General features: G+C 69.8%; 51 protein-coding genes and 1 pseudogene (2 of these 52 cut by a window edge). 16 read left to right on the forward strand and 36 right to left on the reverse strand.

Annotated features, from left to right (window positions below; all coding sequences use genetic code 11):
* Window positions 1-1099, forward strand: partial view of a choice-of-anchor L domain-containing protein gene (locus tag DAA40_RS10385; RefSeq protein WP_106849653.1) — the 3' portion only. The gene continues 683 nt to the left of window position 1, outside the view; 1099 of the gene's 1782 nt are visible here — the last part of the coding sequence; its start codon lies beyond the left edge, outside the window; the stop codon is at window positions 1097-1099.
* 11 nt (window positions 1100-1110) lie between these two features.
* Here the strand turns inward: DAA40_RS10385 and DAA40_RS10390 are convergent, their stop codons facing one another.
* The 4 genes from DAA40_RS10390 to DAA40_RS10405 all read right to left on the reverse strand — a co-directional run bounded on the left by DAA40_RS10390 (window position 1111) and on the right by DAA40_RS10405 (window position 6276).
* On the reverse strand, window positions 1111-2169 hold the full coding sequence (locus tag DAA40_RS10390) for a hypothetical protein (protein WP_158716371.1): 1059 nt from the start codon (window positions 2167-2169) through the stop codon (window positions 1111-1113).
* A gap of 133 nt (window positions 2170-2302) precedes the next feature.
* The gene (gene hisC, locus DAA40_RS10395; protein WP_106849655.1) at window positions 2303-3340 is read right to left on the reverse strand and encodes a histidinol-phosphate transaminase; all 1038 of its coding nucleotides are present in this window, start codon (window positions 3338-3340) and stop codon (window positions 2303-2305) included.
* A gap of 180 nt (window positions 3341-3520) precedes the next feature.
* Complete coding sequence (locus tag DAA40_RS10400; RefSeq protein WP_106849656.1) at window positions 3521-4843, reverse strand: hemolysin family protein; 1323 nt, start codon at window positions 4841-4843, stop codon at window positions 3521-3523.
* A 158-nt stretch (window positions 4844-5001) separates the two neighbouring features.
* Window positions 5002-6276, reverse strand: coding sequence for a citrate synthase (locus tag DAA40_RS10405; protein ID WP_106849657.1), 1275 nt, complete (start codon window positions 6274-6276; stop codon window positions 5002-5004).
* A gap of 242 nt (window positions 6277-6518) precedes the next feature.
* Between DAA40_RS10405 and DAA40_RS10410 the strand changes: the two genes are divergently transcribed.
* The 4 genes from DAA40_RS10410 to DAA40_RS10425 all read left to right on the forward strand — a co-directional run bounded on the left by DAA40_RS10410 (window position 6519) and on the right by DAA40_RS10425 (window position 10044).
* Window positions 6519-7328, forward strand: coding sequence for an alpha/beta fold hydrolase (locus DAA40_RS10410; RefSeq protein WP_158716372.1), 810 nt, complete (start codon window positions 6519-6521; stop codon window positions 7326-7328).
* A gap of 159 nt (window positions 7329-7487) precedes the next feature.
* The gene (locus tag DAA40_RS10415) at window positions 7488-8432 is read left to right on the forward strand and encodes a hypothetical protein (RefSeq protein ID WP_106849659.1); all 945 of its coding nucleotides are present in this window, start codon (window positions 7488-7490) and stop codon (window positions 8430-8432) included.
* A 264-nt stretch (window positions 8433-8696) separates the two neighbouring features.
* Window positions 8697-8981, forward strand: a complete 285-nt coding sequence (locus DAA40_RS10420) for a hypothetical protein (RefSeq protein WP_158716373.1) — start codon at window positions 8697-8699, stop codon at window positions 8979-8981.
* A 160-nt stretch (window positions 8982-9141) separates the two neighbouring features.
* Window positions 9142-10044 (forward strand): aldehyde dehydrogenase family protein, encoded by a 903-nt coding sequence (locus DAA40_RS10425; RefSeq protein WP_255413597.1) that lies wholly within the window; start codon window positions 9142-9144, stop codon window positions 10042-10044.
* Between the two features lie 127 nt (window positions 10045-10171).
* Here DAA40_RS10425 and DAA40_RS10430 read toward each other — a convergent pair whose 3' ends face one another.
* From DAA40_RS10430 to DAA40_RS10440, 3 genes are all read right to left on the reverse strand, one after another.
* The gene (locus DAA40_RS10430; RefSeq protein WP_158716374.1) at window positions 10172-11407 is read right to left on the reverse strand and encodes a CapA family protein; all 1236 of its coding nucleotides are present in this window, start codon (window positions 11405-11407) and stop codon (window positions 10172-10174) included.
* 126 nt (window positions 11408-11533) lie between these two features.
* Window positions 11534-13024, reverse strand: coding sequence for an AMP-binding protein (locus tag DAA40_RS10435; RefSeq protein ID WP_106849662.1), 1491 nt, complete (start codon window positions 13022-13024; stop codon window positions 11534-11536).
* Between the two features lie 97 nt (window positions 13025-13121).
* Window positions 13122-15326 (reverse strand): NADP-dependent isocitrate dehydrogenase, encoded by a 2205-nt coding sequence (locus DAA40_RS10440; protein WP_106849663.1) that lies wholly within the window; start codon window positions 15324-15326, stop codon window positions 13122-13124.
* A gap of 301 nt (window positions 15327-15627) precedes the next feature.
* On the opposite strand from DAA40_RS10440, the gene DAA40_RS10445 reads away from it, so the two are divergent.
* Window positions 15628-16335, forward strand: a complete 708-nt coding sequence (locus DAA40_RS10445; protein WP_158716375.1) for a hypothetical protein — start codon at window positions 15628-15630, stop codon at window positions 16333-16335.
* A gap of 79 nt (window positions 16336-16414) precedes the next feature.
* On the opposite strand, the gene DAA40_RS10450 is transcribed toward DAA40_RS10445, so the two are convergent.
* Together DAA40_RS10450 and DAA40_RS10455 are read right to left on the reverse strand one after the other, a co-directional pair.
* The gene (locus tag DAA40_RS10450) at window positions 16415-16732 is read right to left on the reverse strand and encodes a DUF3017 domain-containing protein (RefSeq protein ID WP_106849665.1); all 318 of its coding nucleotides are present in this window, start codon (window positions 16730-16732) and stop codon (window positions 16415-16417) included.
* A gap of 3 nt (window positions 16733-16735) precedes the next feature.
* Window positions 16736-17587 (reverse strand): bifunctional methylenetetrahydrofolate dehydrogenase/methenyltetrahydrofolate cyclohydrolase, encoded by an 852-nt coding sequence (locus DAA40_RS10455; protein ID WP_106849666.1) that lies wholly within the window; start codon window positions 17585-17587, stop codon window positions 16736-16738.
* 129 nt (window positions 17588-17716) lie between these two features.
* Between DAA40_RS10455 and DAA40_RS10460 the strand changes: the two genes are divergently transcribed.
* Window positions 17717-18298, forward strand: a complete 582-nt coding sequence (locus DAA40_RS10460) for a hypothetical protein (RefSeq protein WP_158716376.1) — start codon at window positions 17717-17719, stop codon at window positions 18296-18298.
* A gap of 69 nt (window positions 18299-18367) precedes the next feature.
* Here DAA40_RS10460 and purH read toward each other — a convergent pair whose 3' ends face one another.
* The 10 genes and pseudogenes from purH to pcrA form a co-directional block, all read right to left on the reverse strand.
* Window positions 18368-19915, reverse strand: a complete 1548-nt coding sequence (purH, locus tag DAA40_RS10465; protein WP_106849668.1) for a bifunctional phosphoribosylaminoimidazolecarboxamide formyltransferase/IMP cyclohydrolase — start codon at window positions 19913-19915, stop codon at window positions 18368-18370.
* 59 nt (window positions 19916-19974) lie between these two features.
* Complete coding sequence (gene purN / locus DAA40_RS10470; RefSeq protein ID WP_199849699.1) at window positions 19975-20568, reverse strand: phosphoribosylglycinamide formyltransferase; 594 nt, start codon at window positions 20566-20568, stop codon at window positions 19975-19977.
* Between the two features lie 89 nt (window positions 20569-20657).
* Window positions 20658-22244, reverse strand: coding sequence for a DUF6350 family protein (locus tag DAA40_RS10475; RefSeq protein ID WP_158716377.1), 1587 nt, complete (start codon window positions 22242-22244; stop codon window positions 20658-20660).
* A 223-nt stretch (window positions 22245-22467) separates the two neighbouring features.
* Entirely contained in the window at window positions 22468-23295 is an 828-nt protein-coding gene (locus tag DAA40_RS16890; RefSeq protein ID WP_106849671.1) for a hypothetical protein, read from the reverse strand.
* A 200-nt stretch (window positions 23296-23495) separates the two neighbouring features.
* A complete protein-coding gene (sucD, locus tag DAA40_RS10485; protein WP_106849672.1) occupies window positions 23496-24374 on the reverse strand; it encodes a succinate--CoA ligase subunit alpha in 879 nt (292 codons plus the stop codon).
* Window positions 24375-24392: 18 nt separating this feature from the next.
* Window positions 24393-25565 (reverse strand): annotated as a pseudogene (gene sucC / locus DAA40_RS10490) (ADP-forming succinate--CoA ligase subunit beta); the annotation flags it as partial.
* Between the two features lie 255 nt (window positions 25566-25820).
* Window positions 25821-26219 carry a cobalamin B12-binding domain-containing protein gene (locus tag DAA40_RS10495; protein WP_106849674.1) on the reverse strand — a complete coding sequence of 133 codons (399 nt, stop codon included), beginning with the start codon at window positions 26217-26219 and terminating at the stop codon, window positions 25821-25823.
* 10 nt (window positions 26220-26229) lie between these two features.
* A complete protein-coding gene (locus tag DAA40_RS10500; RefSeq protein WP_106849675.1) occupies window positions 26230-27450 on the reverse strand; it encodes a hypothetical protein in 1221 nt (406 codons plus the stop codon).
* Window positions 27451-27560: 110 nt separating this feature from the next.
* Window positions 27561-28937, reverse strand: coding sequence for a DUF2786 domain-containing protein (locus DAA40_RS10505; RefSeq protein WP_106849676.1), 1377 nt, complete (start codon window positions 28935-28937; stop codon window positions 27561-27563).
* Between the two features lie 90 nt (window positions 28938-29027).
* On the reverse strand, window positions 29028-31397 hold the full coding sequence (gene pcrA, locus DAA40_RS10510) for a DNA helicase PcrA (protein WP_106849677.1): 2370 nt from the start codon (window positions 31395-31397) through the stop codon (window positions 29028-29030).
* A gap of 237 nt (window positions 31398-31634) precedes the next feature.
* On the opposite strand from pcrA, the gene DAA40_RS10515 reads away from it, so the two are divergent.
* The 3 genes from DAA40_RS10515 to DAA40_RS10525 all read left to right on the forward strand — a co-directional run bounded on the left by DAA40_RS10515 (window position 31635) and on the right by DAA40_RS10525 (window position 33123).
* Window positions 31635-31958: a chorismate mutase gene (locus DAA40_RS10515; protein ID WP_106849678.1), complete on the forward strand. Its 324-nt coding sequence runs from the start codon at window positions 31635-31637 to the stop codon at window positions 31956-31958.
* An 89-nt stretch (window positions 31959-32047) separates the two neighbouring features.
* Entirely contained in the window at window positions 32048-32563 is a 516-nt protein-coding gene (locus tag DAA40_RS10520; RefSeq protein ID WP_106849679.1) for a hypothetical protein, read from the forward strand.
* On the forward strand, window positions 32551-33123 hold the full coding sequence (locus tag DAA40_RS10525) for a hypothetical protein (protein WP_106849680.1): 573 nt from the start codon (window positions 32551-32553) through the stop codon (window positions 33121-33123). Before DAA40_RS10520 ends, DAA40_RS10525 begins: the two co-directional genes overlap by 13 nt.
* Window positions 33124-33178: 55 nt before the next feature.
* On the opposite strand, the gene guaA is transcribed toward DAA40_RS10525, so the two are convergent.
* The 4 genes from guaA to guaB are packed head-to-tail and all read right to left on the reverse strand — an operon-like array spanning window position 33179 to window position 38204.
* On the reverse strand, window positions 33179-34768 hold the full coding sequence (guaA, locus tag DAA40_RS10530) for a glutamine-hydrolyzing GMP synthase (RefSeq protein ID WP_106849681.1): 1590 nt from the start codon (window positions 34766-34768) through the stop codon (window positions 33179-33181).
* An 8-nt stretch (window positions 34769-34776) separates the two neighbouring features.
* On the reverse strand, window positions 34777-35559 hold the full coding sequence (locus DAA40_RS10535) for a tyrosine-protein phosphatase (RefSeq protein WP_158716378.1): 783 nt from the start codon (window positions 35557-35559) through the stop codon (window positions 34777-34779).
* On the reverse strand, window positions 35556-36686 hold the full coding sequence (locus tag DAA40_RS10540; protein ID WP_106849683.1) for a GuaB3 family IMP dehydrogenase-related protein: 1131 nt from the start codon (window positions 36684-36686) through the stop codon (window positions 35556-35558). Before DAA40_RS10540 ends, DAA40_RS10535 begins: the two co-directional genes overlap by 4 nt.
* Window positions 36687-36716: 30 nt before the next feature.
* Window positions 36717-38204, reverse strand: a complete 1488-nt coding sequence (guaB, locus tag DAA40_RS10545; RefSeq protein WP_106849684.1) for an IMP dehydrogenase — start codon at window positions 38202-38204, stop codon at window positions 36717-36719.
* A 159-nt stretch (window positions 38205-38363) separates the two neighbouring features.
* Between guaB and DAA40_RS10550 the strand changes: the two genes are divergently transcribed.
* Window positions 38364-38795 carry a DUF5319 family protein gene (locus tag DAA40_RS10550; RefSeq protein WP_234356338.1) on the forward strand — a complete coding sequence of 144 codons (432 nt, stop codon included), beginning with the start codon at window positions 38364-38366 and terminating at the stop codon, window positions 38793-38795.
* Between the two features lie 91 nt (window positions 38796-38886).
* On the opposite strand, the gene DAA40_RS10555 is transcribed toward DAA40_RS10550, so the two are convergent.
* Entirely contained in the window at window positions 38887-39672 is a 786-nt protein-coding gene (locus DAA40_RS10555; protein WP_106849685.1) for a hypothetical protein, read from the reverse strand.
* 80 nt (window positions 39673-39752) lie between these two features.
* Here DAA40_RS10555 and DAA40_RS10560 point away from each other — a divergent pair, with 80 nt between their 5' ends.
* Window positions 39753-40691, forward strand: coding sequence for a serine/threonine dehydratase (locus tag DAA40_RS10560; protein ID WP_106849686.1), 939 nt, complete (start codon window positions 39753-39755; stop codon window positions 40689-40691).
* Window positions 40692-40921: 230 nt separating this feature from the next.
* Here the strand turns inward: DAA40_RS10560 and groL are convergent, their stop codons facing one another.
* The gene (gene groL / locus DAA40_RS10565) at window positions 40922-42544 is read right to left on the reverse strand and encodes a chaperonin GroEL (protein WP_106849687.1); all 1623 of its coding nucleotides are present in this window, start codon (window positions 42542-42544) and stop codon (window positions 40922-40924) included.
* Between the two features lie 105 nt (window positions 42545-42649).
* Entirely contained in the window at window positions 42650-42949 is a 300-nt protein-coding gene (gene groES / locus DAA40_RS10570) for a co-chaperone GroES (RefSeq protein WP_106849688.1), read from the reverse strand.
* A 155-nt stretch (window positions 42950-43104) separates the two neighbouring features.
* Here groES and DAA40_RS10575 point away from each other — a divergent pair, with 155 nt between their 5' ends.
* A complete protein-coding gene (locus tag DAA40_RS10575; RefSeq protein WP_106849689.1) occupies window positions 43105-44355 on the forward strand; it encodes a class I SAM-dependent methyltransferase in 1251 nt (416 codons plus the stop codon).
* Between the two features lie 43 nt (window positions 44356-44398).
* Here DAA40_RS10575 and tsaD read toward each other — a convergent pair whose 3' ends face one another.
* The 6 genes from tsaD to alr are packed head-to-tail and all read right to left on the reverse strand — an operon-like array spanning window position 44399 to window position 49265.
* Entirely contained in the window at window positions 44399-45457 is a 1059-nt protein-coding gene (gene tsaD, locus DAA40_RS10580) for a tRNA (adenosine(37)-N6)-threonylcarbamoyltransferase complex transferase subunit TsaD (protein WP_199849700.1), read from the reverse strand.
* Window positions 45450-45896, reverse strand: coding sequence for a ribosomal protein S18-alanine N-acetyltransferase (rimI, locus tag DAA40_RS10585; protein ID WP_106849690.1), 447 nt, complete (start codon window positions 45894-45896; stop codon window positions 45450-45452). Before rimI ends, tsaD begins: the two co-directional genes overlap by 8 nt.
* Window positions 45897-45900: 4 nt before the next feature.
* The gene (gene tsaB, locus DAA40_RS10590) at window positions 45901-46572 is read right to left on the reverse strand and encodes a tRNA (adenosine(37)-N6)-threonylcarbamoyltransferase complex dimerization subunit type 1 TsaB (RefSeq protein ID WP_199849701.1); all 672 of its coding nucleotides are present in this window, start codon (window positions 46570-46572) and stop codon (window positions 45901-45903) included.
* On the reverse strand, window positions 46569-47042 hold the full coding sequence (tsaE, locus tag DAA40_RS10595) for a tRNA (adenosine(37)-N6)-threonylcarbamoyltransferase complex ATPase subunit type 1 TsaE (RefSeq protein WP_106849692.1): 474 nt from the start codon (window positions 47040-47042) through the stop codon (window positions 46569-46571). Before tsaE ends, tsaB begins: the two co-directional genes overlap by 4 nt.
* The gene (locus tag DAA40_RS10600; protein ID WP_158716379.1) at window positions 47039-48124 is read right to left on the reverse strand and encodes an alpha/beta fold hydrolase; all 1086 of its coding nucleotides are present in this window, start codon (window positions 48122-48124) and stop codon (window positions 47039-47041) included. The genes tsaE and DAA40_RS10600 overlap by 4 nt, the downstream gene beginning before the upstream one ends.
* On the reverse strand, window positions 48117-49265 hold the full coding sequence (gene alr, locus DAA40_RS10605) for an alanine racemase (protein WP_234356339.1): 1149 nt from the start codon (window positions 49263-49265) through the stop codon (window positions 48117-48119). The genes DAA40_RS10600 and alr overlap by 8 nt, the downstream gene beginning before the upstream one ends.
* Before the next feature lie 108 nt (window positions 49266-49373).
* Between alr and DAA40_RS16445 the strand changes: the two genes are divergently transcribed.
* Window positions 49374-50012, forward strand: a complete 639-nt coding sequence (locus DAA40_RS16445; RefSeq protein ID WP_234356340.1) for a TetR/AcrR family transcriptional regulator — start codon at window positions 49374-49376, stop codon at window positions 50010-50012.
* A gap of 69 nt (window positions 50013-50081) precedes the next feature.
* On the forward strand, window positions 50082-52421 hold the full coding sequence (locus DAA40_RS10615; protein ID WP_106849695.1) for an MMPL family transporter: 2340 nt from the start codon (window positions 50082-50084) through the stop codon (window positions 52419-52421).
* Window positions 52422-52466: 45 nt separating this feature from the next.
* On the opposite strand, the gene DAA40_RS10620 is transcribed toward DAA40_RS10615, so the two are convergent.
* From DAA40_RS10620 to glmS, 3 genes are all read right to left on the reverse strand, one after another.
* Entirely contained in the window at window positions 52467-53885 is a 1419-nt protein-coding gene (locus tag DAA40_RS10620) for an NAD(P)H-hydrate dehydratase (RefSeq protein ID WP_106849696.1), read from the reverse strand.
* The gene (locus DAA40_RS10625) at window positions 53882-54265 is read right to left on the reverse strand and encodes a holo-ACP synthase (RefSeq protein ID WP_106849697.1); all 384 of its coding nucleotides are present in this window, start codon (window positions 54263-54265) and stop codon (window positions 53882-53884) included. The genes DAA40_RS10620 and DAA40_RS10625 overlap by 4 nt, the downstream gene beginning before the upstream one ends.
* Window positions 54266-54339: 74 nt before the next feature.
* Entirely contained in the window at window positions 54340-56208 is a 1869-nt protein-coding gene (gene glmS / locus DAA40_RS10630) for a glutamine--fructose-6-phosphate transaminase (isomerizing) (protein ID WP_106849698.1), read from the reverse strand.
* A gap of 90 nt (window positions 56209-56298) precedes the next feature.
* Here glmS and DAA40_RS10635 point away from each other — a divergent pair, with 90 nt between their 5' ends.
* Window positions 56299-57399, forward strand: coding sequence for a methyltransferase (locus tag DAA40_RS10635; protein WP_158716380.1), 1101 nt, complete (start codon window positions 56299-56301; stop codon window positions 57397-57399).
* A gap of 27 nt (window positions 57400-57426) precedes the next feature.
* Here the strand turns inward: DAA40_RS10635 and glmM are convergent, their stop codons facing one another.
* Window positions 57427-57671, reverse strand: the 3' end of a protein-coding gene (gene glmM / locus DAA40_RS10640) for a phosphoglucosamine mutase (RefSeq protein ID WP_106849700.1). Its footprint extends 1102 nt past the window's final position; 245 of the gene's 1347 nt are visible here — the last part of the coding sequence; its start codon lies off the right edge, out of view — the gene reads right to left on this strand; the stop codon is at window positions 57427-57429.

Raw genomic sequence — 57671 nt, forward strand, 5'->3', positions numbered from 1 at the left:
AGGCGTCGCGCTCTCCAGCGGCTCCCTACAGGTCACCGACGACGACAAGGGTGGCCTCGTCGGCCCGAACGAGTCGGCCGGATGGTCTTCGGGCCTGGGCCAGCCGGGTGATTCCGATCTCGACGCGCTGCTCTCCGGAGGGGACGCGACCAACGACGCCGCCGTCCTCGAGTTTGACGTCGTCCCTACCGGCACCCAGCTGATCTTCCATTACGTGTTCGCCTCCGAGGAGTACAACGAGTGGGTCAACTCGTACAACGACGTGTTCGGCTTCTACGTCAACGGGGTCAATTGCGCCACCATCAACGGCGCTCCGATCAGCATCAACAACATCAACAAAGACGTGAACTCTGGCTCGTACGTCAACAACGACCCCTCCGACTTCGGCGGCACCGCACCCCATGATGTCGAGCCCGACGGATTCACGACCGTGCTGACCTGCTCCGCCTCAGTGAACCCTGGGCAGCCCAACCGAATCAAGCTCGCGATCGCCGATGCCCGGGACTCAGCGTTTGACACACTGGTGATCATCCAGGCCGGCAGCTTCACCTCCGCGGACCCACCGAAGGCATCCAACGATGCCTACTCGACCAAGGCCGGCGAGACTCTCGTGGTCGTCGTCCCGGGCCTGGTGGGCAACGACAGCCAGTCCCCCGGTGGTGGCCCGCTGGCCGCGGTCAAGGTCAGCGACCCGAAGAACGGCACGGTCACGATCAACGCCGACGGCTCGTTCAGCTACGTGCCCAATCCAGGGTTCATCGGTCAGGACACCTTCACCTACCTCGTGACCGATGCCTGGGGTAACTCGAACGTCGCGACCGTGACGATCGACGTGCTCACCGGCGAGGTGACCCCGGTCGTCACGCCCGCGCAGCCGGTCCCGCCGCCGAAGTCCATCCCCACCCCGGCCACCCAGGGGGCCGGCACGAAGACCACGGGCACGAAGGCCACCCCGGTTCAGGTCAAGACCCACGCCTCGGGCGGGCCGAGTCTGGCCGCCACGGGCATCGACCTGTTGCCGCTCGGCTCGATCTCGCTGACCCTGCTCGCCGCAGGCATCGCCGCGACGACGGTCGGACGCCGCCGGCAGACAAGCTGACAGGTGGCGCCCTAGGAGAGGGCAGCGAGGAGGAGCGCGTCGACCTCCCGGAAAAGGGTGGACGGCGCGATCTGTCGGCCGGCGATCGCACTCACCATCGCGCTCAGCCCCGGCAGCGGCTCGCCGGCATCCGCGCCCTTCTTGCGCGCTCTGGCCTCCAGCGGGTTCTGTCGGCCACTCCACTTGGCGCACAGCTCGCGCCAAGTCTTGTCCCACGCGCGGTCGATCTCGTTCGCGCTCGGGACGCCGAACCCGTGCCCGACCGGCGCCGCATGCCGCAGCGCGATCAGCGGCGACTCGACGAACTGGCCGGCGATCGCCAGCCGGTCGGCGAGGTCGGCCTTGTCCCCGGGCAGCGCCTCCCACACCGCGCATTTCGTGGAGCACGCCCGCAGCGACCGCGGCCGGCCGTCGCCCTCGGTGAGCCCGCAGGTGTGCAGTCCGGTGGCGACTCGCGAGTGGTCGCGGTCGAGGTACTCGCGCCAGAACCGCTGGTACTCCTCCTGGCTCCACTCCTTGGCCGGGCGGCCGACGCGGATCACCTCGCGCAGCGAGCTGCGGATTGACAGCGAGTGCGCGCACTCACGGCTGCGCGGGTGATCCCGATCAATCGCCCACAGGCTTCCCTCGCGGGTCACGTGATCGGCCAGCCGCGGCGGATCCCCGGCATGGCCCAGATGCGGCTCCCACGCCAGCAGCGGCAGGTACTCACTCATGATGTGGCAGACCATCAGCACACCGGCCAGGTCCCGCTGCCGGTACCGGACCGCGACCACCTCCAGCATGATCGCGAAGGTCGGCGCCAGTGACTCGAGCGCACCGCGGTCCTTCGCGGTCGGCTGCTGCGGGACGTGCGCCGCGCGCGCCGCGCGCTCGAGCTCGGCCGGGACGTCGCCCAGCCCGCTCCAGTCCTCGGCGTCCAGGTCGATGATCGACAGCGCGAAGTCGCACAGTTGCTGCGCGGCCCGCCGCTGCTGGGCCGGGATGTCCAGCCCCGGCAGCAGCGAGCGGACGCCGCGGTAGCTGCCGGCGGCCAGCAGCGCCTGCACGTCCTCGCCCGGGGCCGTCACGTCGTCCACCGCCGTGTCGCGAGGACGCCCGACGTGGTGGGGACATCCCGTCCCGACCTCCGCCACAATCTCGTGAGGACGACCGCGTCCCATAGTGAGACCTGATCGTCCTCACGAGAGTCGGGCCGGGCCATCAGCAGCCCAGCGCTTCGAGCATCGCGTCGTTCTCGGACGGCGTCCCGATGGTGATGCGGATGCCGTTGCCGGCGAACGGCCGCCCCATGATCCCGGCGTCCATCAACCGGCCGGCGATCTCGTCGGTTGCCTCGCGAGCGCTGATCCAGACGAAGTTCGCGTGGCTGTCCGGGACGGCGTACCCGCCCTCACGCAGCCGCGCCGTGACCCGGTCGCGCTCGGCGACCGCCTCGCTGACGCGCACCTGCAGCTCGTCGGCGGCCTGCAGGGAGGCGACCGCCGCGGCTTGCGCGATGCTGGAGACGCTGAAGGGCATCATCGTCTTGCGGACCACGCCGGCGACCTCCGGGTCCTCGGCGATGAAGTAGCCGACCCGCAGACCGGCCAGCCCGTACGCCTTCGAGAAGGTGCGCAGCACGCACACGTTCGGCCGGCCCCGCATGATCTCCAGCCCGTCCGGGATCTCCGGGGAGGTGATGTACTCGCCGTACGCCTCGTCGAGCACCACCAGCACGTGCGGCGGGACGGCATCAAGGAAGCGAGTCAGCTCGTCGCGTCCGACCGCCGTCCCGGTGGGGTTGTTGGGATTGCAAACGATCACCACGCGGGTCTTGTCGGTGATCTGGGCGAGCATCGCGTCGAGGTCATGGGTCTCCTCGCGCAGCGGGACCAGCGCGAGGTGCGCGCCGACCACCTCGGCCACGATCGGGTAGGCCTCGAAGGACCGCCAGGCAACCACGACCGCTTCGTCCGGGGTGCAGTAGGCCTGCAGGATCTGCTCCAGCAGCGTCACCGAGCCGCAGCCGAGCGCGACCTGCTCGGGCGCGACGTCGTACTTCGCACAGATGGCCTCAGTGAGCGCGAGCGCGCCGTTGTCCGGGTAGCGGTTGACGGTGGCGGCGGCCTCGGCAATGGCCTGGACGACGGACGGCAGCGGCGGGTGCGGGTTCTCGTTGGAGGCCAGCTTGATCGCTGCGCTCGCACCCGGCTTGTACGCCGCGAGCTCGACGATGGACTTGCGGGCCAGGACGCTCACCTGCGGTACCTCCGAAGCTACGGGGCCCTTTTGGCGAGAGGGCCCGACCGCTTCAACCTACCCACCACCTGCGGCACGTGACGACTCGCTCTCCCCGCCCCGCGGTGGGTTACGACTCACTCTTCCCACCTGCGGTGGGTTACGACTCGCGATAGCGAGGCAGAACGTAACGCAGGTGGGTCAGGGCTCGTCGTCCTCGTCCTCGGGACGGGCCTTGGCGACGGCCGCGACGTGCAGCCGGGCGGCCCGGCGTCCGTCGACCTCGCTCACGGTGAGGACGCCGGTGTGCCGGTCGGTGTCGAAGGTGACCGAGTCGGCGAGCCGGGGCACCCGACCCAGCCGCGCCATCACGAACCCGCCCACCGACTCGTACGGCCCCTCGGGCAGCTCGACGCCGGTCAGGGCAGTGAACTCGCCGAGGTTGGTGCCGCCCTCGATCTCGTAGTCGCCGCTGGCGAGGCGGGACGTCGTCGAGTGGTCCTCGTCGTCATACTCGTCGCGGATGTCGCCAATGATCTCCTCGATGAGGTCCTCGAGGGTGACGATGCCGTCGGTCCCGCCGTACTCGTCGACGACGATCGCCAGGTGCTGACCACCGCGACGCATCTGGCCCAGTGACTCAAGCACCTTCTTCGAACCCGGCAGGTGCAGCACCGGCCGGGCGATGTTGCGCACGGTCTGCGAGCGGTCCGAGGGGTCGGCCAGCAGCAGATCGCGGATGTGTACGAAGCCCACGATGTCGTCCTGGCCGTCGGCGCCGGTCACCGGGTAGCGAGAGTGCGGGGAGTCGCGGGCCTCACGCGTTGCCTTGCTGACCGTCAGCCCACCGTCGAGGAAGGCGACCTGGCCGCGAGGGAGCATGATCTCGCGGATGTCGCGTTCCCCGGCGTCCAGCACGTCGCCGATCAGCTGACGTTCATCGCGGCTGAGCGACTCGCTGCTGCCGACGATGGCTCGCAGCTCGTCACCGGACATCTCCTCGCGCGAGGCCTGCGGGTCCCCGCCCAGCAGGCGGACGACGACGTTCGTCGACTTGCCCAGCAGCCAGATCACCGGCCGGAACACCCGCGCAAGGCGATCCAGGGTCGGTGCTAGCGCCATCGCGATGCCCTCGCTGCGCTGCAGTGCCAGACGCTTGGGCGTCAGCTCGCCGATCACCAACGAGACGTAGGCGACCGCCAGGGTGACCAGCAGCAGGCTGATCAGCGACGCCGCGGCGTTCGACAAGCCCCAGCCCATGAGCACCGGCGTGAGGTACTTCCCGAGCCGTTCGGCGCCGAACGCCGCCGACAGGAAGCCCAGCACCGTGACTCCGACCTGGACGACGGCAAGGAAGCGGTTGGGGTCCTCCAGCAGCCGCTTGAGTCGCTTGCCGCGTTTGCCGCCGAACTCGGCCAGCCGCTGTACCTGGCTGTCACGCAGACTCACCAGCGCGATCTCGGCGGCCACGAAGAACGAGGCGAGGATGGTGATCCCGAGGACGATCAGGATGTCGACGAGCACTGCGCACCTTTCTGGGTGATGGTGTCAGCCTACTGGCCGCGGCCTGGCATCTGGATCGACGAGCGTGGGTGCCGCTCGGTAACAACGAACGTGTGGGGATCGACGAACGGCCGCCGTCCTGCTGGACGGCGGCCGTTCGGCGTACGAGGCGAGAAGGACTACTTGTTCGGGTAGTCGCGCTCGGTCTGACCGATGTAGACCTGGCGCGGGCGGCCGATCTTGGTCTTCGGGTCGTTGATCATCTCGCGCCACTGCGCGATCCAGCCGGGCAGCCGGCCGAGGGCGAACAGCACCGTGAACATCTCGGTCGGGAAGCCCATGGCCTTGTAGATCAGGCCGGTGTAGAAGTCGACGTTCGGGTAGAGCTTGCGCTCGACGAAGTAGTCGTCCTTCAGCGCGATCTCTTCCAGGCCCATCGCCAGGTCAAGCAGCGGATCGGGCTTGTTCATCGTTTCCAGAACCTCGCGCACGCCCTTCTTCACGATCGCGGCGCGCGGGTCGTAGTTCTTGTAGACGCGATGACCGAAGCCCATGAGCTTCACGCCATCTTCCTTGTTCTTGACCTTGTTCATGAACTCCTTGGGGTCCATGCCCTCCTTGGAGATCTTCTCGAGCATCTCCAGGACCGCCTGGTTCGCGCCGCCGTGCAGCGGGCCGAACAGCGCGTTCACGCCGGCCGAGATCGAGGCGAACATGTTCGCGTTCGAGGAGCCGACGAGGCGAACGGTCGAGGTCGAACAGTTCTGCTCGTGGTCGGCATGCAGGATGAACAGCATGTCGAGGACCTTGGCGACCTTCGGGTCGACCTCGTACCGCTCGGCCGGGACGCCGAAGGTCATCCGCAGGAAGTTCTCGACGTACGACATGCTGTTCTCGGGATACAGCAGCGGCTGACCGAGGGACTGCTTGTGGGCGTACGACGCGATGGTCGGCAGCTTGGCCATCAGGCGGATGGTCGAGATGTGGACCTGCTCCTCGTCGAAAGGATCGAGGGAGTCCTGGTAGAAGGTCGACAGGGCCGACACGCCAGCGCTGAGCACGGCCATCGGGTGGGCCTCACGAGGGAAGCTCTGGAAGAAGCGCTTCATCTCCTCGTGCAGCATCGTGTGGCGGGGGATGTTGTCGGTGAACTCGGCCAGCTGCTCGGGGGTCGGCAGCTCGCCGTAGATGAGAAGGGACGAGACCTCGAGGAAGGGCGACTTCTCCGCGAGCTGATCGATCGGGGAACCGCGGGAGCGCAGGATGCCGGCCTCACCGGCGATGTAGGTGATCGCGGACTCGCACGAAGCGGTGTTGACGAAGCCGACGTCCAGACCGACCTTGCCGGTGGTGGACAGCAACTTCGAGACGTCTAGGCCGTCGGAGCCTTCGGTAGCGGAGATGGTGCCGAGTTCGAGCTCGCCGTCCGGGTGCTTGAGCGAGTAGTCAGTCATGAAATCACCAATCTAAGAGACGTACTCCTATTCGTAACGCCTGCCCAGCGGTGGCTAGGTGCAGACATCCACCCGTCAATCTATTCCGCTGCGGCGCCAGGCGCACCGCCCACCCCCGCACGATGGACGGCGTCCCACCTACTGAGACAGGCAGCCCGCCCGTCGGGTCGTCCGCTTCGGCCCGGCCGTTTGCGGGTTCGCGCCGCTGTCGACGCCGATGGCGCTATGGAAGACTCGCGCACATGACTACTTCTCAGGTAACCGGCGGCGACGGCTGCACTCTCAACGTGGTGACGGCCGGCCCGGAGGACGGCCCGCTCATCGTCGGCATTCATGGCATCGGCCAGTCGGCCACGGCGTACGCCCCGCTCCTCGACGTCGCCGATGAGCGCGGCTGGCGCGTGGTGACCTTCGACATGCGTGGGCACGGGGATTCCGACAAGCCGCACGACGCCTACGGCGACTCGCAGCTGTGGGCCGACGACGTGAAGGCGGTCCTACAGGCTGCGGGAGCGTCGGCCCAGAACCGCGCGACCGTCCTGGCGTGGTCATACGGCGGCGCGGTCATCACCGACTACCTGGCCGTGTACGGCGCTCAGCTCGTCAAGGCGATCGTCACCCTCGGCGCGACGAACAAGCTCGGCGGACCGGTCGGCGAGTTCGTCACGAAGGAGTTCGGGGCCATGGGCAAGGCGATCATGACCGACGACACCGGCGCGGTGGCCGAGCAACTGCTGGACATGTGCGCCGCCAAGCCGCTGGACGCCGGTTTCCGGAAGGAGCTGCTCGAGCGGGCCAAGGCCTGCCCTGCGTACGTCCGCAACGGCATGTTCCGCCGTACCGTCGACAACGACGAGGCGCTCGCGGCCTACGAAGGCGTCGTCCTCGCCACCCACGGCGACCAGGACCAGATGTTCACCCCCGCCCTCAGCCGCCACATCGCCGACACCGCGAAGAACGGCACCTTCACGCAGTACTCCGAGTGCGGCCACATGCCGCTGTGGGATGCCACCGACGAGTTCCTGGCAGATCTGGCCAAGATCGTCGACTGACATCCATTGAACGCCATTCGGTTGAAGGATCCGAGCTACCCGTTCGCTTAGATCCTTCAACCGAGCGCGATTCGGCCGCCATGTCCACAGGCGGCCCGCTGTCCACAAACGCACTCATGCGCACTGGCCGGCCGCCGGTTCGGCCGGTTCAATGCCCGCATGCTCAAGCCTGTTCCCCCGGCGGTCATTCGCCTACTCGAGGAGCAGCGCCAGGTCATTACCCGTCACCAGCTGAACGGCCTCGCGATGCCTCGTCCGGCGCTGGAGTGGCTGCTGGGCAACGGCACGTGGCAGCGCCTCGACACTGCGGTCTACTACGCCGGACAGGGAGATCCACCGTGGCTGTCACTGGCGTGGGCTGCCTCGCTCGCGGCCGGTGAGGACGCCGTCCTCTACCGCGAGAGTGCCGCCCACCTTCACGGCTTGCTCGCGACACCACCCGACCCGATCCAGCTGGTTGTGCCGACCGGTCGCGCCGCGCGGAGCCGCCGCTTCAGTGAGGTCACTCGCTCGCAGACCTCTCGGCGGACGCTGACCGTCACCGGGCTCCGGTGTACCGGGGTCGCGGACACGCTCATCGACTGTGCAGCATCGATGGGCGCCCGGGACCTCGAGGCGCTGATCACCGGTGCCTTCCAGCGGCGAAAGGTGAGCGCGAGCGGGCTCCGCAAGGCCGTCAACGCCATGCGGGCGGTCGCCCAGCGCGAGATCCTCGCCGCAGCGGCGGCGGACGCTCTGGCCGGTGCGCACAGCGTGCTGGAACTGGACTACCTGCGCAATGTCGAACGCCCGCATGACCTCCCCGTCGGCACTCGCCAGCACAGCCCTCGCAAGGGCGAGTACGTCGATGTGTACTACGAGGAGTACGGCGTCATCGTCGAGCTCGACGGATACTCCCCTCACGCCCTCACGCCGTTCCGCGACCAGACTCGCGACAACCGCAACTCGTCCGATGGAAAGTCCACCCTGCGGTACGGCAGCTTCGACCTGGCGGCGCACGGCTGTGAGGTGGCCATCGAGGTCGCGGAGTTGCTGATCCGACGGGGCTGGACCGGCTATCCCGCCGCCTGCCCACGTTGCGATTCCCGAATCCCGCTCGGTTGAAGGATCTTGGCGAACGGGTAACCCGGATCCTTCACGCGAGTATATTTGGTCGTGCGACCAATAGTAGGTATGGCGTGATCGGCGCCGGCACCTCCGGGCGCACCGGCGCGAACGACCTCGCCGCCGGTGGCCTGCGCGTGCTCATCGTCGAGGCCGGTCGCCGCTACGCGCGGCGCGACTACCCCCGGCACGAGGTCGCCGGCTCCAGCCAGCTGTTCTGGGGCGGCGGGCGCCGACGCCGGGATCGACGAGATGCTGCCGTACATGCACGAGGCCGACCGGAGCAGCCTGCTGAGCCTGCTCGACGCGTGCGCCGTCCTGCCCTCGCCGCTGATCCGGGTGCTTGTCGCCGCGTCGTCCGCTGCCGACTCGGCGCCCGCGCCTGTGGCGGCGCTGCTACGCCTGGCGAACATCGGCATCAAGGGCGTCGTGCACAGCCTCTACTGGGCCGACCTGGGCATCGGGCGCGTGCACGAGCGCATCGGCTATGGCGCAATGATCGACGACGATGCCTACGAGCAGAGCCTGAGCGAGAGGAACAGCACGTGACCTACCCATCCACCGAGGGGCACGGCGCCACGGTCGAGGGTGTGGTTCAGCGCGCCCGCGCGGGTGCGATCTCGCTTCGCGCGCTCACCCCCGACGAACGAGTAGCGCGCTTCCCCGCGCTGCGGGCGGCGACCCTGGAGCGACAGGAGGAGACATCACGATCGTCGCCGAGCAGACGCACAAGGCGCGCTCGGACATCCTGATGTCGGAGATCTTCGGCGACCTCGACGCGATCAGCTGGTGCGAGAAGAACGCCGCCGACGCGCTCTCAGACGAGAAGGTGCCGACGCCGATCGCCTTGATGGGCAAGAAGTCGCGGATCTGGTACGAACCACGCGACGTCCTGCTGGTGATCTCTCCCTTGAACTACCCGTTCTTCCAGGCAATCGTCCCGATCGTGCAGGCGCTGTCCGCCGGCAACGCCGTCGTCTTAAAGCCGAGCGAGTGGACGCCGCTGGCCGGGCTCGTCGAGTCACTGCTCGAGAGCGCCGCCATCGCGCCGAACTGGGTGCAGGTCGTGTACGGAGACGCCGAGGTCGGCCGCCAGGTGATCGACCAGCGCCCCGACCAGATCATGTTCACCGGCTCGATCCGGACCGGTCGGGCGATCCTGACGCGGGCCGCCGAGCATCTCATCCCGGTCGAGGTCATCCAGCGTGCTAACGACTCGGTCTACGGCCTGACGGCGAGCGTCTGGAGCGCCGACGCCGACCGCGCCGAGCGAGTCGCCCGGGCGCTGCGCGTGGGCGGGGTGTCGATCAACAACGTGATGGCGACCGAGGCGACCCAGGCGCTGCCGTTCGGCGGCGTGGGCCAGTCCGGGATGGGTCGCTACAAGGGCGTGCACGGGCTGCGCGCGTTCAGCAACCTCAAGTCGGTGATCGTCGACAAGGACGGCGACAAGCTCGAGGCGAACTGGTATCCCTACACAGCCAAGAAGTACCGCATGTTCACCGCCATGATGCGGGCGCTGTTCACCGACAGCCCGGTGAAGCTGGCCAAGTTCGGCGTCCTCGGGACCCGGCTGGAGAGCTACGCGCAGAAGGCGACCCGCCGCCGCTGAGGGACATCACCGAAGTGCACTCGCCGCCGAAGGAGCGTCTGGCTACGCGGAGCAACGCTCGATGCTGTCATCAGCCCGGCGGGCTTCTGAGAACGCCTGCCGGAGTACGCCGATCGCCCATACCGCGCTACTGTCGTTCTGGCCCGGAGAACTCGCCGTCGCCTGTGGGATAGTCGGTGCGCTGCGTGGAGCCATCGGCACCCATCACCGGATAGGTCGCCTGCTCACGGGCCGCGATCTCGGTGTCGCTCAATGCGGAGGTCTTGGTGCCACCGGCGAGCTCGTGCAGCAGATAGATCGCGCTGCCGTGCGGCATTTCTCCGGTGACCGCTGTCCATTCGACACCCGAGACGAAAGGCTTGCCGTCCACCGGTATCTCTACCGTTGCGGTCACCAGCAGGCCCGTGGTGACTCGGTAGCCGAAATTCTTGATCGTCTGGCCGGAAATCATGTTGCCCATCGACCAGACAACCCACGTGCCGCGGCCCCCGGGCCCGCCGGGGAGCTGCTCGACCGGTTGGGGCGTGTGGGAGTGTGAGCCGAGGATCAGGTCCACCTCGCCCGACGCGGCCAGGTGCGCGCCGATCGTCGTCTGCTCGGCGATCGGAGCCGAGACATACTCGGTACCCCAGTGCATAGACACGACGACGATGTCGGCACCTAGCTGGCGGGCAGTGGCCGCATCGTCAATCACATCGTTCACGCTGCCTGGGCCGAGATCCCCGATGACATTCCACGCCCACGGCATACCGTCCGGTGCTTGGTATCCATTCGTCAGCGTCGTGGCCGCCAGATGCGCGATGCGCACCGCACCAGCGGGAGTGTCGAGCACGTAGAACTGGATCTGTTCCGCCTCGTCCGCTGTCCGTGCGGTTCCGGCCCATCCGAGCCCGTTCGCGGTGAACGCATCGATGGTGGCAGTGATGCCCGGGAACCCGCGGTCCATCGAGTGGTTTGTCGCGGTGGAGCAGCCATCCCATCCGCTGCTCTTTAGCGAGGATGCGATCCCTTCGGGGACGCCGAACGCGGGATATGCCGACGGTTTCTCGCCGGGGGGCGCGATCGGCACCTCCATAGCGCACAGCGCCAGGTCGGCCGATTCGATGAACGGCGTGATCCCCGAGAAGAGCTCGGTGAAGTCGTAATCGCCCGATGGCTGTTTGGCGGCACCGTAGACGTTCTCGTGCGGAAGGATGTCGCCCCCGGCGACGATCGTCGCTTCCGACGGCGCAGCCGGCACGGTCACGGTCTGCTCCGAGGAAGTCGCTTCCGGCCCGGTGCCCTTACCGGTGCCAGCGCAGCCGGCCAGGATCAATGTCGTGATCGCAGCTGTGACCACAACCTTCGCCCCGGTAGTTCTCACTTGCTCATTATGACTCGCGCTAAGTCCTGGTCCCAGGCATGGCAGATGAGTTGGTTTTCAGGAGCGAGACCTGAGCCCGATTCTGGAACGTGCCGCCCCCTCAAAGAGGGATTCGTTCCAAATCGGTCATATCTTGAGGCGTTCGGCGCGCAGGGCGCTGCGGCGGGCCTTGCCCGCGTCGTCCCGCAGCGGCTCGTCGTTGATCTCGATGGTGCGCGGGCGCTTGTGCGGCGACAGGTGCTCGACCAGATGCCGGTGCACGTCGTCGAGGTCGGTGCCCGGATCGGCGTGCACGATCGCGTGGATCCGGTTGCCGTACTCCTCATCGGGCAGCCCGATCACCGCGGACGACGTGATCGCCGGATGCTTGTCGAGCGCGGCCTCGATCTCGGCCGGGAAGACGTTCACGCCGCCGACGAGGATCATGTCGGTCTTGCGGTCGTGCAGGTAGAGGAAGCCGTCGTCGTCGAACTGGCCGACGTCACCGAGCGACTCCCAGACGATCCCGTCACCGCGGTCGAGGAGCTTGGCATCGGCGCCGACGTAGTGATAGGTCTCGTCCTTGTCCGGCGTACGGCGCATCCAGAGCTCGCCCGGCGTCCCGGTCGGCACCGGGTTATGGTCCTCGTCGAGCGCCACCATCTCCCCCGAGACGACCTGACCGACCGAGCCGCGCCGGGTTAGCCACTCGACGCCGTTGATGACCGTGATCGCCTGGGACTCGGTGCCGGCGTACAGCTCCATGATCGGCTCGGCGCCGAACCATTCGATCCAGTGCTCCTTGAGCCACGCTGGGCACGGGGCGCCCATGTGCCACACCGTCTCGATGCTGGAGATGTCGTACCGGCTGCGCACCTTCTCGGGCAGGTTCCACATCCGCCGCATCATGATCGGGACGACGTACAGCAGCGTGCATCGGTACTTCTCTATATTGCTTAGTACCTGCTCGGGCTCGAAGCGGTCCATCAGGACGACGTGTCCGCCCCGGGCGAGGGTCTGGTACATGACCATGTGCGGCGCGTTGTGGTGCATCGGCGCCGACACCAGCGAGACCGTGTCGTTGTCGATCCGCCAGATCTCCAGCCCCGCGTCGTCCACGATCGCCGGCAGTCCCGAGAGGATGATCTTCGGCCGGCCGGTGGACCCGCCGGACGTCGGCGCCTTCAGCGACGGCGCGAGGACGTCGGGCAGCTCGCCGTCGTACGCCGCGCCGTCCCGCTCCAGATGCGCCACGCTGACCATCTCGGCGCCGAAGTGCTCCGAGAGCGCCTCGTCACCGACGACAACGGCAGGCTTGGCGATCTCCAGGATCGCCTGGAACTCCGGTACCGCGAGCTTCTGCGACAGCGGCTGCGGGGTGGCGCCCACGAACCAGGTGGCGAGGTCGGCGACGACGAAGTCCACGCTGTTCCAGAGCGCGATAGTCACCAGATCGCCCTGCTTCGCGCCCCGCGCGGCCATGCCCCGTGCGGCGAGCTCGGCCCGATCGACGAGCTCCTTCCAGGTCACCGTGGTGCCGGTGGTTGCGTCGGTGACCGCCGGGCGATCGGGCTGCTCGACGGCGAATCGCCGATAAGCGTGGGCGAGCCACTCAGGCTCGGGCGCGGGAAGAGTCATGGGACGTTTCTAGCACCACCCGGACGATTAAACAGTGCCGGTTTCGGGCGATGTCGGGATGTGGCCCGAAACCGGCACTATTCAACGGTTGGCAGGCCTACATGCCGTCGATGATCCCGTTCAGCGTTGCCGACGGGCGCATCGCCGCGGAGACCTTCTCGTCGTCCGGCCGGTAGTAGCCGCCCATGTCGACCGGCTTGCCCTGCGCGCCGATCAGCTCCTCGTTGATCTTCGCCTCGTTCTCGGCGAGGTCGGCCGCGACCTTGCCGAAGCGCTCGGCGAGCTCGGCGTCCTTCGACTGGGCCGCGAGCGCCTGCGCCCAGTACAGCGCGAGGTAGTAGTGCGAGCCGCGGTTGTCGATCGAGCCGAGCTTGCGCGCGGGCGACTTGTTCTCGTCGAGGAACTTCGCGATCGCCTCGTCGAGGGTGTCGGCGAGCACCTGCGCCTTGTCGTTTCCGCCCTGCGCGGCGATGTGCTCCAGCGAGGCACCGAGCGCGGAGAACTCACCGAGGGAGTCCCAGCGCAGGTAGTCCTCCTTGACGAACTGCTGCACGTGCTTGGGGGCCGAGCCGCCCGCGCCGGTCTCGAACAGGCCACCGCCGGCCAGCAGCGGGACGACGGACAGCATCTTCGCCGAGGTGCCCAGCTCGAGGATCGGGAACAGGTCGGTCAGGTAGTCGCGCAGCACGTTGCCGGTGACCGAGATGGTGTCCTCGCCGCGACGGATCCGCTCAAGCGAGTACTTCATCGCTTCGACCGGCGACTTGATGACGATCTCGAGGCCGTCGGTGTCGTGGTCCTTCAGGTACTTCTCGACCTTGGCGATCACGTTGGCGTCGTGCGCGCGGTTCTCGTCGAGGTAGAAGCAGGCCGGGGCGCCGGTCGCGCGAGCACGAGTGACCGCGAGCTTCACCCAGTCCTGCACCGGGACGTCCTTCACGCGTGACATGCGCCAGATGTCGCCGGCCTCGACCTGGTGCTCCATCAGCGTCTCGCCCTTGCTGTTGGTGACGGTCACCGTGCCGGCGTCCTCGATGATGAAGGTGGTGGGGTGCGAGCCGTACTCCTCGGCCTTCTGCGCCATGAGGCCGACGTTGGGCACCGAGCCCATGGTGGCAGGATCCAACGCCCCGTTGGCCTTGCAGTCGTCGAACACCGCGTCGTACATCGGCCCGTAGCTGCGGTCCGGGATCATCGCGAGGGTCTCCTGCTGGTTGCCCTCGGCGTTCCACATCTGACCCGAATCGCGGATGACGACCGGCATGGAGGCGTCGATGATGATGTCGCTGGGCACGTGCAGGTTGGTGATGCCCTTGTCGGAGTCCACCATCGCCAGCGCGGGGCGCTCGTCGTAGCAGGCCTGGATGTCGGCCTCGATCTCGGCCTTCTTCTCAGCGTCCAGCTTGTCGAGGCGGGCGAGCAGGTCGCCCAGGCCCAGGTTGGGATTCACGCCGAGCTCGTCGAAGGTGGCGCCGTGCTTGTCGAACACCGGCTCGAAGAAGGTCTTGACGGCGTACCCGAACATCACCGGGTCGGAGACCTTCATCATCGTGGCCTTCAGGTGCAGCGACAGCAGCAGCCCTTCGTCCTTCGCCGCGGCGATCTGGTCCCGGTAGAACTGCTGCAACGCGGCGGCGCTCATGAAGGTGGCGTCCACGATCTCGCCGGCGTCCACCTTGACCTTGCCGAGCTCCTTGCCGTCGATGGCGATGGTCAGCTCGTCGGCAGCGTCCATCACGACCGACTTCTCGTTGCCGTAGAAGTCACCCTCTGCCATGTCGGCGACCCGCGCCTTGATGTCACTGCTCCACGCACCGAGACGGTGCGGGTTCTTCTTGGCGAAGTTCTTCACCGACTGGGGTGCGCGGCGGTCGGAGTTGCCCTCGCGCAGTACCGGGTTCACCGCCGAGCCGAGCACCTTGGAGTACGCGGCGTTGACCTGCTTCTCCTCGTCGGTCTTCGGCACCTCGGGGTAGTCGGGGATGTCGTAGCCCTGCCCCTGCAGCTCCTTGATCGCTGCCTTGAGCTGGGGCACGGACGCCGAGATGTTCGGCAGCTTGATGATGTTGGCCTCGGGGGTCTTGGCGAGCTCGCCGAGCCGGGTGAGGTTGTCATCGATCCGCTGCTCATCGCTGAGCCGGTCGGGGAACTGGGCCAGAATGCGCCCCGCGAGCGAGATGTCACTGGTCTCGACCTCGATGCCAGTGCCCTTGGTGAAGGCCTGAACGATCGGAAGCAGCGAGTAGGTCGCCAGCGCCGGTGCCTCGTCGATCTTGGTCCACACGATCTTTGATGTGCTCAATGCTCTCTCCTCGAGTGCGGGTGCATCAGTTCCACCGCGCGCGATCGGCGCGCAACGTTCTCGCCATCATTCCACCCCACGACGCGGGCATACTGAAGTGGCCGGGCCAACGCACAGCCCGCTCGGCCGGGTGAAAGCACAGCCCGCTCGGCGTCGCAAGAATCGGTCGAGTGACGGAGATTACATCCTGGTATCGGTTCGCGAAGTCTTGGCGTTAAACGGACGCGCAATCCACAAAGTCACAGGCACAATGGACGTACCAGAGCTCTTCTGGTAATGACCCACGGACAGCGGAGGCATCATGGGGCGTCGGGTGATCGCGGCCAGCGTCGCCGTGGTCGCGCTGTGCCTGGCCGCCGTCGTGATGGTGATTCGCGCGCAGGATCCCGCACCGCAGGCCGGTGATGAGCCCACGCCCGCCTCGATCGCACCGCTTCCAGAACAGCACCAGGCGCCCGCGCCGTACGCCCTGACCAAGGAGGAGATCGACCGCTGCGTCGCCGCCGGGCAGTGCGCGCTCGTGCACACCGAGAAGTTCAGCAACGCCACGGTCGAGATCTACCAGAAGTACGCCGAGCAGCCCGAGATCCACGTCCTGACCACCGCCGCCGACGGCAAGCCGACGGTCTGGAGCCTGCAGGACGAGCACTCCGCGAGCTTCCAGTCGCTGACCTGTGGGCTGGCCAACTGCCTGATGACCGTCATCGTCGGACCCGAGACGATCGCCACGATCGACATGCGGATGGTCGCCAGCCAGCTGACCGGCATGATCGAGGGCGCCGCCGTCGGCCCCTCGCTGGCCACGACCGACGTCGACCTCAACGAGGACGGCGTCCTGGACCTCATCAGCACCGAGCATCTCGTGCAGGCCGACGGCACCGAGGCGCTGTACTACCGCACCTATGTCAACGACGATCGCGCGCTGGTGCCCACGGGCTGCACGGTCCCCTCGCCGACGCCGACCGCGCCGACCAGTCTGCAGACCCGGGTCTGCCCCGCCGTCCCCTAGCGACCGCCGCCGGCTACATCTAGGCCGTCTCCTAGCGCGACCGCCAGTTATGTCTCAGCCGTCGAGCGACCGCCGGCCGCTACATCTCCCCGCGCGCGACGATCGCCGTCGTGATCAGCGCGGCGCCGAACAGCAGGCAGAACACCAGATCCGACGTGCGGTTGCGGACCGCCAGCCAACCGGTGAGCCGGCCCGGCAGCAGCGCGCGCACCACGCCCGCGAGCACCATCGAGGTGCCCATTACCAGCAGGCCCTTGCGCCACTGCCCCAGCCCGACCAGGATCAGCCCAGTCAGCAGGGTGAGCCACACGATGATGTAGAGCGCCTGCCTACGCAGACCTCCGCGCCATGAGGCCATCCGGTGGCCGGCCGTGCGCGAGACGGGCGGTGCCGGCATGACTCAGCTGGCCGCGCGCTCGGCCGCCTCGACGACGTTGAGCAGCAGCATCGCGCGGGTCATCGGTCCGACGCCGCCGGGCATCGGCGCGAGATGGCCCGCGACCTCGCGGACGTCCGGGCTGGTGTCGCCCACGAGCCCGGCATCGGTACGGTTCGCCGAGACGTCGACCACTGCAGCGCCCGGCTTGATCATGTCGGCGGTGATCAGTCCGGCCGAACCAGCCGCGGCGACGACGATGTCGGCGCGGCGGGTGTGCTCAGCGAGATCCTTGGTGCCGGTGTGGCAGATGGTGACGGTGCAGTTCTCGCTCTTGCGGGTCAGCAGCAGGCTCAGTGGCCGTCCGGCGGTCACGCCGCGGCCCACGATCACGGCGTTCGCCCCGTTGAGGGGGACGTCGTACCGCCGCAGCAGGTCGGCGATCCCGCGCGGCGTGCACGGCAGCGGGCCGTCGATCCCGAGCACCAGCTTGCCCAGGCTGACCGGGTGCAGGCCGTCAGCGTCCTTCTCGGGGTCGATCGCTTCGAGGGCGGCGTCGGCGTCCAGGCCCTTGGGCAGCGGCAGCTGCACGATGTAGCCGGTGCACGCCGGATCGGCGTTGAGCTCGGCGACTGCCTTCATCACGTCGTCCTGGGAGGCGTCGTCCGGCAGGTCGCGGCGGATGCTGGCGATACCGACCTCCGCGCAGTCGCGGTGCTTGCCCCGAACATAGGCGTGGCTGCCCGGGTCGTCCCCCACCAGGATTGTGCCAAGTCCGGGCGTGATGCCCTTGGCACGCAACGACTCGACCCGCTGCTTCAGATCGTCCTTGATCGCTGCCGCCGCAGCCTTGCCGTCGAGGATCGTCGCGCTCATGCGCCCATTCTGTCACGGTCGAGTCACGCGCCCGAATTCGCCGTTCGTCCACGAACCGGCGGTGGCATCGAAGATACTGACTGTGGATGCCGCGTCTTCCGGCGTCCGGACCGACCTACGGGAGGCATGATGACCAACCCGAACGATCCCTACCGCGGCGGCTATCCCGCCGACCACCGCGACCCCTACGGCGCAGACCATCGCGCCCCGCGCGACCCGGCGTACTCCCGCCCGGGCGACCGCGAGGCGTACGTCGACCGCGACCGCATCCTCACCCCCGGCCAGGAGCGGCTGGCCACCGAACCGAAGCCGAACCCGCTCGCGGGGATCCTGCTGATCATCGGCGGGCTGATGGGCGTGCTGGCGGGGGTGGTCCCGAGCGGCGGCAGCCAGATCCCGCTGGCCGGCACGATCGATGCCTTCCAGACCGGCGAGACCAACGCGATCGTGCTCGCGGCCGCCATCATCCTCGTGTTCCTGTGCGGGCTGGGCGCGCTCGCCGCCGGCGCGCAGATGTTCGCGCCGAAGTGGCACGCGGGCCCCGCCCGTACCGGCATGACGCTGGGCATCCTGATGCTCATCGCGTCACTGGCTGTGGTGATCGTGGCCGGCACCGGCGTCTTCGACAACGCCGGGTTCACCACCTGGATGCTGCTGCTGGCCTGCGTCCCGACCCTCATCGGCGCCCTGGTCGGCTTCAGCCGCAAGTAGCGACCCGCCGCGGCGGCACGTTCTGCGGGGCAGCGGAGCACGATAGCGTGCTCACCCCGCAGATCGCCGCTAATGGAAGAAGTGGCGGGTGCCGGTGAAGTACATCGTGACGCCGGCCTTGGTCGCGGCCTCGATGACTTCCTCGTCGCGCACCGATCCGCCGGGCTGGACGACGGCGCGGACGCCGGCCTTCGCCAGCACCTCGAAGCCGTCCGCGAACGGGAAGAAGGCATCGGATGCCGCAACGGTCCCGCTCACCCGGTCGCCGGCGCGCTCGACGGCCAGTTTGGCCGAGTCGACGCGGTTGACCTGGCCCATGCCGACGCCGATCGTGGCGCCGCCGGAGGCCAGCAGGATCGCGTTGGATTTCACCGCCCGCACCGCACGCCATGCGAACTGCAGGTCGGCGAGGGTCGCCTCGTCGGCGGCGTCCCCCGCGGCCAGGGTCCAGGCGGCCGCCTCGTCACCGGGCGCATCGATCGCGTCCGCCTGCTGCACCAGCGCGCCACCGGAGATCGGACGCAGCTCCAGCACCGTGCCCTCGACCGGGCCGAGCTCGAGCAGGCGGATGTTCTTCTTGCCCTGCAGCACCTCTAGCGCGCCGTCCTCGTAACCGGGAGCGATGAGCACCTCGGTGAAGATCTCGGCGACCTGCTTCGCCATCTCGACCGACACGGGGCGGTTCGCGGCGATGACCCCGCCGAAGGCCGACAGCGGGTCGCAGGCGTGCGCCTTGCGGTGCGCCTCGGCGATGTCACCGCCGACCGCGATGCCGCACGGGTTGGCGTGCTTGATGATGGCGACCGCGGGCTCGCGGAAGTCGTACGCCGCCCGCCGGGCCGCGTCGGCGTCCACGTAGTTGTTGTACGACATGGCCTTGCCGTGCAGCACCTTCGCGTGCGCGATGCCCGGCTCGTCGCTGGTGTAGACCGCAGCCTTCTGGTGCGGGTTCTCGCCATACCGCAGGACGTCTGAGCGCTGCCACGCGCGGGCCATGAAGTCCGCGAAGCCGCTGTCGTCGGCCGGCGCGTAGGAGCTGGCGAACCAGGTCGAGACCGCCGCGTCGTACGCCGCGGTATGCGCGAACGCCATGGCCGCCAGTCGCTTGCGCTGCCCGAGGGTGAACCCACCGCCGCGGACGGCGTCCAGCAGCTCGCCGTACTGCTCCGGCGAGGTGACGACGGCGACGCTGGGATGGTTCTTGGCGGCCGCACGCACCATCGACGGGCCGCCGATGTCGATCTGCTCGACGCACTCGTCCGGCGAGGCGCCACTGGCGACGGTCTGGGTGAACGGGTAGAGGTTGCAGATGACCAGGTCGAAGGGCTCGACGTCGAGGTCCGCGAGCTGCTGCACGTGAGAGTCGAGCCGGCGGTCGGCGAGGATTCCGGCGTGCACCTTCGGGTGCAGGGTCTTTACGCGGCCGTCGAGACACTCGGGGAAGCCGGTCAGGTCGGCGACCTCGGTGACGTCGGCGCCGGCGTCCTTCAGGATGCCCGCGGTCGACCCGGTGGAGACGATCGAGACCCCGGCGTCCTTCAGCCCGGCAGCGAGCTCGGCAAGCCCGGTCTTGTCGTACACGCTGACCAGCGCGCGCTTGATCGCGATCTTGTCCATGAGTGACCTCTCAGTGCTCCGTGCGGTGGGTTCGGATGCGGTGGTGTTGGCGGTGGGGTTCAGGTGCGGGCGCGCACGAAGGAGGCGATGGTCTCGACCAGCAGGTCGCGCTCGAGGACCTTGATGCGTTCGTGCAGGGACTCTTCGGTGTCGTCAGCGCGCACCTCGCAGGCGCGCTGCGCGAGGATCGGGCCGGTGTCGATTCCTTCGTCGACGGTGATCACCGAGCAGCCGGTGACCTTTACGCCGTGTGCCAGGGCGTCGCGGACGGCGTGGGCGCCCGGAAAGCTCGGCAGCAGGGCCGGGTGCGTGTTGATCATCCGCCCGCCGAAGCGGCCGAGGAAGTGCGGTCCGACGATCTTCATGAACCCGGCACTCACCACCCAGTCGGGCCGGTGCGCAGCGACCGAGTCGGTCAGGGCGGCGTCCCACTTCTCGCGCGTGTCGTAGTCCCTCAGGCGGTGCACGAACGCCGGGATTCCGGCGTCCTGGGCGCGCTGCAACCCGGCGATCTGGTCGCGATCGGCACCGACGGCGACCACGCGGGCGCCGTACGCCGGGTCGGCGCAAGCGTCCATCAGCGACTGCAGGAGGGTGCCGCTACCGGAGACCAGCACGACGAGGCGCAGCGGGTCAGGTGGATTCTCGGGCACGGCTTCCGATGATAGTGGCCGGGCCGGTGTGGCCACGCCCACGGCGTCCTTCGGCGGCCTGCCGCACGTCGTTCGCGGGTGGGCGGCCGTCAGCCGGTACGGCGTACCAGCGTGGCCCCCGCGCCGGAAGGCTCCCGCTCCCCGGTGAGCGGTCGGCCGGTGTCGTTGGCGACCGCCTTGGCGGCCCGCTGCTCGTTCAGCCGCTTGACGACGCTCAGCGAGGACGACGGGGTCCGCTTGGCCCCGGACGGCGACGGCGGCGGCTCGGCGGCCGAGACCGCGACGGCCGCGCCGGCCAGCTTCTCCGAGGCCTGCTGCCGCTTGCGGGCGGCAGCGAACTTGCCCGTCCGCGCCAGCCGCCGCATCGCCAGCTTCGAGGCGATGACCGGTCCGCGGGACGGCGCGGGCTCGATCTCCTCCACCTCGTCACCCTCGTTCGCGGTCAGGTCGGCGGTGGTCTCGATGACCGACAGGGCTCGTCTACGCCGCGCGGCAGCGGCCGGGGTGAGCGCCTTCGCGGTGGCGATGAACGCGGTGAGCCCGCCGGCGACCAGCAGGATGCCCAGCAGCCACAGCCCGGTACGCAGCGGCGCGGCGCCCACCGCGGCGAGCCGCCCGTCGCCCAGGCTGCCGGCGGCGACGACCGCCGCACCGAGCACTGCGGCCGCGGTCAGCAGGCTGCCCATCGCCGTCCCACCGATCAGGTTCAGGGGGGTGCGGTGCTCACGCTCGAGGTTGCGGGTCATGGTCAGCGCGCCGACGACGGCGGCAGAGAGCGGGACGAGCGCGACCAGCCAGGTCAGCAGCCCGGTCGACTGCGGGAGCGCCGCGAACAGTGGGAACGCCGGGAGCGGCTCGCGCTGCACGGCGGTCAGGGAGTAGACCGAACCGGCACCCAGGCCGAAGCCGGCGCCGCTGCCCAGCGCGGTGGTCAGCAGCATCGCGTTGGGCAGGTAGGCGATGCTGATGCCGACAACGGTCAGCCCGCCGAGCCCGGTCGGCGCCAGGGAGGCGGTGATCGCGCTGGCCTCGCTGTAGCTGATCACCACCGAGCAGGCGATGACGAGCGCGGACGCCGCCGCGAGCGTCCAGAGGCTGGCCAGCGCGCCGCGGCAGTAGGCGTACGACGGGCCCGGTAGCGCCGAGACGATGCGGGCGCCGTACCCGCTCTCGCGCAGCATCCCGGCCAGCGGCGCGAGCACGGAGATCACGCCCGCGGCGATGGCGACCTCCGTGATCGACAGCAGTTCCGGGCCGGGATAGGCGAGCTCGGTCAGCAGGATCGCGGCCGTCGTGTAGGTGATCGCCATGGCGGCCGTGCACTCGGCGATCTGCATCGGGGCGCGTAAGGCGCACGCGCGCACCGCGCTACGTCCGGAGCGGTAGAAGAACACGGCGATCAGGACGGTGATCAGCAGCGGCGGCACGGACAGCGTCCCCCACGACACCGGCAGGCCGACCCCGTGCGCGAGGTACCAGGCCTGGACGGCGACCCGGGCGGCGTCCAGCGGACCGGCACCGATCGGCCGGTCGACGGCCCAGGAGACCAGGCTCAGCGCGATGAGCAGCACCAGACCGGCCGCCACCACCCCGAGCGCGGACACGGCGCCCCAGACGACCCGGTTGCCTTCCGTCCGGCCCTGCGCGGGCACGGTGGGGGAAGTCTGGGCGCTCACCAGAAAAGCCTCACAGAGGCGGGCCGATTCACCAAGCCTCCACGCCGAGGAGCACTCGACCTCACGCCAGCGTCAACGGTCCGGCGCCCGTCCGCTCGGTGACGAACGGCCGCTGATTCCGGACCGTTGAGGTGTGCCGGTTTCGGGCGCTGTCGCCCGAAACCGCACAGCACAACCGTCCGGCGTCGGACGGTTGTGCTGTGCGGTTGCGAAAGGTGCGGGGTTAGCCCTGCTGGCCCCACTGGCCCTGCTGGGGGTTCTGGCCCCACTGGCCCTGCTGCGGCTGCGCCGGGTGAGCGCCAGTATTCGGCTGGCCCCACTGGCCCTGCGGCTGCGCGGCATGGCCACCGGTCTGCGGCTGGCTCCACTGGTCCTGCTGGACGGCGGGCTGCCCGCCGGTGGCCGGTGCGCCCCACTGGCCCTGGCCGGCCGGCTGGCCCCACTGCGCGTTGGCGTTGCCGCCGGTCTTGGGCTGCTTGAGCGCGTACATGATCTCCAGAACCGCGCCCGCGATCGCGGCGAGGATCGCCAGCAGCACCAGCCAGGCGCCGATGCTGAACAGGTCGACGGCGTCCAGGCTGGTCAGCCACTCGATCAGACCGAGGAGCGCACCGAGCGCGAGCAGACCGCCGGTGACGAAGGCCATCGGGAACGGCAGGTTGAGCGACGGCACGAACAACTCGACCGCCGCGGCGATCGCCGCGAAGACGAACAGGATGAACATGAAGACGAACAGTCCCGAGTTCCAGGCAGAGAACCCCGGGATGTCGTAGCTGTAGGTCTGACCGTACGCAGTCTCCGTCTCCGTGCCTCCGCCAACGAAGTTCAGCGACATCGCCAGGATCGAGAACAGCGGGAGGATGAGTGCGATCCACTGACCGGGACGGACGTTCTTGGCGTCGAATCCGGAGTTGGTCTTCGCGTTGTTGAACCCGGTGGCCGCGGACTGGCCCCAGGTCTGCTGGCCGCCCTGCGGCTGGCCCCACTGGCCACCCTGCGGCTGGCCCCACTGGCCCTGCTCGCCCGGCTGGCCACCGTTCGGATAAGACATCGCTAACCCTTCTGAGAAAGTCTGACGATCAAGGCAACGACTCGGCGCGTCACCAGTTTCCAGCGCTCACACTATGCCAAAGACCGTCTGTTCACGTGCACCGCACGCCGATTGACGCGCAACGCATTGGCAACGAAAAGGCACCGCTTGCGCCACTGCTTGGACGTTCGCGGTGCCTTCTCGGTTCCCGTAGCCGGCGGCTACAGGTTCTTCATGATCTCCTTCATGAGCTCCGCGGTCTCGGACGGCGTCTTGCCGACCTTCACGCCCGCGGCCTCAAGGGCCTCCTTCTTGGCCTGAGCGGTACCGGCCGAGCCGGAGACGATCGCGCCGGCGTGGCCCATCGTCTTGCCCTCGGGGGCCATGAAGCCCGCCACATAGCCGACGACCGGCTTGGTGACGTTGGCCTTGATGAAGTCCGCGGCTCGCTCCTCGGCGTCCCCGCCGATCTCGCCAATCATCACGATCGCGACCGTCTCGGGGTCGGCCTCGAACGCCTCCAGGCAGTCGATGTGGGTGGTGCCGATGACCGGGTCGCCGCCGATGCCGACGGCGGTCGAGATGCCGTAGTCACGCAGCTCGTACATCATCTGGTAGGTCAGCGTGCCGGACTTGGAGACCAGGCCGATCTTGCCGGGGCCACTGATGTTGGGGATGATGCCGGCGCTCGAGGAGCCGGGGGTCTGGACGCCGGGGCAGTTCGGCCCGATGAAGCGGGTCTTCTTGCCCTGCGAGTAGGCGAAGGCCTCGGTGGTGTCGTGCACCGGGATGCCCTCGGTGATGACGACGGCGAGCGGGATCTCGGCGTCGATCGCCTCCACGATGGCAGCCTTGGCGAAGGCCGGCGGCACGAAGATGACCGTCACGTCGGCGCCGGTGGCCTCCATGGCCTCCTTCACGGTGGCGAACACGGGGACGCTGGTGCCCTCGAAGTCGACGCTCTGGCCGCCCTTCTTCGGGTTCACGCCGCCGACGATGGTGGCACCGTTGCGGATCATGTTGCGGGTGTGCTTCATGCCCTCGGAGCCGGTCATGCCCTGGACGATGATCTTGCTGTCCTTGGTCAGGAAGATAGCCATGTCTGTTGTCCTGATCCCTTACTTGCCAGCGGCCGCGAGCTCGGCGGCCTTGTCGGCGGCGGCGTCCATCGTGTCGACGAACTGCACCAGCGGATGGTTGAACTCGTCGAGGATGCGGCGGCCTTCCTCGACGTTGTTGCCGTCGAGTCGGACGACGAGCGGGCGGGTCGCCTTGTCGCCGAGCTGGCCCAGCGCGGTGACGATGCCGTTGGCGACGGTGTCGCAGGAGGTGATGCCGCCGAAGACGTTGACGAACACCGAGCGGACGTCGGGGTCGGACAGGATCAGACCCAGGCCGTTGGCCATGACCTCCGCGGACGAGCCGCCTCCGAGGTCGAGGAAGTTGGCCGGCTTCACGCCCCCGTGATTCTCACCGGCGTACGCGACGACATCGACGGTCGACATGACCAGCCCGGCGCCGTTGCCCACGATGCCGACCTGGCCATCGAGCTTGACGTAGTTGAGCTCGAGCTCCTTGGCCTTCTGCTCCAGCGGATCGACGGCGAACTTGTCCTGCAGCTCGGCGTGGTTCTCGTGCCGGAAGTCGGCGTTGTCGTCGAGGGTGACCTTGCCGTCGAGGGCGATGATCTTGCCGTTCGGGTCCTTGACCAGCGGGTTGACCTCGACGAGGGTGGCGTCCTCCTTGACGAAGACGGTCCACAGTTTCTGGATCACGTCAGCGACCTGGTCGGCGACATCCTCGGGGAACTTCGCCTGCGCGACGATCTGCTTGGCGAGCTCGGCGTCGACGCCCTTGGTCGCATCGACCGGGACCTTCGCCAGCGCCTCGGGGTTGTTCTTGGCGACCTCTTCGATCTCCACGCCGCCCTCGACCGAGGCCATCGCCAGGAAGGTCCGGTTGGTGCGGTCGAGCAGGTAGGAGAAGTAGTACTCCTCGGCGATGTCCGAGGCTTCGGCCACGAGCACCTTGTGGACCGTGTGGCCCTTGATGTCCATGCCCAGGATGTCCGTGGCGCGCGCCTCGGCCTCCTCGGGGGTGTCGGCCAGCTTGACGCCGCCGGCCTTGCCGCGGCCGCCGGTCTTCACCTGGGCCTTCACAACCACCTGACCGCCGATCTTGGTGGCGATCTCCTTGGCCTGCTCTGGGGTTTCGGCCGTGCCGCCGCCAAGTACCGGTACGTCGTACTTGGCGAACAGGTCACGAGCCTGATACTCGAAAAGATCCACTGTGCGTCCATTCCTACTCGCGCATCACGCGCATGAGAGTCCCTGACCTGAACCGGACGTGGCCACAGGCCTATCCGTGAGGCTATCGTCCCGCCGTGAGCGCAACGACCCCAGGTGCGGCGAGATGGGCCACACCCGGGGTCAGGCACGGGTGGTCGCCCCCGGCGTCCCGCACCCGTGCTTCTGCGGTGGGTTGCTCAGGGATATCTCCCGACTACCCCTGACGAACCCACCGCAAATCGAGAGCGGATGACGGCGCTAGTCGCGAGTGACGTTCTCGCTCACCCAGCCGACGATCTCCTCGGTCGTCGCGCCGGGGGTGAAGACCTTCTTGACGCCGATCGAGTCGAGCTCGGCAAGGTCCTCCTCGGGAATGATCCCGCCGCCGAAGATGACGACGTCCTCGGCGTCCTGCTGCTTGAGCAGTTCGGCGACCCGGCGGAACTGGGTCATGTGCGCACCGCTGAGGACCGACAGCCCGACCGCGTCCGCGTCCTCCTGCAGGGTCGTCTCGACGATCTGCTCAGGCGTCTGGTGCAGGCCGGTGTAGATGACCTCCATGCCGGCATCGCGTAGCGCTCGGGCGACGACCTTCGCTCCTCGGTCGTGCCCGTCGAGACCGGGCTTGGCAACGACGACACGGATACGCGAGCTCATAGCTGCTCCTCTAGAAGGACGGGTCAGGTTCCTCTGAGCGTAACCGGCGGGCAGCGCCAGCTCGAACTGTGGCCGAGTAGCCGGCGGCGGCAGCCGCGACCAGACCCGCCGCGAGCAGGAGGTACAGCCGCGGGCCGGGGGTGAGCTCGGCGCTCGCGGTGGTGTCGCGGGCGTTGGTGAACGCGCTGTAGAGCAGGACAGCGGCCAGACCGCCGAGGGCGGCGACCAGGGTGACCCGGCTGGCCATCGAACCGACGATCGCACCGGCGACCACCCAGGAGGCCAGCAGCACGAGGCCGGCGATCAACCCGAACCCGCTCACGCCGAGGACGCTCTTGGGATCCACCTGCGCGCGGGTCAGCACCAGACCGCTGGGGTCGGTGTATTTCTCGATGCGGGTGATCCCGAGCGGCACGAGATAGGCGGTGACGGCGAGCAGGACGGCGAGGCCGGCGGCGCCGGCGGGTCCGCGCTGGCCGGCGTCCAGGGGCAGCAGGTCACGCTCGGCGACGTGCCGCCACGCGATCGCGGCCAGGACGCCAGCCACCGCCAGCAGCGCCCAGCCGGCGATCGCGACCGTGCGGCCGATCTCGGGCTGCATCGTCAGGGTCGTGTGCAGCTCGCCGAAGTAGTACTCGACGACCGCGTGCGAGCGGGGGCTGGCCCCGGCGTGGAACGCCTGCAGCAGATGCGCCGGCGCCAGGACGGCGATCGGCGCGAGCAGGGCGAGGCCGACGCGTCCTCCGCGGCCGGTGAGCAGCAGGACGCCGGCGCCGACCCCGGCGGCAAGGATCAGCAGCTGCGCGAGGACCGACCAGATGTTCATCGTCGGCGCGACCCGTTCGCCGTCCAGCACGATGAACGGCAGGTAGTCGGCCACCACGACCAGGACCGAGCCGAGCGCGGCGAGCAGCCCGGCGCCTCCCATCAGACCGCGGCCCGGCCCGTCGACGGGCTGGCGGGAGGTGTACATCCCCAGCTCAAGCGTCGGGGCGTCGGCGGCCGGTCGCCGACGCGCACCCGCACGCCGCGCCGGCGACGTGTCCTGGGCCGGGTTGGTGCTGCCCTGCCGGGCCGGCTTCGTCCGGACGGTCTGGGCCGGGCGCTTCTTGCGCGCCGACGGGACGGCGGGCTGCTGCCCGGCGGCAGGCTGCTGCCCGGCGCGCTGCTGGGGGCGGGAACGTCGTACGACGGTAGGCCGCTCGCGCTTGCTCTCGCCTGGTGAGGTCAACGAATCGACTCCTTCGGGGTTTCCTCGGGAACGGTAGCAACGTACGCGCCAGCCCTCTGGTTGCGCAGCGCAGCGACGTGGCGGCGATCATCACACCCAGGCGGTGATGCTCACGCCTCCCGCAGCTCACCCGACCGGAGCCGCGCGCGATCCGCGGCTTGCCGGCCGTGAGCAAACCCGGCGTAGTCATAGGCGCCGCGGATGCGCGAGGACTCGAGCGTCCCGCCGTACAGCTCCTCGACCGCCTCGTCGACCGCGTCGACCTGGCGGCTCAGCACGAGCGCGGCGCTGCCCGCCTCACCGACCACCTCGTCGTTGGCGACCGACAGCCGCTCCCCGATCCGGGACGCGAAGGCGGCATAGAAGGACGCGCGATACGAGGCGCTGCGGGTGCGGCGGCGGGCGGCACCGGCGGCGCCGGCCGACTCGTGCGCCAGCGCGTTCTGGGCCTGCACCAGCAACGAGGTGAACAGCAGCTCGGTTACCGCAAGAGCGTCCGAGCTCCCGAGCACGCTGCACAGGTCGATCCCCTTCAGGTGGATCGCCCGCGCCCGATTGGCCGCGGCCACCACTCCGAGCAGCGTCGCCTTGGCGTCGGCGTACGGCGCGTCGACCGGAATCCGGACGATACGGACGCCGGACGCCGGGTCGTCGTCGGCGGCCAGCAGCGCCTCGTCGATCGCGTGCCGGGTCATCAGCTCCTGCGCCTTGGCGGTGAGGCTGCTCGCCTCCTCCTCGAACTCGGTGCTCTCGGCCTTCGACAGCAGCTTGCGGATCCGTTCGAGGATCGGATCGCCCGACCCGGTGCGCTCCGGGGCGCCGATCGTGACCACCAGGTCGGGTCGGCCCGGGGGCGGGATCAACACCTCCAGGCGCGGGATGACGAACAGCCCTTCAAATGCCCGTTTGACCGTCAGGTAACTGTCGAACCGGTCGAGTCCAGCCCGTTCGCGCCACCGGCCGAGCCAGCCCCCGCGGATCGATTCGTGCTGCTGGCCGAGCTGGCGCACCTGCCCGGCCCACCGCGGATCGATCGGCTGCCCGGCCCGCTCCTGATCGTCGGCGTGGATCGCGAGCTCGACCAGCGCGGCCGTGCCCGCGTTGGTCTTGCGGCGGACCTGCCGGACGAGCTCAACCGGCTGCCAGCCGAGCGACCACGCGCGGTCGACGACGTCGATGAGCAGCTCTTGCGCCGCCTGGTCGGCGATGGCGGCCGGCAGGGTCGTCAGCTGCTCGATCGCCCGCCGGACGGCCGGATGGGTGGGCTCGGGGTTCTGGATGGCCTGCTGCCACAGCGCCGCGGCTCGGTCGTGCTGCCGCTCGCTGGCGGACGGCGGAGCACCGAGGCCGGGTCCGAACCCGGCGAAGTGCTCGCCGTACGGCGATCCCCCGCTGTACGGCGATCCCCCGCCCGCGGACTGACGTGCCGCGCGCTTCGCGCGCTGCTTGGCCTTGGCGGCGCGGCGCGCCTTGTTGTTCTTGCCCACGGTCTCTACCTCCGGATCGGGGTTGCAGCTGGACTGTGCCAGATCGGGCCGACGGATTCCCAGTTGTCCACAAGGCATCCGGAACGAGGCTTACAGCTTCTCCATCGCTCCGGAGGCGTAGCGCAGCATCAGCCACTTCGGCGGCCCGTCGCCGAAGTCGACCTCGACCTGCTGGCGGTCGCCCTCGCCGCGACTGCCGACGACCTTTCCCATGCCGAACGAATCATGCGTGACGCGGTCACCGACCTCCAGCACCAGCAACGGAGCCGGCTTCTTCGCGCCGCGCAGGCCGCCGCGGCTGAGCCCGACTCCTCCCCCGGCGCCGCCGGTCGCGCCGTAGGTCGTGCCCCGGCCCACCGGCTTGCGGTCGTGGATCGAGCTGATCGACGAGGCGTGCGACCAGTCGATCAGCTCGTCGGGCACCTCGTCGAGGAACCGGGAGGGCGGGTTGTACGCCGGCTGGCCCCACTGGCCGCGCACCACCGACCGGGTGAGGAAGAGCTTGCGCTGCGCACGGGTGAGCCCGACGTAGGCCAGGCGCCGCTCCTCCTCGAGCTCCTTGGGCTCGCCCAGCGAACGCAGGTGTGGGAACAGACCGTCCTCCATGCCCGAGAGGAACACGACGGGGAACTCCAGGCCCTTGGCGGTGTGCAGCGTCATCAGCGTGACGAATGCCTTGTCGGCCGGGTCGGCGTCCGCGTCGGGCAGCTGGTCGGCGTCGGCGACCAGGCTGACCCGCTCGAGGAACTCGTCGATGCTTCCCTCGGGGTGCAGCACCTCGAACTCGGCGGCCACCGCGACGAGCTCGTTGAGGTTGTCGACCCGGCTGGCATCCTGCGGGTCCTCGCTGTCCTCGAGCTCGGCGACATAGCCGGTGCGGGTGAGAATCGCCTCGAGCACCGCCGACGGTCCCGCGCCGGACTCGGCCAGCCCCCGCAGCCCGTCGATGAGCTCGTTGAACTCCCCGATCAGCTTGACGGCGCGCGGGTTGATCGCCGGCGCCTCCTCGACCCGGTAGAGCGCGTCGGTGAAGCTGATCCGCTCCCGCGACGACAGCGCCTCGATGCACGCCTCGGCGCGGTCGCCGATGCCGCGCTTGGGGGTGTTCAGGATGCGGCGCAGGCTGACGACGTCCGCCGGGTTGTTCAGGTACTTCAGGTAGGCCAACGCGTCGCGGATCTCCTTGCGCTCGTAGAAGCGCACCCCGCCGACGACCTTGTAGGGCAGCCCGACCCGGATGAAGATCTCCTCGAACACGCGGCTGGAGTTGTTGGTGCGGTAGAAGATCGCGATGTCGTCGAGACGGTGCGTGCCCGCGTCGGTGATCTCGTCGATCTGCCGCGCGATCCATGCCGCCTCGTCGTGCTCGTTCTCGGCGACATAGCCGTCGATCCGCTCGCCGTCGCCGGCGTCGCTCCACAGGCGCTTGACGCGCCTATCGACGTTCTTCGAAATGACCGAGTTGGCGGCAGTCAGGATGTTCTGGGTGGAGCGGTAGTTCTGCTCGAGCAGGACGGTGCGCGCCTGCGGGTAGTCGCGCTCGAATTCCTCGATATTGCGGATGGTCGCGCCGCGGAAGGCGTAGATGGACTGGTCGGCATCGCCGACCACACACAGCTCAGCCGGCGGGATGTCGTCCTCGCCGGCGCCGACGAGCTCGCGGATCAGCATGTACTGGGCGTGATTGGTGTCCTGGTACTCATCGACCAGGATGTGCCGGAACCGGCGCCGGTAGTGCTCGGCGGTGGCCGGGAAGGCCTGCAGCAGGAACACCGTCTGCATGATGAGGTCGTCGAAGTCGAAGGCGTTCGCCTCGCGCAGCCGGCGCTGATAGAGCTCGTACGCCTCAGCCTCGACCTTCTGCACCGAGGACTCGGCCTTGGCCTTGAAGGTCTCGTAGTCGATCAGCTCGTTCTTGGCGTTGCCGACGGTCGCCAGCAGTCGGCGCGGCGGGAAGCGCTTGGGATCGATGTCGAGATCGCGCGCCACCAAGGTCATCAGTCGCTGCGCGTCGGCCTGGTCATAGATGGTGAAGGACGACTTCATCCCGATCGTCTTGGCCTCGGCCCGAAGAATCCGCACGCACGCCGAGTGGAAGGTCGACACCCACATCGACCGGGCGCGGCCGCCGACCATGGCGGCCACCCGTTCCTTCATCTCACCCGCGGCCTTGTTGGTGAAGGTGATCGCCAGGATCGAGCCCGGTGAGACCTGGCGACGATCGAGCAGCCAGGCGATTCGGCGGGTGAGCACGCGGGTCTTGCCGGACCCGGCTCCGGCGACGACCAGCAGCGGCCCGCCGGAGTGGACCACGGCCTCCCGCTGCTGCGGGTTGAGGTCGATCAGCAGCGGGTCGTCGGGATCGATCCGCTCTGCCGGCGCCTGCGCGGGGACGGCGAACAACGCCTCGTCGGGCTGCTCGGGGGGAAGCTGCGGATCGGGGATCTGTGAGTCGGACATCGCCCGTTCAGGGTACGCGGGTGTGCCGACGCGCAGCGGCTCGGTTATGCTGGCGACGTGACTGCAACGGGCACCCGCTTCGTTACGGGCTTCTTCTATGGGACGCCGGCCACGGCTCCTGGTGAAGAGGTCTAGTCGGCGTACCGCCCCGACCCCCACCCAGCGCTCTGGCCACGGCCAGGGCGCTCGTTCGTTCCTGGGGCGTGGTGAGAGCATCTCGATCGAAGGACTGACAACATGACCACGACCACGCTCCCGACCGCCACCGAGCCGGCCGCCTCCCGGACCCGTCCCACCCGGGTGGTCACCGAGGAGGAGGCCGCGCACAAGATCACCGTGCTGCGCGACCAGATCGACGCGGTCGACGACGCCATCATCCGGCTCATCGACGAGCGCGTCGCGCTCTCCCGCAATGTCGGGGCCCTCCGCGCCGCCGTCGGCGGACCCCGCCTCTCGCTGTCGCGCGAGAACCAGATCCTCGCCAAGTTCGCTCGCCGGCTCGGCGCGCAGGGCACTCCGCTGGCGATGCTGCTGCTGAAGATCTCCCGCGGGCGCATGTAGCGACGCCGCCCGGGTGCCCGGCGGAACGGGCCGGTGGCTAACCTACGTCGCAGAGGACGCCAGCCCGAACGACCCGCCGAGGTGCCCCGATGTCTGCCCAGCCGCCGAGTGACGACTCGCAGCTCCCCCAGCTGCGGCGATTCCGCTTCGACCCCGACAGCGGGAAGGTGCCCCGCGAGGTCGATCCGGCAGCGGCGCAGCCGCAGAGCCCAGCCACCGAGCCGGCTACCGATCGGGACGGCACTCGCGAGATCCCGGCATCCCACCGCGCGGACGCCGACGAACTGCGAGACGGCGACGCTGGAGCGTTCGATGAGCCCGAGCGGCACGGCGACACCGGGCTCGACGATCCGGACCGGGTGCTGGCGGACGCCGATCGCGCCTTGGACCGGACCGGACACCAGCGCACCTCGACCGCCGTCACCGGGGCCGGCCGAACCACCCGCCGCCCGCCACCCCCGGGCCCGAGCTCTCCCGGCCCGACCGGCACGACCGTCCCGGACACTCCGTTGCGTCCGGGGCGCCCGGCCGCCCGCCGTCCGGCCCGCCGAGCGCCCCGGCATCGAGCGATGCACCCCATCGGCCGTCGTCCGTGCCGTGGCTGATCGCCGGCATCGCCGCCGCAGCGGTGATCGCGCTGGTGGTCTGGCTGGTCACCAGCTCTGGCTCGGACGACGAGGCCGACGCGGACGGCTCCGGACCGCAGAGCGGCACCGCCACCGAGGCCGTCGAGACCGGCGCGTGGGCCGACGGGGTGTGCCAGCAGCTGACCGCCTACGAGACCGCCGCGATGCCTCTGAAGGCCGAGGCCACGAAGGCCGCGGCCGCCACGGGTGGCGCGTTCTCGGCCGAGGCCGCCAAGGACATGCAGCGCGAAGCCGGTGAGCTGCTGTCCGATCTGAGCACGACCCTCGGCGAGCTCCCGGCACCGTCCGACGAGTCGGTCGCCGCGGTGCACGATCAGCTGCTGACGGACGTCGCCGAGACTGCGGACTCGACCCAGGCCAGCGGCAACGGCGCCATCGGCTCTCCGCGGGACACCGCCGCGGACGTCGTCACCTCACTGGGAGTGCCGGTCGAGGCCTTCCTCACCGCGACCGACGAGCTCACCGACGAGCAGTTCGAACCCATCGCGGCGACCGCGTCCTGCTCGGGTCTGCTCTAGGTGCTCGGGTCTGCTCTAGGACCGGGGACCCCGGTCTAGGACCGGGGGACGCTGGTCACTCCCACTCGATGGTGCCCGGCGGCTTGCTGGTGATGTCGAGGGTGACCCGGTTGATCTCGCGCACCTCGTTGGTGATCCGGTTCGACACCCGTGCCAGCACTTCGTAGGGCAGCCGGGCCCAGTCCGCGGTCATCGCGTCCTCGCTGGTGACCGGCCGTAGGACGACCGGGTGGCCGTAGGTGCGGCCGTCACCCTGCACGCCCACCGACCGGACGTCGGCCAGCAGCACGACCGGGCACTGCCAGATCTGCCGGTCCAGGCCCGCGGCCGTCAGCTCGTCGCGCACGATCTGGTCGGCCTCGCGCAGGATGTCCAGGCGCTCGCGGGTGACCTCGCCGATGATCCGCAGCGCCAGGCCCGGCCCCGGGAAGGGCTGGCGCCAGACCAGGTTCTCCGGCAGCCCCAGCTCCATGCCCACCTTGCGCACCTCGTCCTTGAACAGGGTGCGCAGCGGCTCGATCAGCTCGAACTCGAGGTCCTCCGGAAGGCCGCCGACGTTGTGGTGGCTCTTGATGTTGGCCGCGCCCTCCCCGCCGCCGGACTCGACGACGTCCGGGTACAAGGTGCCCTGCACGAGGAAGCCGACCCGGCCGCCCTCGTGCCGGACCTCGTCGAGGATGTCGCGCTCGGCCTGCTCGAAGATGCGGATGAAGTCCGCGCCGATGGTCTTGCGCTTCTGCTCGGGGTCGGTGACGCCCGCGAGGTCGGCGAGGAACCGCTCGGAGGCGTCGATGACCCGCAGGTCGGCGCCTGTGGCGGCCTCGAAGTCGTGCTTGACCTGCTCGACCTCGCCCTTGCGCATGAGCCCGTGGTCGACCAGCACGCAGTGCAGCTGGTCACCGATCGCGCGTCGCACCAGGGCGGCCGCGACCGCCGAGTCGACGCCGCCGGACAGCGCGCAGATCACGTGCGCATCCCCGACGAGGTCCCGGATCTGCTCTACCTGCGCCTCGACGACCGCGCCCATGGTCCAGTCGGCGCGCAGTCGCGCTGCGGTGTGCAGGAAGGACTCCAGCAGCTGCTGCCCGTAGGTCGAGTGCATGACCTCCGGGTGGTACTGCACCCCGAACAGCCGCCGTTGGAGGTTCTCGAAGGCGGCGACCGGCGCGCCCGGCGTCCGGCCGGTGACGGTGAACCCCGGCGGCGGGTCGACGACCGCGTCGCTGTGCGACATCCACACCTCTTGGTGGGCGGGAGCGCCGTCGAAGATCGTCGAGTGTGGTTCGACGACGCTCAGGTCGGTGCGGCCGAACTCCGATCCGCCGGTGTGCGCGACCGTGCCCCCGAGGGTCTGTGCCATCGCCTGGAAGCCGTAGCAGATGCCGAGCACCGGGACGCCGAGCTCGAAGATCTCCGGATCGATGCGCGGCGCGCCCTCGGCGTACACGCTGGCCGGTCCGCCGGAGAGGATGATCGCCTTGGCGTCCTTCTCGCGGATCTGCTGCGCGGTGATCGAATGCGGCACGATCTCGCTGTAGCAGCGGGCCTCACGCACCCGCCGGGCGATCAGCTGGGCGTACTGGGCACCGCAGTCGACCACGAGGACGAGCTCGAGGTCCTCGGCCGGGTTGGGGCTGTCGGTCACGGGATGCCTCACTCGGGGTCGGTCAGCAGGAGGTCGGCGAGGCGGTCCAGGTCGCTCTCGCTCAGGCCACGGTCGAGCAGGAACTGGCGCGCGCCGCCGTAGCTCTCCTGGATCCAGTCCAGCAGCAGCCGCATCGTCTCGGGCTTGCTGGCCTGCAGCGCCACGCTCGACTGGTCGATCTCGGTGTAGGTACCCAGAGCGTGCAGTCGCTGGATGATGGCCGCGACCGCCGGGTCCGAGGCGGCGTAGTCCTCGATCACGGCGTCGTCGGGCACCCCGAGCGCGGACAGCAGCACCGCGACCACCGAGCCGGTGCGGTCCTTGCCGGCGGCGCAGTGGATCAGCGCCGGCAGCGCGTTGGGGCGCAACAGCTCGCTGATCGCCGAGACGATGGCCGCGCCGTCCGCGGTGGTGAAGTACCCGCGGTAGTACTCGGCGCGCACCTCGTCCATCGGGCGGCCGGCCGCGGCCTCAAGCATCTCGCGCAGGCCGGGAGCGGTCTGCCGCTCGCTGCTGGCGATCGGGATGTTGACGTGGACGACGTGGTCGACCGCCAGCAGCCCGATGCCCTCCTCGGTCGACTCGCGCGGGTAGCGCAGGTCTACGATCGTGCGCAGCCCGCGCTCGTCGAGCAGCTGCCGTGCGCCGGCCTCGGTGAGAAACTGCGGGCTGTCCATCCGGTACACCAGACCTTCGCGGACCCGACGTCCGTCCCCGGTCTGGATGCCGCCGAGGTCGCGGGCGTTCAGCGCGCCGTCGAGCTCGACCCTGCGGTCGCCGGCCGCGCTCACCGCTGCTCGCTCTCTGCCAGCATGAGCTCCACCCGCTGGAAGTCCTTCAGCTCGTTGTAGCCGCACTTGGCCATCGCGCGGCGCAGCGCGCCGAAGACGTTCTGGGTGCCGTCCGGCCGGTCCGCCGGCCCACGCAGCACCCGCTCCATCGGGACCCTGCGCTCGTACGGCGCGGCCGCGTAGTGCCCGCGCGGCAGGTCGGGGTGGCTGGCCGCCGGCTCCCACCACGCTCCCCCGCCGGGCGCCTCCTCAGCCGCCGACAGCATGGTGCCCAGCATGACGGCGTCCGCGCCGCAGGCGATCGCACGAGCGATGTCACCGGCGCTCTCGATGTCGCCGTGGGCGATGATGTGCACATACCGGCCGCCGGTCTCGTCGAGATAGTCGCGGCGGGCCGCGGCGGCGTCGATGATGGTGGTGGCCATCGGCGCGTCGATCCCGAGGACGTCGGTGCTGCTGGAGTAGCGGCTGGTGCCCAGGCCGACGATCACGCCCGCGGCGCCGGTGCGCATCAGATGCAGCGCGGTCTGGTAGTTCAGCGCGCCGCCGACGACCACCGGGACGTCGAGGTCGGCGATGAACTCCTTGAGGTTCAGCTCGCCTCCCTCGGTGCTCACGTGCTCGGCGGAGACCATCGTGCCCTGGATCACCAGCAGGTCGACGCCGGCCGACAGGATCACCGGCGCAAGGGCTTCGGTGTGCTGCGGAGAGACGCGGACGGCGACCGTGCCACCGCCGGCGCGCAGCTCGCGGATCCGCTCAGCGACCAGGTCCTGATCGACGGGCTGGGCGTAGACCTCTTGCAGGAGCGCGGTCGCGTCGGCCTCGGCGGCGGCCGCGATCCGCTCGTACACCTCGCTCGGATCGCCGTAACGGGTCCACAGGCCCTCGGCGTTCAGCACGCCGAGCCCGCCCGCGGCGTTGACCATCGCCACGGTCGACGGGCTCATCGTCGCGTCGCTGGGCGCGGCGATCATCGGGATGTCGAAGCGGAAGGCGTCCAGCCGCCACGCGGTCGACACGTCGTCGGCGTCCCGCGTGCGGCGGGTCGGCACGATTGAGATGTCGCGGAGGTGGTAGCCGCGTCGAGCCTCTCGGCCGATTCCGATCTGGGAGTAGTCGCGCATGCGTGTTCGCTTTCCTTCGGGCGCCGGCTACTAGCGGCGGCTGGCGTAGTTGGGCGCCTCGACGGTCATCTGGATGTCGTGCGGGTGCGACTCGATCAGACCGGCAGCGGTGATCTGGACCAGCTGGCCGCGCTCCTTCAGCTCCGGGACGGTAGGCGTGCCGGCGTAGCCCATGCCGGCCCGGAGCCCGCCGACGAGCTGGTAGGCGACTGCCTGCAGCGGTCCGCGGAAGGCGACCTGGCCCTCGATGCCCTCGGGAACCAGCTTGTCGTCGGAGAGGACATCGTCCTGCGCATAGCGGTCCTTGGAGTACGAGCGACCCTCGCCGCGGGACTGCATCGCGCCCAGCGATCCCATGCCGCGGTAGGACTTGTACTGCTTGCCATTGACGAAGATCAGCTCGCCGGGGCTCTCGGCGACACCCGCGAACAGCGAGCCCAGCATGACGGCGTCCGCGCCGGCCGCGATCGCCTTGGCGATGTCGCCGGAGTGCTGGATGCCGCCGTCCGCGATGAGCGGCACCCCGGCAGGCCCCGCGACGGAGGCGACGTTGTGGATCGCAGATATCTGGGGCATCCCGACGCCGGCGACGACGCGGGTCGTACAGATCGAGCCGGGGCCGACACCGACCTTCACGCCGTCCGCGCCCGCCTCGATGAACGCCTTGGCGCCCTCGGCGGTGACGACGTTGCCGCCGACGATGTCGCAGTCGAGCTCCTTCTTGAGCCGGGCGACCATCTCGACGACGGCGCGGGCGTGGCCGTGGGCGGCGTCCACCATGAGGACGTCGACCCCGGCCTCGGCCAGTGCACAGGCGCGGGTGTACTGCTCGTCGCCGACGCCGACCGCGGCGCCGACCCGCAGCCGCCCCTGGTCATCCTTCGCCGCGTTCGGGTACTTCTCGCGCTTGATGAAGTCCTTGACGGTGATCAGCCCGGCCAGCTTGCCGGCCTGGTCCACCAGCGGGAGCTTCTCGATCTTGTTGGTGTGCAGCAGCCGCAGCGCCTCGTCGCCGTCCACGCCGACCGGGGCCGTGACCAGGTCGGCCTTGCCAGTCATCACCTCGCTGACCTTGCGCTGCATGTCGGTCTCGAAGCGCATGTCGCGGTTGGTGATGATGCCGACGACGACGCCCTCGTCGTCCACCACCGGCAGGCCGGAGATCCGGTACCGGCCGCACATCGCATCGACCTCGGACAGAGTGTTCTCGGGACTGCAGGCGACCGGGTCGGAGACCATGCCCGCCTCGGATCGCTTCACCCGCTCGGCCTCGCGGACCTGGTCCTCGATCGAGAGGTTGCGGTGCAGCACGCCGAGGCCGCCCTGGCGCGCCATGGCGATCGCCATCCGGCCCTCGGTGACGGTGTCCATCGCAGCCGACAGCAGCGGGATGCACAGCTCGATGTTGCGTGAGAGCCGAGTCGAGGTGTCCGCTTCGCTGGGGACGAAGTCCGAGGCTGCCGGGACCAGCAGCACATCGTCGAAGGTCAGACCAATCGGGACGAACTTCTCAGCCATTCTTCCTCCGGGTGCGGCACCGATGCGGTGCGGGCCTGCGGGTGATTCCTGCAAGAGGTTCATCGTACTGCGGCCGGGCATTGTGACCCCGCGTGCAGTTGCCCACAGGCAGCCGGAGACCATCCCGCACCGTCGGCGGTCTACGGCTAGTCTGGTGGGGTGCAGCAGAACCACGACGACGATCGCGAACGCGAGGAGCAGATCGCTCGGGAGCTGTTTGCGCAGCTCGCCCCGCTCGACCCCTTCGACGGGCACGACGACCCGGCCGGCGAGCTCGACGAGGAGGCTCCCGAGCCGCTGTCCGACGAGGAGCGCAAGCTCGTCGTCGAGGACCTGCAGGACCTCGAGGAGTTCCAGCGGCTGCTTGAGCCCCGCGGCGTCCGCGGCATCTGCATGGACTGCGCGGGCTGCAGCGAGGTGCACTACTACGCATGGGAGATCATGCGCTCGAACCTCGTCAACATGCTGCAGCACGACCAGTCGCACGTGCACGAGCCGCCGTTCGATCCTCGCCCCGAGGAGTTCGTGACCTGGGACTACGCGAGTGGATACGCCGACGCGGTGAGCGAGATGGGCCACCGCCGCCGGTGACCCATCCGCCCACCTGCGGTACGTCTCACCTCGCTATAGCGAGTCGAAACCCACCGCAGGGAGGGGTTAGCGAGTCGTAACCCACCGCAGGTCAGGTGAGGGGCTGTTCCGCCGGGGTCCTGAGCTCGTCGGGGAGGGTCTTCAGGAAGGCGGCGGCCCGGGCCGGATGCAGATCCAGGCGGATGGTCGCGATCACCTCACGCGCCGTCTGCAGGCAGCTCTCACGGCGCTCCGGATCGGTCTCGAGCCGGCGCAGCGCGAGTGCGGCCGGCCACACGATCGCGCCCCAGCCATCCTTGCTCGCCGCGGTGAGCACCCGGCACAGCTCCTCACGCGCGGCACCGGTCTCGCCGAGACGGTCAAGGACGACGCCGCGCAGCAGTCGGGTCTTGATCCGGTGCCGGGGGCTGCGGAGCCGGGCGAGCGGCAGGTCGAGCTCGTCGAGCGCCTGCAGCGCCCCCTGGGGGTCCTGCCGCGCGAGCGCGAGGTCGGCACGGACCCAGCCCTGGCGCACCGTCGTCCGGGCATCGCCATGCTCAGCGAACCGGTCGGCGAGCGAGAGCCAGTGCTCGGCGTCGCCGAGCTCACCGAGGCCGATCGAGTCCGCTGCGCGATTGATCAGCAGATCGACGTACGGCCAGTCGGCCGGCGTGCCAGCGCGGTGCCACAAGCGCAGCGCCTGGTCGTCGTGGAAGCGGGCGCACCCGTAGTCACCCAGCTCCCTGCGGTGGCTGGCCACCAGGGCGGCGCCCAACGACCGGACACTGATCCGTTCATCGGCCAGCAGCTCGCTGGCGACCGCCTCGGCCTGTCCGTAGAGGCCGCGCGCGCCCAGCTCGGCGCCCAGACGCCACTTCTGCCGAACCGCGCTGTCCATGTCCCCACCGTAGCGACTCGGCCTCGGCACGATCCCTCCGCGCCCCGCGTAGACTGACGCGGTCCCACCGGAGGTGCGCGATGGTCGACGTCCAGATCCCTACCAGAGAACGGATCGAGCACGCAGCACAGCTGATCGAGCGCTATGTCCGGCGCACGCCGGTGCTACGGCTCGACCTGCCGTCGCGCGGGGCGATCACCCTCAAGCTCGAGCAGCTGCAGCACACCGGCAGCTTCAAGCCACGCGGCGCGTTCACCAACGTGCTGACCACAGCGACCACGCCGGCCACCCTCGTGGCGGCATCCGGCGGCAACCATGGCCTCGCGGTGGCGTACGCCGGGCGCCGGCTCGGCATCCCGACCCAAGTGTTCGTGCCGCAGACGGCGCCGGCGGCGAAGGTGTCCCGGCTGCGGGCGTGGGGCGCCGACGTCCGGCAGCACGGCCAACGGTACGCCGATGCCTACGAGGCGAGCCTGAGCGCCGCCGCCCAGCCGGGTGCACTGGCGGTCCACGCCTACGACTCGCCTGCGACCGTCACCGGCCAGGCGACGATGGCCAGGGAGATCAGCGAGCAGGTGCCTGAGGTCTCGTCGCTGGTGGTCGCCGTCGGCGGAGGTGGGTTGATGGGCGGAGCGTGCGCCTGGTTCGGCGAGTCGACGCAGCTGGTGGCGGCCGAGCCTGTCGGCTCCGCGTCGTACGCCGCGGCGTACGACGCGGGCGGCCCTGTGGACATCACGCCGCGCGGGCTGGCCTCCGACTCGCTGGGCGCCAGCCGGATCGGTGAGATCGCGTGGGCGGCGATGCGGGCCGCGCGCGCCCGCCCGGTGGTGGTGGACGACGCCACGGTGCTCACCGCCCGCGAGCTGCTGTGGCGCGAGTGCCGGATCGCGGCCGAGCTCGGCGGCGTCGTCGCGCTGGCCGCCGTGCTGGAGGGCCAGGTGGAAGTGGCGCCGGACGGCGGCACGGTCGTCGTCGTGTGCGGGGCGAACGCCGACCCCAGCGACCTGCCGATGAACTAGTGGCGTGTCCCAGCCATGGTTGCCCGGTGAGGGTGCACGCTCGTCGACGAACGTGTGGTGCGAGCCATTTCTGGGACGCCCCACTGGCCGGTCGAACGAGCGCAGCGCGAGGGCGGCGCCGCCGAGACATCGAAACGCCGAGACGCGGTGAGGCAACAAAGTCGTCTCACCGCGTCTCGGCGTCGTCGGTCGCTGAGCGACCTCCTCGCTCGAGGACCGGGTTCTACTCGCTAGTGGCCGTGCCCATGGCCGTGGCCATGACCGGCCTCGTCGTCCTCCGGCTCGGGTGCGTCGCTGACCGCGGACTGCGTGGTCAGCAGCATCGCGGCCACGGACGCCGCGTTCGCGACCGCGGCCTTGGAGACCTTGACCGGGTCGATGATGCCCTGGTCCACGAGCTTGGCGTACTCATGGGTGGCGGCGTTGTAGCCCTGGCCCTTCGCACCCTTGCGCACGTGCTCGACGACGACCGAGCCCTCCGCGCCGGCGTTGCGGGCGATCCAGTACAGCGGGGCCGACAGCGCCTCGCGCACGACCTTCACACCGGTCTTGGTGTCGCCGTCCACGCCGAGATCACCCTCGAGCGCCGAGGCGGCGTGCACGAACGCGGCGCCGCCGCCGATCACGACGCCCTCCTCGACCGCAGCCCGGGTCGCCGCGATGGCGTCCTCAATGCGGTGCTTCTTCTCCTTCATCTCGACCTCGGTGGCCGCGCCGACCTTGATAACGGCGACGCCGCCGGCGAGCTTGGCCAACCGCTCCTGGAGCTTCTCGCGGTCCCAGTCGCTGTCGGTCTCGTCGATCTCGCGGCGCAGCTGCGCGGTGCGGCCCTCGACCGCCTCCTTACCGCCGGCACCGTCGACCAGGGTGGTGGTCTCCTTGTCGACGACGACGCGACGGGCCTGGCCAAGCAGAGACAGGTCGGCGGACTTCAGGTCCAGCCCGATCTCGGGCGCGATGACCTGGCCGCCGGTGACGACCGCGAGGTCCTCCATGAACGCCTTGCGCCGGTCGCCGAAGAACGGCGACTTGACCGCGACGACCTGGAAGGTCTTGCGGATCGCGTTCACGACGAGCGTCGACAGCGCCTCACCGTCGACGTCCTCGGCGATGATCACCAGGGGCTTGCCCGACTGCGCGACCTTCTCCAACAGCGGCAGCAGGTCGGCCACGGTGGAGATCTTGCCCTGGTGCAGCAGCACGTAGGCGTCGTCGAAGGCCGCCTCCATCGAGTCGGGGTCGTTGACGAAGTACGCCGAGATGTAGCCCTTGTCGAACTGCATGCCCTCGGTCAGCTCGAGGGCGGTGTCCATGCCGGAGCCCTCCTCGACGGTGATGACGCCGTCGGTGCCGATCCGCTCCATCGCCTCGGCGATGAGCTGGCCGACCGACTCGCTCTGTGCCGAGATGGTCGCGACGTGCGCAATCGACTGCGAGCCCTCGACGGGGATCGCGATCTTGTCGAGCTCGGCGGTGACGGCCTCGACGGCCTTGTCGATGCCGCGCTTGAGCTCCACCGGGTTGGCGCCGGCCGCGACATTGCGCAGGCCCTCCTTGACCATCGCCTGCGAGAGGACGGTGGCCGAGGTGGTGCCGTCGCCGGCGATGTCGTTGGTCTTGACCGCGACCGACTTGACCAGCTGGGCACCCATGTTCTCCTGGGCGTCCTCGAGCTCGATCTCGCGGGCGATGGTCACACCGTCGTTGGTGATGGTCGGGGCGCCGAACTTCTTGTCGAGCACGACATTGCGCCCGGCGGGGCCGAGGGTGACGCGGACGGCGTTCGCGAGCGCGTTGACGCCGCGCTCGAGCGCCCCGCGGGCCTCGGTGTCGAAGGTAACGATCTTTGCCATGTGTGGTGGTTCTCCTCCGTGGCGCTGCGTGCGCCATCAAAGCGGACCGCCCCGCCCCCGGTACGGGAGCGGGGCGGCTGCTCTTACATCTACGAGTCGAGTGGACTACTTCTCGACGATGGCCAGCAGATCGCGGGCCGACAGGACGAGGTACTCCTCGCCGCCGTACTTCACCTCGGTGCCGCCGTACTTCGAGTAGATGACGACGTCGCCTTCCTTGACATCCATCGGCACGCGGTTGCCCTTGTCATCGATGCGGCCGGGTCCGACGGCGACGACGGTGCCCTCCTGGGGCTTCTCCTTCGCCGTGTCGGGAATGACCAGACCGGATGCGGTCGTGGTCTCTGCCTCGTTAGCCTGGACGACGACGCGGTCCTCAAGCGGCTTGATGGCCACCTTTGCCATGAATTGACCTCCCCCTCTGGGGTTGTTGGCTTGCTGTAGTTGAGTAGTTGCTGCTCACGCCGCCGTCGCGGGGGTCGGCGCGAGATGCAGTTAGCACTCTAACGCCCCGAGTGCTAAACGTGCCACCCGGGTGTGTTCGCTGGAGGAGGACGACCGTGGACCTCGAGGTCATGCGCGCGCTCGCCTCGGACGACGGGCGTACCGCCATCGATGCCGCTGTCGCCGCGCTCGCCGCCGGTGCTGACGAGCTGTCGGTAGTGAACCGGCTGCGGAGGGCGCTCGATGCCCCGGTCGCCGCGGCCGTGCTGACCCAGGCTCAGCTCCGTCCGCGCGCAGCGGCCAAGCTGGGCGGTCGGGCCGGCGACCTGCTGCTGCTGCCCGACTCCCTCGAGCAGGCGTCCCGTCCAGAGGTGTCGGCGGTGCGCGCCCAGCGGCTCCTGGACGCCGGGGTCACCCGGGTGGTGGACGCCGGCGCGGGTCTGGGAGCCGACTCGATCGCGTACGCCGAGGCAGGGCTGCAGGTCACCGCCGTCGAGCGCGACCCCCTGGTCGCCGAGGTGCTGCGCCACAACGCCGAGCCGTTCGGCGTCCACGTCATTGAGGGCGATGCGATCGGGCTTCTGCACTCCGGTGAGATCGGGCGGGCCGAAGGCACAGCGGTGTACGTCGATCCAGCGCGCCGGAGCAACGGCCGTCGGCTGTTCGACCCGGAGGAGTGCACACCGCCGCTATCGGTGCTCGTTGAGCTCGCGGACGCCGGTGTGCCGATCGTGGCGAAGATGTCGCCCTCGCTCGGGGTGGACGACGTCCCGGCCGGTTGGGACGCCGACTGGGTCTCGACGCAGACCGAGCATGGGCGCTCGGTGGTCGAGGCGAGCATCTGGTCTCCCCTGCTAGCAAAGGGATCGCGGCGGGCAGTCGTGCTGCTGCGCTCGGCGGCCGGGGACACGTGGGACTGCTCCGATCTCTCGTCGGAGCCGGCCACCGGCACGCCGTCCGAGCCGGTTGCCGGGACGCCGTCCGGCCCGGTTGCCAGCTATGTCTACGAACCGGATGGTGCGGTCAACCAGGCGGAAGTGGTCGACGAGCTCGCCGCGATCCTCGATGGCTGGCTCATTGAGCCACGGATCGCTTACCTCACAAGCGATCTCGCTGTCGACACCCCGTTCGCGCATCGCTACCGGGTAGTCGACCAGCTCCCCTGGTCGAAGCGGGCGCTGGCCCGCCGGCTGGCGTCGATCGACGCATCGGACCTGGTGATCAAGAAACGCGGCGTCACCGTCGACCCGACGGCGCTACGGCGCCAACTGTTGCCCCGGCTTCGCTCGCGTACCGGCGCACCGCTGGTCGTCATCCTGTCCCCCCACGCGGGCCGGGTGGTCGCGCTGCTGGCGCACGCCGCCTGACGGCGGCCGTGGCCGGAGCGAGACGTAGTGACGACCACCGGGGTCAGAGGCGGATCTCGTCGACGGGGAGATAGCTGGTGGCCGAGAAGGCCAGGTCGGACGGCGCGAGGCCGCGCTCGACCAGCTGTGCCCCGAGGGCCGCCACCATCGCGCCGTTGTCAGTGCACAGCCCGGCGCGCGGCACCCGAAGCGTGATGCCGGCGCGGTCGCAGCGCTCCTGGGCCATCGCCCGCAGCCGCGAGTTCGCCGCGACGCCGCCGCCGATCTGCAGGTGCTCGACGCCGCGCTCGGTGCACGCCTTGATGGTCTTCATGGTCAGGACGTCGACGACCGCCTCCTGGAAGGACGCGGCGACGTCCGCCACGGGGATCGGCTCACCGGCGCGCTGCTTGGCCTCCACCCAGCGGGCGACCGCCGTCTTCAGGCCGGAGAACGAGAAGTCCAGCGGCGCGTCGCCGGGTCCGGTGAGGCCCCGCGGGAACCCGATCGCTGCGGAGTCCCCCTGTGTCGCGAGCCGGTCGATGGCCGGCCCACCCGGGAAGCCCAGCTGCAGCAGGCGGGCGACCTTGTCGAAGGCCTCTCCCGCCGCGTCGTCGATCGTCGCGCCCAGCGGCGTGATGGACGAGGTGATGTCGTCGACCTGCAGGATCGACGAGTGGCCGCCGGAGACCAGCAGCGCCATGGTCGGTTCGGGCAGCGGCCCGTGCTCCACGATGTCGACCGCGACGTGGGCGGCGAGGTGATTGACCGCGTAGAGCGGCTTCCCGATCGCCAGTGCATATGCCTTCGCGGCGGCAGCGCCGACCAGGAGCGCACCAGCGAGGCCCGGCCCCCCGGTCACGGAGAGCGCGTCGATGTCATGCAGCGTGACCCCGGCCTGCTTCAGCGCCCGCTGCACCGTCGGGACCATCGCCTCGAGGTGCGCCCGGGAGGCCACCTCGGGGACGACGCCGCCGAAGCGGGCATGCTGATCGACGCTGGAGGCGATCTCGTTGGCCAGCAGCTGCTCGCCCCGGACGATCCCGACACCGGTCTCGTCGCAGGAAGTCTCGAAGCCGAGGATCAGCGGTGCCGAGCCGCCTCGGGTGAGCAGCTCAGCCACGGATCATCACCGCCGCGTCGACGTCCTCCGGCTGGTAGTAGCGCTTACGCAGACCCACTGTCTGAAACCCCTCGCTCTCGTACATCCCGATGGCTGCAGCGTTATCGACCCGCACCTCCAGGATGACCCGAACCGCGCCGCGCCGCTCGGCCTCGGCCAGCAGCGCCCGCAGCAGCCGCCTTCCGATGCCCTGGCCCTGCCGGTCGAGCGTGGTTCCGATGGTCATCACGTGCGCCTCGTCGCCGAACACGGCGAGCCCCGCGTAGCCGACGACCTCGCCTGCCTGCTCCGCGACGACGTACCAGCGGGTCGCCGGGTCGGCCAGCTCGTCGCGCAGCATCTGCTCGGTCCACGCCTGCGATCCGAACAGCTCATCCTCCAGCACGAGGATGGCGGGCAGGTCGGCCGTCGTCATCGCACGGTAGGCGTCATCAGTCATCGGCTCAACTCGGGCCGGTCACGTGGAGCCGCGGCCGGGCCTTGGGCTCGGCGGCGTCCGGACGACGGATGTATATGGGTTGCAGCGGCGTCGGCTGCACGTCGATCGCGCCGGTGCGCACCGCCGCGGCCACCAGGGAGACCGGGGTCGGCAGGACCTCCCGTACGGGGGCCGCCGCAGCCAGCTCGTCGAGGTACTTCTCCGCGCCCGCGTGGATCACGGCGTCGACCTCGCCTGCCGCGGCGAGCGCATCGGCAGCTGCTGCGACCTCCGGGCCGACCACCCGCTGGATCCCTTCATACACCGCAAAGTAGACCTCTCGGCGCCGGGCGTCAGTCACGACCAGGGTGCGCCCCTCCCGTGGCGCGAGCGCGTCGAGCGAGCACACTCCCCAGGCGGGGATCTCCAGCGCGTCACCCAGCGCCGCGGCGGTCACGATGCCCACTCGCAGCCCGGTGAACGGACCCGGTCCGAGGCCGGCGACGATCCCTTCCAGGTCGCCCATCGCGAGCTCGGCCTCGCGTACTACCCGCTCGATCGACGGCGCCAGGATCTCGGCGTGCGCCGTCGCCCCGGTCTCGGAGGACACCGACCGCTGGGTCGGCGTCCCGTCCGCGAGCTCGACGACCCCGGTCATGATCCGCGGTGTCGCCGTGTCGATGGCCAGCAGCCTCACGCGCCCTCCCCTGCGATGGTCTCGTCCCATCGTGGCCCGTGTGCCTCGAGCCGCACGATCCGGGTCTCGTCGTCAGGGTCGGAGGCCCGCTCGATGTCGACAAGCAGGTGTCCCTCCGCCGACAGCGCCTCGGCCAGGCCGCTGCCCCACTCCACGAGAGTCACCGAGGCGTCGAGGTCGGCGTCCAGGCCCAGATCCTCGAGCTCGTCGATGGTGGCGATGCGGTAGGCGTCCACGTGGACGACGGGCAGCCGGCCGTGGTGCACGCGAGCGATGACGAAGGTCGGCGACGTGAGCCGCTCGCGGACGCCGAGGCCGGCGCCGATGCCCTGCGCGAAGGTCGTCTTCCCGGCACCGAGGGGTCCGCGCAGGATCACCAGATCCCCAGCCCGCAGACGATCGGCGACCCGCGCGGCGAAGGCCTGAAGCTCATCGGGCGTCGCCGCGGCGCAGGCGGACGGCAGGCTCACGCGGGCTTCTTCTTGCGCTTCGGCGAGAGCACCCGCCGCACGAAGCCGATCACCTGCTCGTTGCACAGCTCGGGCTGCTCCATCATCGCCATGTGGCCCGCGCCGGGAACGACGAACAGGTCCGCGGCCGGGATCTCCTTCGCGATCAACTCGCTGTGCTCCAACGGCGTCATCTTGTCCTCGTCGCCGCAGATAATCAGCACCTCGGCCTTGGCGAGCGCGGCCAGCGCCTGCACCTTGTCGTGCCCGGCGAGCGTCGGGTAGAAGTCCGCGACGACGTCCAAGGGGGTCGAGGAGACCATCCGATCGACGTAGTCCGCCAGCGACGCAGACGCTCCCTCGCTGCCGAAGGCGTAGCGGCGGATCAGCAGCCAGATCGTGTCGGCGGTGAGCCGGCGACCACGCTCGACCGAGCGCGGGGCGAACCGGGCGCCGCGGGCCAGGGCTGGCAGCGCGCGCTGCACCAGGGTCGAGGGCAGGCTGGCTCGCATCGCGGCCATGAGATTGCCGGCGGACGTCGACATCAGCACCGCCCCGACGATCCGGGTGCCGAACAGGCCGGGCCGGCGATCGGCCAGGCCCATGATCGTCATGCCGCCCATCGAGTGGCCGACCACGATCACGTTGTCGTCCTCGTTGCTGGCCGCCTCGACGACCTGCTCCAGGTCAGCGCCGAGCTGGTCGATGGTGCAGTCGGCGGCCTCGGAATGCCCGGAGCGCCCGTGCGAGCGCTGGTCGAAGAAGACCAGCCGCATCGTGGGATCGGTGTTCTGGCTCAACGCGAGGCGCTGGAAGTGGAAGCTGCCCATCTCGTGGGTGTACCCGTGCGCGAAGATGACCGTCACCGGCGCATCCATCGGGCCGACCTCCTCGACGTACAGCGGGGTGCCGTCGGTGGCGGTCACGGTGTAGTGGCGGTCGCTGGGCAGCGCGCCGAACTCGATGTCGCGGTAGGGATCGGGCCGCTCGTGCAGCCGCCGCACGGTCGCGCGCTCGGCGATGACGCGCGCGGTGTTCAGCACCGCGGTCGCGCCCGCGAGACCACCCGCGACCAGCGCGAGCGTCTTGTTGCGCTTAGCCATGTGCTCTCCCTCGGAGGTCGTTATGGTGGCGCCGGGCGAAGCGTCCCCCGGCGCGCGCGACGATCTCGTAGTGAATCGTTCCGGCGGCGTCCGCCCACTCCTGCGCGGTGGGCTCGTCGTACGCCGCATCGCCCCACAGCACGACCTCGTCACCGGCATGCACGTCCGCGTCCCCGACGTCGACGACGAACTGGTCCATGCACACCCGGCCGGCGATCGGGTATCGAACGCCGTCGATCGTCACCGGTGCACGCCCGCTGGCCGCGCGCGGGATGCCGTCGGCGTACCCGACGGGCACCACCGCGAGCCGGGTGGCGCGCGATGTCGTGTAGGTGAGGCCGTAGGAGACGCCGGTACCGGCGGGGACCTCCTTGACCATCAGCACCCGCGCGCTGGCGCGCATCGCGGGCCACAGGTCGTACTCGCTCGGGTCGCCGCCCATCGGGTCGAGCCCGTACAGCGACACCCCTGGTCGCACCATGTCGCACCAGGCACCTGGGTCGGTCAGGCTCGCGGCGGAGTTCGCGATGTGCAGCGCGAAGCCGTCCAGACCCGACGCGCGAGCCACTTCGGCCGCCTCGTGCAGGGCCGTGATCTGGGCCTGGACGGTGGGGTGGCCGGGCGCGTCGGCGAACGCGAAATGGCTCCAGACGCCGGCGATCCGCACCCGCCGCGCCGACTCGAGCTCGGCGGCCCGGGCAACGAGCGCCGGCCACTGATCCGGCGGGCAGCCGGCCCGGCCCAGCCCGGTGTCGATCTTGAGGTGGACGACGCCTCCGTCACCGGCGTCCGCGATGGCCTCGAGCGCCTCGATCGTGGAGACCCCGAGCTCGACGCCAGCACCGAGCGCCCAGGCGAAGTCGGTCCCGGGGGTGTGCAGCCACGACAGGACGCGGGCTTCGATCCCCGCCCCGCGAAGGGTGCGTGCCTCGTCGAGAATTGTGACGCCGAGCGCGTCGGCGCCACCTGCGAGCGCTGCCCGGGCGGATTCCACGATCCCGTGGCCGTAGCCATCGGCCTTGACGACGGCCATCAACGGACGGCCGACCCGCGCGCGCAGTGTCGCCGTGTTGTGGGTCAGGGCTGCCAGATCGATGTCGAGCACGGCCATGCCGGGGCTCAATGGTGGGTGGACGCTCACCAGTCCAGTCTGCCGCACGCGATGCCGCGGGGGCGCCACTTCCTCCTGTGGCACATTGCACACGCGGCAATTTTGCCCATTGTGCAATGTGTCGGTACGGTGATTCCTGTGACCGGGACACTGGGGCTCCGCGAGGAGAAGAAGTCGCAGACCCGCCGCGCCATCGCGGACGCCGCCCTGCGGCTCGCGTCCGAGCGCGGCTATTCGAACGTGACCGTGGCGCAGATCGCCGCCGCCGCGGGGGTCTCGCGACGCACCTTCTCGAACTACTTCCCCTCCAAGGCCGACTGCTTCACCGCCGTGGTCGACGACCGCTTTCTCGCCGACATCGCTCCCGAGCTGCTGGCCAGCGACGGCAGCGGCGTGCGCGAACGGCTGGCCGCGGCCTTTCAGAAGGCCGATCCGGCCTTCTGGGACGATCTGGCGCGCGTGCACCAGCTGATCCAGACCGAGCCGGAGGTCGCGGCCGCCATCGCGCTGGCCGAGAAGCGTCAGTGTGAGGACGTCGTCGCCGGGCTCGTCGCGGCCAGTGACGGCAGCATCGACCGGCTCCGGCTGTGGTTGACAGTCGCCGTCGTCAGCACGTGCATCAACACCTGCGTCGAGAGCTGGTTGGCGGACGGCGGCCGCGGCGGCCACAAGCGGTTGGCCGAGATGGTCGCCAGCTCGCTGCAGATCCTCGACCTCTCCTGGCTCGACCCGCACATCGGCGCCCTGCACAGCTATCACCAAGCCACCCACCCGTAACCGCCTCCACCGAACCGGACACCGCGCGCCCACCCGCGCCTGCGGCACATCTCCGAAAGGACCACCTCCGTGGCAACGCTCCTCTATCGCATCGGGCACTTCTGCTACCGCAACCGCAAAGGCGTGCTCGCCGCGTGGCTCGTGGTGCTGATCGGCATGGCCACCGCCGCCGGTCTACTCATGGGCAAGTTCAGCCCGCAGTTCTCGATTCCAGGACTGCAGTCGCAGACCGCGCTGGACAAGCTCACCGAGAAGGTCCCGGCCGCCGGTGGCACGACCGGCCGCGTGGTCCTGCAGGCCGAGGACGGCCCGCTGGCCACCCCCGCGCACGACGCGCAGGTCGAGGCGATGGTCTCGGAGATCTCCGGGATGGACGGCGTCGCCTCGGTGACCCCGCCGATCCCCGGAACGAGCATCTCGCCCACCGAGCCCTCGATCGGCTACATCACGATCGTGTTCTCCGACGAGATCGGCGCGATCCCGGTCGCGACGCTCGAGTCGATCGAAAAGGTGGTCGGTGAGAACGACGGCGACGGGCTGCGCGCGGAGATCGGTGGCGCGGCCGCCCAGCAGATGCCCGCGATCGGCTCGACCGAGGGAATCGGCGTGGCCATCGCCGTGGTCGTCCTGCTGATCACCTTCGGGTCCATCCTGGCGGCCGGGCTGCCGCTGCTGACTGCGCTGATCGGTCTCGGTATCGGGATCAGCGGGATCCTGATCGTGTCGGGCTTCGTGACGATGTCCGACACCGCCCCGATCCTGGCCCTCATGCTCGGCATGGCGGTCGGTATCGACTACGCGCTGTTCATCGTCTCCAAGCACCGCGACCAGCTGCGCCGCGGCCTGGGGGTCGAGGAGTCGATCTCGCGGGCCAACGCCACCGCGGGTACCGCGGTCGTGTTCGCGGGCCTCACGGTGATCATCGCGCTGGCCGCGCTGACCGTCGTCGGCATCCCCTTCCTCGGCGTCATGGGTCTCGGGTCCGCGTTCACCGTCATCATGGCGGTGCTCGTCGCCACCACGCTGGTGCCGGCGCTGCTCGGATTCGCGGGCTACCGGGTGCTGCCGAAGAAGGAGCGCACGGACATCGAGGCCCGGGTCGGGCAGACCATCGCGGCCGAGGAGCATCACACGCCGAACCGGTGGATCCGGTTCATCGACCGGCGTCCGCTCGTCGCGCTGCTCGGCGGCGTCCTGCTGCTCGGCCTGATCGCGATCCCGGCTACCCAGCTGCGCCTCGGGCTGCCGACCGACAGCACCGCCGGTCCAGAGACCAGCAAGCGCCAGGCCTACGACCTCGTCGTCGAGGGATTCGGGGAGGGCGCCAACAACCCGTTGCTCCTGCTGGTCGAGCCCGACTCGCCGCAGCTGCTGGACCCGCAGACCGCGGCCGGCGTGGAGGCGCAGGTGCAGCAGCAGCTCATGCAGCAGGCGGCCGAGAACCCGCAGCTGGCGAAGTACGGAACCCCCGAGATGCTCCAGATGGCCGTCGACCAGGCGAAGGCGGACGCCGTGATGAAGCCGTACATCGACCAGATCGCCGGGGTCGAGAACGTCGCGTCGGTCCAGGCGATCACCGGGACGCCGGACGGGTTGTTCTACGTGCTGCAGGTGGTGCCCGGCAGCGGGGCCTCGGACCAGGCCACCGTCGATCTGGTGAACGAGCTGCGCTCCGTCAGTGACGACCTCGGCGAGCAGAACGGCGCGAACGTCGAGGTGACCGGCCTGAACGTGGTCGAGATGGACATCTCGCAGAAGCTGGCCGACGCGCTCCCGATCTACCTGGCGATCGTCGTCGGGCTGGCGCTCATCCTGCTCTTCTTCGTCTTCCGCTCGCTCATTGTGCCGATCAAGGCGGTGCTGGGCTTCCTGCTGTCGATCGCGGCGTCCTTCGGTGCCGTCGTCGCGGTCTACCAGCTCGGCTGGCTGCAGGGGATCTTCGGCGTCGACACCCCGGCGCCCATCATCAGCTTCCTCCCGGTGCTGCTGATCGGCATCCTCTTCGGCCTATCCATGGACTACGAGATGTTCCTGGTCTCGGGCATGCGTGAGGCACACGCGCACGGTCTCCCGGCGCGCAAGGCCGTGACGACCGGCTACATGGCCGGCTCGCGGGTGGTCACCGCAGCCGCAATCATCATGATCTCGGTGTTCGCGGGATTCATCATGGCGCCCGACACAATCATCGCCTCGATCGGCTTCGCGCTGGCGGTCGGCGTGATGTTCGATGCCTTCGTGGTGCGGATGACGATCGTGCCGGCGGTGATGCGGCTGCTCGGCGAGAAGGCCTGGTACCTACCGCGGTGGATGGACAAGGCCATCCCGCACGCGGACGTCGAGGGAACCAAGCTACTGGCGAAGCTGGAGGCCGCCGACCACAAGTCCGAGCGAGAGACCGAGCTGGTCTGAGCGCCCTGCAGTGTGCTGGCCGGGGCGATCGCGAAATCGCCCCGGTCAGCTCACCACCGCCCGCAGCAGATCGGGCAGGTCGCCGGCGATGATCGGGCCGGACGCCGCCTGCGCGGCGCGGCCGTGGGCGTGCGCGCCCATCGCCGCGGCCATCCGCGGTTCGAGGCCGGCGGCCAGCAGCGCTCCGATGACCCCGGCGAGTACGTCGCCGGTGCCGGCGGTCGCCAGCCTCGGCGAGCCAGTCGCGTTGACCAGCGCGGGATGACCGGGTGCGGCCACGATCGTCGACGGCCCCTTGAGCAGAACGACGCAGCCGGAGTCCTCGGCAGCGCGCCGCGCGGCACTCAACGGATCACCGATCGGGAAGAAGATCCGCTCGAACTCGCCGGCGTGCGGCGTCAGGACGGTGGGTGCGGCTCGCTGCCGTAGCTCGTCGACGCGATCCCCCAGCAGGGTGAGGCCATCGGCGTCCACCAGCACCGGGACGTCCACGGCGAGCACCTCGTCGAGCAGTTCGCGGCCGCGCTCGTCGGTGCCGATGCCGGGGCCGACCACCCACGCGTCGGTGCGGACCGCCTCGGCGACGGACGGCGCCACGACGCACTCCGGCCACGCCTCGATCACGCGATCGGACGCCGGCGGCCCACCGACGAACCGCACCATTCCCGGCTTGGCACGAAGCGCTCCGCCGACGCACAGCGCCGCAGCTCCGGCGTACTTCGCCGACCCAGCGGCGATCCCGACGACACCGGTGGAGTACTTGTGTCCGTCGTACGGCTGACGCGGCCACGCCCGCCGCACCTCGTCGTCGGTGAGCACGCCGGCGGCCGCAGGGGGTAGCTCCGGCCCGAGACCGATGTCGACGAGCTCGACGTCGCCGCAGTAGGCCGCGCCGAGGAGATGCGCCGGTTTGTAGCATCCGAAGGTGACGGTGGTATGCGCACGGATCGCATCCTTGGCAGGAATGCCGGTATCGACAGCCACCCCCGAGGGAACATCGACAGCCACCACCAAACCATGAGTCGCGACTGCTTCGCCGATATCGCCGGGAAGCCCGACCTCGCGACCGCTGCCCAGACCAGCGATGCCGTCGACCATTAGATTGGCGTCCTGGATCAGGTCAGCCGCGCCGTCGTCCCCGATCCGCTGCACCTCGCCGCCAGAGCGTCGGTAGGCAGCCAGCGCGCCGGGATAGGTCGCGTCGGCCACCAGCAGCGCGGTGACCGCGACGCCGCGCTCGCGCAGGAAGCGGCCGGCGTGCAGGGCGTCTCCCCCGTTGCCGCCGGGGCCGACCAGCAGCACCACGCGGGCGCCGTACGCCCCGCCGCTGCTCTCGCGCAGCAGCCGCAGCACAACCTGGGCCAAGCCATAGGACGCCTTCTGCATCAACGATCCGGCGGGCGCTCGCGCCATGAGTGCGGCTTCGGCGTCCTGCACCTGCTGCCGGCCGTAGAGACCGATCATCGCGGCACCTCCACCGACAGCGCGACCACCATCGCCACCGCGATGCCCCCGTCGTGCGAGAGCGAGAGCTGCCACCCGTGGACGCCGAGCTCGTCGGCGCGGGCCTGCACGGTGCCGCGGGTGATCAGCCGGGGCCGGCCGCGCTCGGCGGTCTGGACCTCGGCGTCGTGCCACAGCAGGTTGCCCGGCGCGCCGAGGGCCTTCGCGAGCGCCTCCTTGGCGGCGAAGCGGGCGGCCAGCGACGCGGCATGCCGCGGGCGGCCGGATGGCGAGATCTGCTCGGCGGGAGTGAAGAGCTTGTCCTTGAGCCTCGGCGTCCGTATCAGCGACTCGGCGAACCGCTCGACCGGGCAGACGTCCACCCCGACCCCGACGATCACGCGTCCCCCTCTCCGTTGTGCGGGGGTGTGCAGCACGATAACCGGCTCATAGGGTGCTCCACTGCCCCGCAGAACTACTCGACGGTGACGGACTTGGCCAGGTTGCGCGGCTGGTCGACGTCCAGGCCCTTCGCGGCCGCGATCTCGCACGCCATCACCTGCAGCGGAACCGCGGTGACCAGCGGAGCCAGCAGCGTCGGGCAGTGCGGCACCCGGATCACATGGTCGGCGTACGGCGTGACCTCCTCGTCGCCGGCCTCGGCGATCACGATCGTCTTCGCGCCGCGGGCGCGCACCTCTTGGATGTTGGAGACGATCTTGCCGTGCAGCGTGTCCCGACCCAGCGGCGACGGGCAGACCACGACCACCGGGGTACCGTCGCCGACCAGCGCGATCGGGCCGTGCTTGAGCTCCCCGGCCGCGAACCCCTCGGCGTGCATGTAGGCCAGCTCCTTAAGCTTCAGCGCCCCCTCCAGAGCGACGGGGAAGCCCACGTGCCGGCCGAGGAAGAGCACCTGTGCGCAGTCGGCGAGCTCCTCGCGGGCGAGCTTGCGCACCGGCTCCATCGTATCGAGCACCTGCTCGACCGCGGCGGGCATTGCCTTGAGCTGATCGACGATCACCGCGACCTCGTCGCCCCACTTCACCCCGCGCACGCTCGCCAGGTGCAGCGCAATGAGATAGCAGGCGACGATCTGTGCCAGAAACGCCTTCGTCGACGCGACCGCGATCTCGACGCCCGCGCGGGTGTAGAGCACGGCGTCCGACTCGCGTGGGATCGTCGAGCCGATCGTGTTGCAGATGGCGAGGATGCGCGCGTGCTGGTCCTTGGCGTGCCGCAGCGCCATCAGGGTGTCCATGGTCTCGCCGGACTGGCTGATGGCGATGACGAGCGTGGTCCGGTCGAGCACCGGGTCGCGGTAGCGGAACTCGCTGGCCAGCTCGACCTCGCACGGGATGCGGGTCCAGTGCTCGATCGCGTACTTGGCGATCATCCCGGCGTACGACGAGGTCCCGCAGGCGATGATGAAGATCTTGGTGATGTCTCGGAAGTCCTCGTCGGAGAGCCGGACCTCGTCGAGCACGATGTCGCCAGTGTCGGTCAACCGGCCCCGGAGGGTGTCGGCGACGACCGCGGGCTGCTCGGCGATCTCCTTGAGCATGAACCAGTCGTAACCGCCCTTCTCGGCGGCGGCGTCGTCCCAGTCGATGGTGTAGCCGGTGAGCTCGATCTCGCCGCCGTCGAAACCGATGACGGTGATGCCGCGCTCGGCGTTGATCTCGCAGATCTGGTCCTGCCCGAGCTCGATCGCCTCGCGGGTATGTGCGATGAAGGCTGAGACGTCGGAGCCAAGGAAGTACTCGCCGTCGCCAAGGCCCGCGACCAGGGGCGAGTTGCGGCGCGCGCCGATGATCGTGCCGGGAGCGTCGGCGTGGCTGATCACCAGGGTGAACGCGCCCTCGAGCCGGGCGCAGACGCGGCGCACCGCCTCGCGCAGCCGGGTCTCGTGGTCAGGCGCGATCTCGTCGAAGGCGTCCTGCACGAGGTGCGCGACGACCTCGGTGTCGGTGTCGGAGGCCAGGTCGATCCCTCGGGACTCCAGGGACGAGCGCAGGGCGGCGAAGTTCTCGATGATGCCGTTGTGCACGACCGCGACCTTGCCGACGTACGACAGGTGCGGGTGGGCGTTGCGGTCGTTGGGCGGGCCATGGGTCGCCCAGCGCGTGTGGCCCATGCCGGTCGTGGACTGCGGCAGCGGGTCCTGATCGAGCAGCTCGATGAGGTTGGCGAGCTTGCCGGCCTTCTTGCGGATGTGCAGCGCTCCATCGGACACGACCGCGATGCCGGCCGAGTCGTAGCCGCGGTACTCAAGGCGCCGCAGACCCTCCATCACGACGTCCTGGGCCTGCTTGCTGCCGACGTACCCGACGATTCCACACATAGCGACCAGGGTACCGCGCAGCGCACCGACGACTCGGTAGCCGCGCAGCCTGTGGCCGGGCCCATAGGTGACGCTGGCATGCTGGTGCGAATGGACCTTCTGCCCACCCCGTTCGGCCAGGTCGAGCTGGCCCGCTACCCCACCCGTGCGAAGGATCTGCTGCGCGCGTTCGACGGCGCGGATGCGCATCTTCTCGACGAGGTAGCGCAGCGTCATCAGCAGGCGCAGTCGGTGCTGGTCGTCGGAGACCGCCACGGCGCCTTGACCACCGCGCTCGCTGAGCGGTTCGACGTGACCATGTGGAGCGACTCGGCGCTGTCGCGGATCGCGACGCGTGCCAACCTGGCCCGCGCGGGGCGTACGGCGCTGCTGCCCGACCGGCTGCCCGAGCTGCGCTATGACCTGGTCGTCGTCCGGCCCGGCAAGGCGCGGGCGCTGCTCGAGCAGCAACTGTACGAGGTGGCCGGCCGCATCCAGCCGGGGACGCCGGTCGTCGTCGGCGAGATGGTCAAGCACCTGGGCCGCTGGATGACCGAGGCGCTGGAGCGCCAGATCGGCCCGACGACGGCCAGCCTCGCGGCCCGCAAGGCCCGGCTGCTGCGCGCGACCCGGGACGCGCGGCGCGGCGATCCGCCGGCCTGGTCGACCTACGAGGCTCCCGGGGGCATCACCCTGCAGAACGCTCCCGGCACCTTCGCCTCCAGCGGGGTGGACGCCGGGGCCCGGCTGCTGCTCGAGCACCTCCCCGAGGGCCTGGGAGACGCACGCGTGGTCGACCTCGGCTGCGGGAACGGCGTCCTCGCCATCGCATCAGCCGCGCGCAACCCCGAGGCCCGCTACCTGCTCGTCGACGAGTCGGCCGCCGCGGTCGCGAGCGCGCAGGCGTCGTGGCAGGCCAACCTTCCCGGCCGGCCAGTCGATCTGCTGCTCGCCGACGGGCTGAGCGACGCCGCGCCGGCATCGGCGGACACGGTACTGTGCAACCCGCCCTTCCACGGCGGCACGACCGTCGACGAATGGCTCGGACGCCGCCTGCTCGACCAGGCGCATCGGGCACTGCGGCCCGGCGGCGAACTGTATGTCGTCGCCAACCGGCACCTGGCCCATCACCGCCATCTGCGGCAGACCTTCGCGCGGGTCGACGTGCTCGGCTCGGACCCCAGGTTCAGCGTGCTGCGCGCGGTCCGCTGAAGCCCTCAGCACGCGGCGCGACCGGCTTTACCGCGTCGCGGCCACCGAGTCGGCGACCTTGCGCGCCCCCCGCTCCGCCTGGTCCTCGCTCGGCGCCTCGACCATCCCCCGGACCAGTTGCTCGGTCCCGCTGGGACGCAGCAGGATCCGGCCGGCCCCGGCGAGCTCGACCTCGGCGCGGCGGACCGCCTCGGCCACCGGACGGGCGGACGCCGCCCGCTCCCGGTCGGCGACCGGCACGTTGATCATCACCTGCGGCAGCCTCGTGACGA

It is taken from the genome of Blastococcus sp. Marseille-P5729 (assembly GCF_900292035.1).
GTDB lineage: Bacteria > Actinomycetota > Actinomycetes > Mycobacteriales > Antricoccaceae > Cumulibacter.

Coding starts and splice junctions, on each gene's coding strand:
- DAA40_RS10405 (WP_106849657.1), bottom strand. CDS start 6,276: ATGACTGACTACTCGCTCAAGCACCCGGACGGCGAGCTCGAACTCGGC.
- DAA40_RS10410 (WP_158716372.1), top strand. CDS start 6,519: ATGACTACTTCTCAGGTAACCGGCGGCGACGGCTGCACTCTCAACGTG.
- DAA40_RS10415 (WP_106849659.1), top strand. CDS start 7,488: ATGCTCAAGCCTGTTCCCCCGGCGGTCATTCGCCTACTCGAGGAGCAG.
- DAA40_RS10420 (WP_158716373.1), top strand. CDS start 8,697: ATGCACGAGGCCGACCGGAGCAGCCTGCTGAGCCTGCTCGACGCGTGC.
- DAA40_RS10435 (WP_106849662.1), bottom strand. CDS start 13,024: ATGACTCTTCCCGCGCCCGAGCCTGAGTGGCTCGCCCACGCTTATCGG.
- DAA40_RS10445 (WP_158716375.1), top strand. CDS start 15,628: ATGGGGCGTCGGGTGATCGCGGCCAGCGTCGCCGTGGTCGCGCTGTGC.
- DAA40_RS10450 (WP_106849665.1), bottom strand. CDS start 16,732: ATGCCGGCACCGCCCGTCTCGCGCACGGCCGGCCACCGGATGGCCTCA.
- DAA40_RS10455 (WP_106849666.1), bottom strand. CDS start 17,587: ATGAGCGCGACGATCCTCGACGGCAAGGCTGCGGCGGCAGCGATCAAG.
- DAA40_RS10460 (WP_158716376.1), top strand. CDS start 17,717: ATGACCAACCCGAACGATCCCTACCGCGGCGGCTATCCCGCCGACCAC.
- purH (WP_106849668.1), bottom strand. CDS start 19,915: ATGGACAAGATCGCGATCAAGCGCGCGCTGGTCAGCGTGTACGACAAG.
- DAA40_RS16890 (WP_106849671.1), bottom strand. CDS start 23,295: ATGTCTTATCCGAACGGTGGCCAGCCGGGCGAGCAGGGCCAGTGGGGC.
- sucD (WP_106849672.1), bottom strand. CDS start 24,374: ATGGCTATCTTCCTGACCAAGGACAGCAAGATCATCGTCCAGGGCATG.
- DAA40_RS10495 (WP_106849674.1), bottom strand. CDS start 26,219: ATGAGCTCGCGTATCCGTGTCGTCGTTGCCAAGCCCGGTCTCGACGGG.
- pcrA (WP_106849677.1), bottom strand. CDS start 31,397: ATGTCCGACTCACAGATCCCCGATCCGCAGCTTCCCCCCGAGCAGCCC.
- DAA40_RS10515 (WP_106849678.1), top strand. CDS start 31,635: ATGACCACGACCACGCTCCCGACCGCCACCGAGCCGGCCGCCTCCCGG.
- DAA40_RS10520 (WP_106849679.1), top strand. CDS start 32,048: ATGTCTGCCCAGCCGCCGAGTGACGACTCGCAGCTCCCCCAGCTGCGG.
- DAA40_RS10540 (WP_106849683.1), bottom strand. CDS start 36,686: ATGCGCGACTACTCCCAGATCGGAATCGGCCGAGAGGCTCGACGCGGC.
- guaB (WP_106849684.1), bottom strand. CDS start 38,204: ATGGCTGAGAAGTTCGTCCCGATTGGTCTGACCTTCGACGATGTGCTG.
- DAA40_RS10555 (WP_106849685.1), bottom strand. CDS start 39,672: ATGGACAGCGCGGTTCGGCAGAAGTGGCGTCTGGGCGCCGAGCTGGGC.
- DAA40_RS10560 (WP_106849686.1), top strand. CDS start 39,753: ATGGTCGACGTCCAGATCCCTACCAGAGAACGGATCGAGCACGCAGCA.
- groL (WP_106849687.1), bottom strand. CDS start 42,544: ATGGCAAAGATCGTTACCTTCGACACCGAGGCCCGCGGGGCGCTCGAG.
- groES (WP_106849688.1), bottom strand. CDS start 42,949: ATGGCAAAGGTGGCCATCAAGCCGCTTGAGGACCGCGTCGTCGTCCAG.
- rimI (WP_106849690.1), bottom strand. CDS start 45,896: ATGACTGATGACGCCTACCGTGCGATGACGACGGCCGACCTGCCCGCC.
- DAA40_RS10600 (WP_158716379.1), bottom strand. CDS start 48,124: ATGGCTAAGCGCAACAAGACGCTCGCGCTGGTCGCGGGTGGTCTCGCG.
- DAA40_RS10620 (WP_106849696.1), bottom strand. CDS start 53,885: ATGATCGGTCTCTACGGCCGGCAGCAGGTGCAGGACGCCGAAGCCGCA.
- glmS (WP_106849698.1), bottom strand. CDS start 56,208: ATGTGTGGAATCGTCGGGTACGTCGGCAGCAAGCAGGCCCAGGACGTC.
- DAA40_RS10635 (WP_158716380.1), top strand. CDS start 56,299: ATGGACCTTCTGCCCACCCCGTTCGGCCAGGTCGAGCTGGCCCGCTAC.